General features: G+C 73.6%; 48 protein-coding genes and 1 pseudogene (1 of these 49 running past the window's edge). 34 read left to right on the forward strand and 15 right to left on the reverse strand.

What is annotated here, in order from left to right; all coding sequences use genetic code 11:
- Positions 1–149: 149 nt before the first annotated feature.
- Positions 150–1,298, reverse strand: a complete 1,149-nt coding sequence (locus HDG68_RS14305; protein WP_172153256.1) for a Gfo/Idh/MocA family protein — start codon at positions 1,296–1,298, stop codon at positions 150–152.
- A gap of 53 nt (positions 1,299–1,351) precedes the next feature.
- A complete protein-coding gene (locus HDG68_RS14310; RefSeq protein WP_246254042.1) occupies positions 1,352–3,319 on the reverse strand; it encodes a DUF6807 family protein in 1,968 nt (655 codons plus the stop codon).
- A gap of 256 nt (positions 3,320–3,575) precedes the next feature.
- Between HDG68_RS14310 and HDG68_RS14315 the strand changes: the two genes are divergently transcribed.
- From HDG68_RS14315 to HDG68_RS14330, 4 genes are all read left to right on the forward strand, one after another.
- On the forward strand, positions 3,576–4,499 hold the full coding sequence (locus HDG68_RS14315; RefSeq protein WP_172153260.1) for a carbohydrate ABC transporter permease: 924 nt from the start codon (positions 3,576–3,578) through the stop codon (positions 4,497–4,499).
- Positions 4,492–5,436, forward strand: coding sequence for a carbohydrate ABC transporter permease (locus HDG68_RS14320; RefSeq protein WP_172153262.1), 945 nt, complete (start codon positions 4,492–4,494; stop codon positions 5,434–5,436). The genes HDG68_RS14315 and HDG68_RS14320 overlap by 8 nt, the downstream gene beginning before the upstream one ends.
- An 82-nt stretch (positions 5,437–5,518) precedes the next feature.
- Positions 5,519–6,853, forward strand: coding sequence for an ABC transporter substrate-binding protein (locus HDG68_RS14325; protein ID WP_172153264.1), 1,335 nt, complete (start codon positions 5,519–5,521; stop codon positions 6,851–6,853).
- Between the two features lie 171 nt (positions 6,854–7,024).
- The gene (locus HDG68_RS14330; protein ID WP_172153266.1) at positions 7,025–8,620 is read left to right on the forward strand and encodes a UxaA family hydrolase; all 1,596 of its coding nucleotides are present in this window, start codon (positions 7,025–7,027) and stop codon (positions 8,618–8,620) included.
- A gap of 144 nt (positions 8,621–8,764) precedes the next feature.
- On the opposite strand, the gene HDG68_RS14335 is transcribed toward HDG68_RS14330, so the two are convergent.
- Positions 8,765–9,256 (reverse strand): MarR family winged helix-turn-helix transcriptional regulator, encoded by a 492-nt coding sequence (locus HDG68_RS14335; protein WP_343037597.1) that lies wholly within the window; start codon positions 9,254–9,256, stop codon positions 8,765–8,767.
- 118 nt (positions 9,257–9,374) lie between these two features.
- On the opposite strand from HDG68_RS14335, the gene HDG68_RS14340 reads away from it, so the two are divergent.
- A complete protein-coding gene (locus tag HDG68_RS14340; protein WP_172153270.1) occupies positions 9,375–11,642 on the forward strand; it encodes an LLM class flavin-dependent oxidoreductase in 2,268 nt (755 codons plus the stop codon).
- 23 nt (positions 11,643–11,665) lie between these two features.
- On the opposite strand, the gene HDG68_RS14345 is transcribed toward HDG68_RS14340, so the two are convergent.
- Positions 11,666–11,944 carry a hypothetical protein gene (locus HDG68_RS14345; protein ID WP_172153272.1) on the reverse strand — a complete coding sequence of 93 codons (279 nt, stop codon included), beginning with the start codon at positions 11,942–11,944 and terminating at the stop codon, positions 11,666–11,668.
- A gap of 91 nt (positions 11,945–12,035) precedes the next feature.
- Positions 12,036–12,839: a MerR family transcriptional regulator gene (locus tag HDG68_RS14350; protein ID WP_172153274.1), complete on the reverse strand. Its 804-nt coding sequence runs from the start codon at positions 12,837–12,839 to the stop codon at positions 12,036–12,038.
- A 64-nt stretch (positions 12,840–12,903) separates the two neighbouring features.
- On the opposite strand from HDG68_RS14350, the gene mgrA reads away from it, so the two are divergent.
- From mgrA to HDG68_RS14365, 3 genes are read left to right on the forward strand one after another with little or no spacing between them, the layout of a single operon-like run.
- The gene (gene mgrA / locus HDG68_RS14355; RefSeq protein ID WP_172153276.1) at positions 12,904–13,965 is read left to right on the forward strand and encodes an L-glyceraldehyde 3-phosphate reductase; all 1,062 of its coding nucleotides are present in this window, start codon (positions 12,904–12,906) and stop codon (positions 13,963–13,965) included.
- Between the two features lie 4 nt (positions 13,966–13,969).
- A complete protein-coding gene (locus tag HDG68_RS14360; RefSeq protein ID WP_172153278.1) occupies positions 13,970–14,854 on the forward strand; it encodes a PfkB family carbohydrate kinase in 885 nt (294 codons plus the stop codon).
- Positions 14,851–15,477: a nucleoside/nucleotide kinase family protein gene (locus HDG68_RS14365; protein WP_172153280.1), complete on the forward strand. Its 627-nt coding sequence runs from the start codon at positions 14,851–14,853 to the stop codon at positions 15,475–15,477. Before HDG68_RS14360 ends, HDG68_RS14365 begins: the two co-directional genes overlap by 4 nt.
- 6 nt (positions 15,478–15,483) lie before the next feature.
- On the opposite strand, the gene HDG68_RS14370 is transcribed toward HDG68_RS14365, so the two are convergent.
- A complete protein-coding gene (locus HDG68_RS14370; RefSeq protein ID WP_172153282.1) occupies positions 15,484–15,957 on the reverse strand; it encodes an Lrp/AsnC ligand binding domain-containing protein in 474 nt (157 codons plus the stop codon).
- A 261-nt stretch (positions 15,958–16,218) separates the two neighbouring features.
- Between HDG68_RS14370 and pdhA the strand changes: the two genes are divergently transcribed.
- From pdhA to HDG68_RS14420, 10 genes are all read left to right on the forward strand, one after another.
- Entirely contained in the window at positions 16,219–17,553 is a 1,335-nt protein-coding gene (gene pdhA, locus HDG68_RS14375; RefSeq protein WP_172153284.1) for a pyruvate dehydrogenase (acetyl-transferring) E1 component subunit alpha, read from the forward strand.
- Positions 17,550–18,581, forward strand: a complete 1,032-nt coding sequence (locus tag HDG68_RS14380) for an alpha-ketoacid dehydrogenase subunit beta (RefSeq protein ID WP_172153286.1) — start codon at positions 17,550–17,552, stop codon at positions 18,579–18,581. The genes pdhA and HDG68_RS14380 overlap by 4 nt, the downstream gene beginning before the upstream one ends.
- Before the next feature lie 85 nt (positions 18,582–18,666).
- Positions 18,667–20,103 (forward strand): dihydrolipoamide acetyltransferase family protein, encoded by a 1,437-nt coding sequence (locus HDG68_RS14385; RefSeq protein WP_172153288.1) that lies wholly within the window; start codon positions 18,667–18,669, stop codon positions 20,101–20,103.
- Positions 20,100–21,719, forward strand: a complete 1,620-nt coding sequence (locus HDG68_RS14390; RefSeq protein ID WP_172153290.1) for a carboxyl transferase domain-containing protein — start codon at positions 20,100–20,102, stop codon at positions 21,717–21,719. Before HDG68_RS14385 ends, HDG68_RS14390 begins: the two co-directional genes overlap by 4 nt.
- Positions 21,720–21,736: 17 nt before the next feature.
- On the forward strand, positions 21,737–23,797 hold the full coding sequence (locus HDG68_RS14395; protein WP_172153292.1) for an ATP-binding protein: 2,061 nt from the start codon (positions 21,737–21,739) through the stop codon (positions 23,795–23,797).
- Complete coding sequence (locus tag HDG68_RS14400; RefSeq protein WP_172153294.1) at positions 23,794–24,987, forward strand: acyl-CoA dehydrogenase family protein; 1,194 nt, start codon at positions 23,794–23,796, stop codon at positions 24,985–24,987. The genes HDG68_RS14395 and HDG68_RS14400 overlap by 4 nt, the downstream gene beginning before the upstream one ends.
- An 85-nt stretch (positions 24,988–25,072) precedes the next feature.
- Positions 25,073–25,600 (forward strand): MaoC family dehydratase, encoded by a 528-nt coding sequence (locus tag HDG68_RS14405; protein WP_172153296.1) that lies wholly within the window; start codon positions 25,073–25,075, stop codon positions 25,598–25,600.
- Entirely contained in the window at positions 25,597–26,508 is a 912-nt protein-coding gene (locus tag HDG68_RS14410) for an aldolase/citrate lyase family protein (RefSeq protein ID WP_172153298.1), read from the forward strand. The genes HDG68_RS14405 and HDG68_RS14410 overlap by 4 nt, the downstream gene beginning before the upstream one ends.
- A gap of 51 nt (positions 26,509–26,559) precedes the next feature.
- Positions 26,560–27,174: a thymidine kinase gene (locus tag HDG68_RS14415; protein ID WP_343037598.1), complete on the forward strand. Its 615-nt coding sequence runs from the start codon at positions 26,560–26,562 to the stop codon at positions 27,172–27,174.
- A complete protein-coding gene (locus HDG68_RS14420) occupies positions 27,171–27,887 on the forward strand; it encodes a ThuA domain-containing protein (RefSeq protein WP_172153300.1) in 717 nt (238 codons plus the stop codon). The genes HDG68_RS14415 and HDG68_RS14420 overlap by 4 nt, the downstream gene beginning before the upstream one ends.
- An 87-nt stretch (positions 27,888–27,974) precedes the next feature.
- Here the strand turns inward: HDG68_RS14420 and HDG68_RS14425 are convergent, their stop codons facing one another.
- Positions 27,975–28,424, reverse strand: a complete 450-nt coding sequence (locus HDG68_RS14425; RefSeq protein ID WP_172153461.1) for a tRNA (cytidine(34)-2'-O)-methyltransferase — start codon at positions 28,422–28,424, stop codon at positions 27,975–27,977.
- A gap of 181 nt (positions 28,425–28,605) precedes the next feature.
- On the opposite strand from HDG68_RS14425, the gene HDG68_RS14430 reads away from it, so the two are divergent.
- From HDG68_RS14430 to HDG68_RS14440, 3 genes are all read left to right on the forward strand, one after another.
- Positions 28,606–29,871, forward strand: coding sequence for an ATP-binding protein (locus HDG68_RS14430; protein ID WP_172153302.1), 1,266 nt, complete (start codon positions 28,606–28,608; stop codon positions 29,869–29,871).
- 66 nt (positions 29,872–29,937) lie between these two features.
- Positions 29,938–31,047, forward strand: coding sequence for an alcohol dehydrogenase family protein (locus HDG68_RS14435; protein WP_172153304.1), 1,110 nt, complete (start codon positions 29,938–29,940; stop codon positions 31,045–31,047).
- On the forward strand, positions 31,037–32,092 hold the full coding sequence (locus HDG68_RS14440; protein WP_172153306.1) for a proline racemase family protein: 1,056 nt from the start codon (positions 31,037–31,039) through the stop codon (positions 32,090–32,092). Before HDG68_RS14435 ends, HDG68_RS14440 begins: the two co-directional genes overlap by 11 nt.
- 13 nt (positions 32,093–32,105) lie before the next feature.
- Here the strand turns inward: HDG68_RS14440 and HDG68_RS14445 are convergent, their stop codons facing one another.
- On the reverse strand, positions 32,106–33,362 hold the full coding sequence (locus HDG68_RS14445) for a cation:proton antiporter domain-containing protein (RefSeq protein WP_172153308.1): 1,257 nt from the start codon (positions 33,360–33,362) through the stop codon (positions 32,106–32,108).
- Positions 33,363–33,668: 306 nt separating this feature from the next.
- Between HDG68_RS14445 and trpS the strand changes: the two genes are divergently transcribed.
- Positions 33,669–34,694: a tryptophan--tRNA ligase gene (trpS, locus tag HDG68_RS14450; RefSeq protein ID WP_343037608.1), complete on the forward strand. Its 1,026-nt coding sequence runs from the start codon at positions 33,669–33,671 to the stop codon at positions 34,692–34,694.
- 86 nt (positions 34,695–34,780) lie between these two features.
- On the opposite strand, the gene HDG68_RS14455 is transcribed toward trpS, so the two are convergent.
- Entirely contained in the window at positions 34,781–36,697 is a 1,917-nt protein-coding gene (locus tag HDG68_RS14455) for a phosphoenolpyruvate carboxykinase (GTP) (protein WP_172153310.1), read from the reverse strand.
- Between the two features lie 128 nt (positions 36,698–36,825).
- Here HDG68_RS14455 and HDG68_RS14460 point away from each other — a divergent pair, with 128 nt between their 5' ends.
- Positions 36,826–38,307: an XRE family transcriptional regulator gene (locus tag HDG68_RS14460; RefSeq protein ID WP_172153312.1), complete on the forward strand. Its 1,482-nt coding sequence runs from the start codon at positions 36,826–36,828 to the stop codon at positions 38,305–38,307.
- A 176-nt stretch (positions 38,308–38,483) separates the two neighbouring features.
- Here the strand turns inward: HDG68_RS14460 and HDG68_RS14465 are convergent, their stop codons facing one another.
- The 3 genes from HDG68_RS14465 to HDG68_RS14475 all read right to left on the reverse strand — a co-directional run bounded on the left by HDG68_RS14465 (position 38,484) and on the right by HDG68_RS14475 (position 44,575).
- On the reverse strand, positions 38,484–39,776 hold the full coding sequence (locus HDG68_RS14465; RefSeq protein ID WP_172153314.1) for a CNNM domain-containing protein: 1,293 nt from the start codon (positions 39,774–39,776) through the stop codon (positions 38,484–38,486).
- 105 nt (positions 39,777–39,881) lie between these two features.
- Positions 39,882–40,901 (reverse strand): LacI family DNA-binding transcriptional regulator, encoded by a 1,020-nt coding sequence (locus HDG68_RS14470; protein WP_172153316.1) that lies wholly within the window; start codon positions 40,899–40,901, stop codon positions 39,882–39,884.
- A complete protein-coding gene (locus tag HDG68_RS14475) occupies positions 40,898–44,575 on the reverse strand; it encodes a glycosyl hydrolase 115 family protein (protein ID WP_172153318.1) in 3,678 nt (1,225 codons plus the stop codon). Before HDG68_RS14475 ends, HDG68_RS14470 begins: the two co-directional genes overlap by 4 nt.
- A 98-nt stretch (positions 44,576–44,673) precedes the next feature.
- Between HDG68_RS14475 and uxuA the strand changes: the two genes are divergently transcribed.
- The 9 genes and pseudogenes from uxuA to HDG68_RS14520 all read left to right on the forward strand — a co-directional run bounded on the left by uxuA (position 44,674) and on the right by HDG68_RS14520 (position 53,433).
- Complete coding sequence (gene uxuA, locus HDG68_RS14480) at positions 44,674–45,861, forward strand: mannonate dehydratase (protein ID WP_172153320.1); 1,188 nt, start codon at positions 44,674–44,676, stop codon at positions 45,859–45,861.
- A gap of 12 nt (positions 45,862–45,873) precedes the next feature.
- Positions 45,874–46,005: pseudogene (locus HDG68_RS17675) on the forward strand (DUF4260 family protein); the annotation flags it as partial.
- Between the two features lie 73 nt (positions 46,006–46,078).
- Entirely contained in the window at positions 46,079–46,807 is a 729-nt protein-coding gene (locus HDG68_RS14490) for an FCD domain-containing protein (protein WP_216648493.1), read from the forward strand.
- Between the two features lie 136 nt (positions 46,808–46,943).
- A complete protein-coding gene (locus tag HDG68_RS14495; RefSeq protein WP_172153322.1) occupies positions 46,944–48,002 on the forward strand; it encodes a BMP family lipoprotein in 1,059 nt (352 codons plus the stop codon).
- A gap of 50 nt (positions 48,003–48,052) precedes the next feature.
- Positions 48,053–49,756: an ABC transporter ATP-binding protein gene (locus tag HDG68_RS14500; RefSeq protein WP_172153324.1), complete on the forward strand. Its 1,704-nt coding sequence runs from the start codon at positions 48,053–48,055 to the stop codon at positions 49,754–49,756.
- Positions 49,753–50,976 carry an ABC transporter permease gene (locus HDG68_RS14505; protein WP_172153326.1) on the forward strand — a complete coding sequence of 408 codons (1,224 nt, stop codon included), beginning with the start codon at positions 49,753–49,755 and terminating at the stop codon, positions 50,974–50,976. Before HDG68_RS14500 ends, HDG68_RS14505 begins: the two co-directional genes overlap by 4 nt.
- Positions 50,973–51,899, forward strand: a complete 927-nt coding sequence (locus tag HDG68_RS14510; RefSeq protein ID WP_172153328.1) for an ABC transporter permease subunit — start codon at positions 50,973–50,975, stop codon at positions 51,897–51,899. Before HDG68_RS14505 ends, HDG68_RS14510 begins: the two co-directional genes overlap by 4 nt.
- Positions 51,896–52,948 carry an ornithine cyclodeaminase family protein gene (locus HDG68_RS14515; RefSeq protein ID WP_343037599.1) on the forward strand — a complete coding sequence of 351 codons (1,053 nt, stop codon included), beginning with the start codon at positions 51,896–51,898 and terminating at the stop codon, positions 52,946–52,948. Before HDG68_RS14510 ends, HDG68_RS14515 begins: the two co-directional genes overlap by 4 nt.
- Complete coding sequence (locus HDG68_RS14520) at positions 52,945–53,433, forward strand: nucleoside deaminase (RefSeq protein WP_172153330.1); 489 nt, start codon at positions 52,945–52,947, stop codon at positions 53,431–53,433. The genes HDG68_RS14515 and HDG68_RS14520 overlap by 4 nt, the downstream gene beginning before the upstream one ends.
- A gap of 136 nt (positions 53,434–53,569) precedes the next feature.
- Here HDG68_RS14520 and HDG68_RS14525 read toward each other — a convergent pair whose 3' ends face one another.
- On the reverse strand, positions 53,570–54,889 hold the full coding sequence (locus HDG68_RS14525; RefSeq protein ID WP_172153332.1) for an alpha/beta fold hydrolase: 1,320 nt from the start codon (positions 54,887–54,889) through the stop codon (positions 53,570–53,572).
- Positions 54,890–54,971: 82 nt separating this feature from the next.
- Between HDG68_RS14525 and HDG68_RS14530 the strand changes: the two genes are divergently transcribed.
- Both HDG68_RS14530 and HDG68_RS14535 read left to right on the forward strand, forming a co-directional pair.
- Positions 54,972–55,451 carry a Fur family transcriptional regulator gene (locus HDG68_RS14530; protein ID WP_172153334.1) on the forward strand — a complete coding sequence of 160 codons (480 nt, stop codon included), beginning with the start codon at positions 54,972–54,974 and terminating at the stop codon, positions 55,449–55,451.
- 25 nt (positions 55,452–55,476) lie between these two features.
- Complete coding sequence (locus HDG68_RS14535) at positions 55,477–55,839, forward strand: hypothetical protein (protein ID WP_172153336.1); 363 nt, start codon at positions 55,477–55,479, stop codon at positions 55,837–55,839.
- An 87-nt stretch (positions 55,840–55,926) separates the two neighbouring features.
- Here HDG68_RS14535 and glpK read toward each other — a convergent pair whose 3' ends face one another.
- Entirely contained in the window at positions 55,927–57,441 is a 1,515-nt protein-coding gene (gene glpK, locus HDG68_RS14540) for a glycerol kinase GlpK (protein WP_172153338.1), read from the reverse strand.
- Between the two features lie 54 nt (positions 57,442–57,495).
- On the reverse strand, positions 57,496–57,671 hold the 3' portion of the coding sequence (locus tag HDG68_RS14545) for an MIP/aquaporin family protein (RefSeq protein ID WP_172153465.1). It continues 559 nt past the right edge of the window; 176 of the gene's 735 nt are visible here — the last part of the coding sequence; the start codon falls outside the window, past its right edge; it ends in the stop codon at positions 57,496–57,498.

Here is a 57,671-nt window from a genome sequence, read left to right on the forward strand (position 1 = left end):
GAACACCCGCCGCCACTGCCGCGGCACCGGCACACCACCACGAACCATCCAACACCTCCACCATCAAGGTGTTGCGATGACCGGTTGAAACCGCCGGTCTACCTCGCGGTGCGGTGCGGATCGAGGCGGGGTGGGGTAGGGCGCCCGGCTCAGCGGGTCCAGGGCGCCCCGAGCTCTCCGAAGGTCTGCTGGGTCCGGGCCACGCGCTCGCACCACTGCTCCACGTCGCGCACCTCGGGCCGGCGCTCGTCGCCCTCGCCGTGCCACGTGACGTGCTCGGCCGGGATCGGCGCCGGGTCCGGCCCGGTCCGCACGGCCTCCATGACCCGCATGAACGCGCCGGTGTCCCGCACGTCGCACAGGAGGCGGCGGTCGGGGTCGGACGAGGCGCGGACCTCGAGGAGGTCGTCGATCAGCGACGTGCGGCCGTACGTCTTGTCCATGATGATGCGGTTGCTGCGCAGCACCAGGCGGTCGTGCTCGTAGGCCAGCTCGATCTCGCCGCGGGTGCCGCTGACGATGATCCTGGCGTCGGAGCGCTCGGGTGCGCAGAGGGTGAGCCCGAACCCGTAGCGGGTGCCGTCGGTGGCGGTGACCCGGACCGATGACGTGTCGTCGGACTCGATGGGGTTGGCCCGGTACAGGTCGGTCTCCACCCAGGCGATGTCGTCGGCCCGGGTCACGCCACCGATCCGCATCGCCGTCGCGACGGCGTGGGCGAGCGGGTTGGTCACCACGCCGTCGACGACGTCCCGGCCGTCGAGCCGCCGTCGTCCGGCCCAGGGGGCACGGTTCCAGTACGCGGTGTCGCGCACCCAGGTGCCGACGGCGCCGTAGCCGAGGACCTCACCGATCTCGCCGCGCGCGACGAGCTCGGCGGCCGCGGGGACCGCGTGCGACCCGAACGTCTGGAACCCGACCTGGCACAGCCTCCCGGTCCGCTCGGTGACGGCCACCAGCTCCGTCAGCTCCGCGAGCGAGGCGGTGGTCGGCTTCTCGAGCAGGACGTCCATCCCGGCCTCCATCGCGGCGCGGGCGAGGGGCAGGTGGGTCGGGATGGGCGTGCACAGCACGACGACGTCGGGCCGGACGTCCGGGTCCGGGGAGGACAGCAGGTCGCCCAGCGTGGGGAACCAGGCGGTGCCGGTGCCGTGGGCGCTGTGGCCCTCGAGCGGTTCGCGCGGGTCGACGACGGCAGCCAGCCGGGCGCGACCGGCGTCCTGCAGGGCGCGGCTGTGCTGGACGTGCTTCTCGCCGTGCCCGTGGATGCCGACGACGGCGATGCGTGGGGTGGTCATGTGCTCTCCGGGTGGTGGTCGGCTCGGGACGGCGAGCCCGGCTCGCCGGACGGTCAGCGCAGGCCGGTCGCCAGCTCGGCGGCCTGGTCGGCGTCGAGCTCGCGGTCGATCAGCGCGGCGACGACGCCGGTCTCGACCGTGCCGCCGGCGGGGATGTGCAGGGGGGTGTCCCAGGCGAGGGCGGGGCAGGCGCCCGGGTACTCCTCGGAGCGCAGGAACCAGTGGCGCGCCGGGGACGTCTGGGTCAGCAGCGTCGTCGTGGCGCGCTCGTCGCCGCGGGCGTCGCGGTGCCGCTGGACGAACGCCACCCACGGCGAGGTGGAGCCGTGGGCCGCGTCCTGGCCCTCGCCGGCCACCGAGAGCACCCGGGTCGAGGCGGCGATCGGCAGCCGCCAGAAGACGCCGCCGTACCCGGCGCCCGGACGACCGTTGGTCGCGGGGGAGCGGATCTCGAGGGGGCCGTGCGCGGCGTGCAGCGTGGAGCGCCAGTCGAGCACCCAGCCGTCGGCGAGGAGTCGCGCGCCGATGCGGCGCCGCTCGTCGAGCAGGGGGTCGCCGTTCTCGTCCGTCCACGCGACGGTGTCGAGCAGCACGTTGGGCGTCAGGGGGTCGATGGTGGTGCCGACCGAGGTCTGGCGGCCGTGGTTGGGCAGGAGCGTGGGGCCGACGTCGGTGACGAACGTGCGCCCGCCCCAGTAGCTCGTGCCGTTGACGTCCGGCACCGCGATGCTGACGCCGTAGTGGTGCCGGTGGTCCACGGGTCCGGACTCGGTGAGCGGGACCCCGGCCAGCGAGTGCACCGGGTGCAGGTACGGGCGGGGGGAGTGGATCGTGGGCAGTGCTGTCCCGGAGTCGTACCGGGACAGCGGCACGTGGTCGGCGCTGCGGCGGAGCACGGGCACGCCGTGCTCGACCGACCACGCGGGGGCCTGCTCGGGCTCCTGCTCGGCGGTCGCCTCCATGACGGGGGCGGTGGCCTCCGTCGACGAGACGTCGGCGTGCACGGCGTCGCGGGGGACGGGGCCGGTGCTGGCCCGCTTCTCGAGGCGGACGCCGAACCGTGTGGTCTCGGCGGCGCCCGCGGCGTTGTCGATCACGGCGTGGAGCTCCCTCCAGGCGTGGCGCCCCAGCTCTTCCTGGGGGACGGCCACGGTGGTCAGGCCCGGTGTGGCGTACCGGGCGAGTTCGATGTCGTCGAAGCCGCACACGGAGATGTCCGAGGGGACGGCGACGCCGGCCTCGTTGAGGGCGGCGAGCAGGCCGAAGGACACCAGGTCGTTGAAGGCGACGGCGGCGGTGACGCGGCTGGCGAGGACCGCCGGTGCGGCGGAGTGCCCGGCGGCGATGTCGGACCCGGTGGGCACCTCGACGATCTCGAGGTCCGGGTACCGTGCCGTGGTCGCGGCGAGGCCGCGACGGCGGGCGAGGTCGGAGACGGAGGCCGGCGGTCCGGCCAGGTAGGCGATGCGGCGGTGGCCGAGGGTCACGAGGTGCTCGACGACCTGGACCATCGCGTCGGTGTAGTCCACGACGAGGCTGGGCGCGCCGCCGGCGACCTCGCGGTTGACGACGACGGCGGGGGTGACGTCGGGCAGCAGGGCGTCGAGCGCGGAGTCGGGCATCCGCGGGGAGACGAGGATGAGCGCGTCGCACCGGGTCCGGGCCTCGAGGGCGATGGCCGCCTCGGTGGCGGGGTCCTCGGCGGAGTCGGCGACGAGGACGCGGTACCCGTCCTCGCCGGCCGCGGAGGAGACGCCGCGCAGCACCTGCTGGAAGGCGGGGTTGCCGAGGTCGGGCACGACGAGGGCGACCGTCGTCGTGCGGCCGAGCGACAGGCTGCGCGCGACGTTGCTGGGACGGTAGTTGAGCTCGATCGCCGCCTCCTGCACGCGTGCGGAGATCGCGGGGTCGACCGTGCTGCGGCCGTTCATCACCCGGGAGACCGTCGCACGGGAGACGCCGGCCGCGGATGCGACGTCGGCGATCGTCACCGTGGGACGGCGTGTGGTGGCGCCGGGCATCATTGCCTCCGTCCTCGGTCACGCGCAGATTGCGCGTGGATCACGTCTTGATCACAACCGGCGCCGAGATGGCTCTCCGGTCCCAGATGCTGACGGTACACCATAGGAAACCGGTTCCTCGTGTGATACGTTCCACGACAGCAACCGGTTTCCCGGTCCGGAGCACGGAGCTTCGCGGCCGGCGGTCAATGCGATCGACGACGATCAGGAGGACGACGATGGTGTCCATCACGGCGCCGCACGGGGAGGTGCGGCCATGTCTGTGATCCAAGAGGTCGCCAAGACCCGTGGCGCGAGCCGCGAGACGCGCAAGGGCGACGGCAAGGCTGCAGCGATCTTCCTCGCGCCCTGGTTCATCGGGCTCGGCCTGATCACGGCCTTCCCGCTGCTCGCCTCGCTGTACCTGTCGTTCACCGACTACTCGCTGCTCGAGGCCCCGAACTGGATCGGCCTGGAGAACTACACCGAGATGTTCGCCGACCCGCGGTGGACCAAGTCCCTCGCGGTGACGTTCCAGTACGTGTTCATCTCCGTGCCGCTGCAGCTCGCCGCCGCCCTGGGTCTGGCGATGGTCCTCGACCGGGGCCTGCGCGGGCTGGCGTTCTACCGCTCGGTCTACTACCTGCCCTCCCTGCTGGGCAGCTCGGTGGCCATCGCCCTGCTGTGGCGCCAGGTGTTCGGCGCGGACGGGCTGGTCAACCAGGTCCTGGCCTACTTCGGCATCGAGGGCGTCGGCTGGGTGTCCCACCCGGACTACGCGCTCGGCACGCTGATGATCCTCAACGTGTGGACCTTCGGTGCACCGATGATCATCTTCCTCGCCGGCCTGCGGCAGATCCCGACGATGTACTACGAGGCCGCCTCGATCGACGGGGCGAGCAAGCTCCGGCAGTTCTTCAACATCACGATCCCGCTGCTGAGCCCGATCATCTTCTTCAACCTCGTGCTGCAGCTCATCGGGGCCTTCCAGACGTTCACCCAGGCCTACATCGTGTCCAACGGGACCGGCGGGCCGATCGACTCCACGTTGTTCTACACGCTGTACCTCTACAACGAGGGCTTCGGGTCGTACAACATGGGCTACGCGTCGGCGATGGCCTGGTTCCTGCTCCTCATCGTCGCGGGACTGACCGCGGTGAACTTCTTCGCCTCCAAGTTCTGGGTCTTCTACGATGACTGACACCCCCGTGCGCCCCGACGCGCCCACCGACCGGCAGCGGGTCCGCGAGCAGCGACCGCTGAGCGAGCTCGCCGCCGAGATCCCCGACACCCCGCGCAAGCGGAAGGTCGGCCCCCGCGCCCGCCGCATCCTCAAGCACGTCCTGCTCATCGGCTTCGGCCTGGTGATGCTCTACCCGCTGCTGTGGATGCTGTCGAGCTCGTTCAAGCCGAACGAGATCATCTTCCGCGAGCCGGGCCTCATCCCGACCGAGCTCGACCTGACCAACTACAGCCAGGGCTGGTTCGCCCTCCTGCACCCGTTCCACCACTACCTGCTCAACTCGGCGATCGTGGTGCTCGGGTCGGTGCTGGGCAACCTGATCTCGTGCTCGATGGCGGCCTACGCGTTCGCGCGGCTGAAGTTCCGCGGCCGGCCGCTCTGGTTCGCCATCATGCTCATGACGATCATGCTGCCGATCCACGTGATCATCGTGCCGCAGTACATCCTGTTCTCGTCGCTGGAGTGGATCAACACGTTCCTGCCGTTGATCGTGCCGAAGCTCCTCGCCACCGACGCGTTCTTCATCTTCCTGATGGTGCAGTTCTTCCGCGGGCTGCCCAAGGAGCTCGACGAGGCCGCCAGGCTCGACGGGTGCGGCCACGGGCGCATCTTCCTGCGGATCATGCTCCCGCTGTCGCTGCCGGCCCTGGCGACCACCGCCATCTTCACGTTCATCTGGACCTGGAACGACTTCTTCAGCCAGCTGATCTTCCTGACGGATCCGGAGATGTACACGGTTCCGATCGCGCTGCGGACGTTCATCGACTCCACGAGCGCCAGCTCCTGGGGACCGCTGTTCGCGATGTCGATCGTGTCCCTCGTCCCGATCTTCTTCATCTTCCTCTTCGGCCAGAAGTACCTGGTCAAGGGGATCGCCACGACCGGCATCAAGTGACCGCTCGACCCAGGGTCCCGATGGTGGGGCCCGCTGCAAGATGACAACGACGACGTTCTCGTCACGCACAACAAGGAGAATCATGCGAGCAACGACCACACGCGGCCGCAAGCGCGCTGCGTTCATCGCCCTCACCGCCGCCGGTGCCCTCGCGCTCGGCGCCTGCTCCGGCGACTCGGGCGGCCCCGGGGGCGGCGGGGACGACGACGGCGGCAGCAGCGAGTCCGGTGACGTCGAGATCCGCTTCTCCTGGTGGGGGTCGGACGACCGTCACCAGACCACGCAGGAGATCATCGCGCTCTTCGAGGAGAAGAACCCCGGCATCACCGTGGTGCCGGACTACACCGACTGGGGCGGCTACTGGGACAAGCTGGCCACGACCGTGGCCGGCGGCGACACCCCGGACGTCATCACCCACGAGGAGCGGTTCATCGCCGACTACGCCAACCGTGGCGTGATCGCCGACCTCGAGTCGCTCGACATCGACACCGCCGAGATCCCCGAGAGCATCGTGGACTCGGGTCGCGTCGACGGCACGCTGTACGGCCTGGCCACGGGCGTCAACGCCTACGCGATGGTCGCCGACCCGCAGATCTTCGAGGAGGCCGGCGTCGAGATGCCGGACGACACCTCGTGGACGTGGGACGACTTCGTCCAGGTCTCCGCGGACCTGTCCGAGGCCGCCGGCGACGGCGTCTGGGGCACGCAGGACATCGGCTTTAACGAGGCCGGCCTGAACATCCTCGCCCGCCAGAAGGGCCAGACCCTCTACAACGAGGACGGTTCGCTGGGCGTCGACCAGGAGACCGTCGCCGAGTTCTTCCAGATCGGCGTCGACCTGCAGGAGGCCGGCGGCACGCCGGACGCCTCGCGCACCATCGAGTTCCAGAACGCCGGCCCCGAGGGCTCGCTGCTGGGCACCAACGCCGGTGGCATGGGCATCTGGTGGTCGAACCAGCTCGGCGCCCTGAGCGACGCCTCGGGTCACGAGCTGGAGCTGCTGCGGGTGCCGGGCGAGTCCGAGTACGAGCGCACGGGCATGTACTTCAAGCCCGCCATGTTCTACGCGGTCTCGGCCACCACCGAGCACCCGGAGGAGTCGGCGGCGTTCGTCGACTTCCTGCTCAACGACCCGGAGGTGGCGCAGATGCAGCTCACCGACCGTGGTCTGCCGTCGAACCTGACGGTGCGTGAGTCGATCACGGACCAGCTGGCCGACGCCGACGCCCGCGTGGCGGACTTCATGGCCGACCTCGAGGACGAGATCGTGGACGGCCCCCCGGTCCCGCCGAACGGTGCCGGTGACGTCCAGGACATCATGATCAACCTCAACTCCGAGGTGCTCTTCGGCTCGATGACGCCGGACGAGGCGGCGGAGGCGTTCCTGACCCAGGTCGCCGACGCCACCGAGGGCTGAGCCACCTCGGCCCCGAGCTGATGCCTCAGCTCACCTGACCCGAAGGGTGCGGGGTCGCCGACCGGGAACCTCCGGCGGCCCCGCACCTGACGGTCCCACCCCCGGGAACGGGGGTGGACCACCGCCCCGCCGCCGGCGGGGCGCAGCCATGTGCAAGGACGGTATGACCCGATGAGCGACCTGCTGGTGCTGCGCGACGGCGACGACGTCGCCGTGGCGACCCGTGACCTGACCCCCGGCGACCGGGCCGTGACGCCCGACGGGAGCACCGTCGTCGTGCACGGCGACGTCCCGCGGGGGCACAAGCTCGCGCTGCGCGCCGTGGCCACCGGGGACCCGGTGCGCAAGTACGGCCAGACCATCGGCGTCGCCACCGCCGACATCGCCGTCGGCGACCACGTCCACGCCCACAACCTCGGCTTCGACCCCGGCGAGCGGGAGGCGCCGCTCGGCGGCACCCGCACCGAGCTCGTCGTGCCCGACGGCCCGCGCCCCACGTTCCGTGGCTACCGGCGCGCCGACGGCCGGGTCGGCACCCGCAACTACGTGGCGATCCTGACCAGCGTCAACTGCTCGGCGTCGACGGCGAAGATGATCGCCGACAGGTTCCCCCAGGACGAGCTGGACGCGTTCGAGAACGTCGACGGCGTCATCGCGCTGACGCACACCTCCGGCTGCGGCCTGGTCCCGGACTCCGAGGGCGGCCAGGTGCTGCTGCGGACCCTGCGCGGGTACGCCGCGCACCCCAACGTCGCGGCGGTGCTCGTGCTGGGTCTGGGCTGCGAGATGGTGCCCGGGTCCGCGCTGGCCGCCCGCTCGGGGACGGTCGCCGACCTGGGGATGCCGGGGATCGGCGCCCCCGACCCGGCCGAGAGCTCGGGACTGCTCGCCGGCATACCCGAGGACACCGTGGTCCGCTCGATGACCATCCAGGAGACCGGCGGCATCCGCGCCACCGTGCGCGCGGGCGTCGAGGAGATCCGCGCGATGCTGCCCACCGTGAACGCCCGGCAGCGCACCGAGTGTGACGTCTCCGAGCTGGTGCTGGGCCTGAACTGCGGCGGGTCCGACGGCTACTCCGGCATCACCGCGAACCCGGCGCTCGGTTGGGCGTCGGACCGGATCGTGGCCTACGGCGGCACCTCCGTGCTCGCCGAGACCCCCGAGGTGTACGGCGCCGAGCACCTGCTCACCGCGCGTGCGACGCGGCCCGAGGTCGCGAAGAAGCTCCTCGACCAGCTCGAGTGGTGGCGCTCCTACATGGCCGCCGGGCAGGGCACCCTCGACAACAACCCCTCGCCGGGCAACAAGGCCGGGGGACTGACGACCATCCTGGAGAAGTCGCTCGGCGCGGTCGCCAAGGGCGGTCAGGCCGACCTGGCCGCGGTGTACGACTACGCCGAGGCGATCACGGACCGCGGCTTCACGTTCATGGACACCCCCGGGTACGACCCGGTCTCCGTGACGGGCATCGTGGCCGGCGGCGCGAACGTCGTCGTGTTCACCACGGGCCGCGGGTCGGTGTTCGGCTGCCGTCCGACGCCGTCGATCAAGGTCGCCACCAACACCCCGATGTACGAGCGGATGAGCGAGGACATGGACCTCAACGCCGGTCGCATCGTGGACGGCACGGCGTCCCTCGAGGAGGTCGGCGCGGAGCTGCTCGCCATGATCCTCGCCGTCGCCTCGGGCGAGCAGACCGTCTCCGAGGAGCTCGGCATCGGTGCGGAGGAGTTCATCCCCTGGCACCTCGGCGCGGTCACCTGACCACCCGGCCGTTGTGGGCATGAAAAATGCAGCCGTGCACCGTTGTACGGCTGCATTTTTCATGCCCACAACGGCGTGCGGTGGTTCGGAGGGTCGGGCCTTCGTGGCGGCGTGCGGCGTCGGCCCGGACCTCGGCGGCGGTGCTCAGGCGTCGATGACGCGCGCGACGACGGCGCACCGGTCGTCGCCGGGAGCGGCCCCCGTCGCGGCCCGGGTCAGCAGGGCGCGGAGGTGCTCGCGCTCGGCGTTGTCGAGGTCGGCGAGCAGGGCGTCCTCGGCCGCGTGGACACGGCCGTCGAGATCGGCCAGCACCGTGCGACCGTGGTCGGTGGCGACGATGCGGCGGGCCCGCCGGTCCGCGGGGTCCTGCCGGCGCTCGACGAGGCCGCATCCGACGAGCTCGTCGAGCAGGTAGGTCATGACGGTGCGGTCGATGCCGAGCCGGGCGGCCAGCGAGGCCTGGGTCGGCGGGGCGTCGTGGACGACGGCGGCGAGCACCTCGTACCCGCGGGCTCCGTGGGGGACGTCGGCGCAGGCGGTGGCGACGCCGTCGCTCCATCCGCGCAGCAGGGCCGCCAGCGGCCAGCCGAGCGGCGTGTGCGCGGTGGTCCCGTCCGCCGTCGTCTCCGTGCTCACGAGGCCATCGTAGCCCGCAATCGATGGCATCTCAGATGAGTTGTCGGTGATATCGTCTGCACAGAAGACGATTCTGTCGGCGTCGGCGGATCGGCCCACTCTCGCCCGGAGGTTCCCCATGACGGACTACGGCCACGACCTGCACTTCGGTGCGTTCGTCACGCCGTCGAACCGCGACCCGCAGCAGCCGGTCCGCCTCGCGCAGGCGGCCGAGGCGTCGGGGCTCGACCTGGTGACGTTCCAGGACCACCCGTACCAGCCGGGGTTCCTCGACACCTGGACGCTGATCTCCTACGCGGCCGCCGTCACCGAGACCATCCACCTGGCCGGCAACGTGCTCAACCTGCCCCTGCGCCAGCCGGCGGTGCTCGCCCGGTCTGTCGCCAGCCTCGACCTGCTCAGCGGTGGACGCATCGACCTGGGTCTCGGCGCCGGCGGGTTCTGGGACGCCATCGAGTCGATGGGCGGCACCCGCCTCACCCCCGGGCAGTCCGTCGACGCGCTCTCCGAGGCGATCGAGATCATCCGCGGCATCTGGGACGCCGGCGAGCGACGTCCCCTGCGCGCCGAGGGTGAGCACCACCGCGTCGCCGGCGCCAAGCGGGGGCCGGCGCCCGCGCACGACGTGCCGATCTGGCTGGGCGCGTACAAGCCGCGCATGCTGCGGCTCGTCGCCCGCCAGGCCGACGGCTGGCTCCCGTCGCTGGGGTACATGAAGGACGGCGACCTCGCCCGCGGCAACGCCCTGCTCGACGAGACCGCCGAGGAGGCCGGGCGCCACCCTGCCGAGATCCGGCGCCTGCTGAACGTCCAGGGCACGGTGACCGCCGACCGGCAGGGGTTCCTGCAGGGGCCGGTGGACCAGTGGGTGGACGAGCTCGCCGGGCTCGCCCTCGAGGACGGCGTGGGGACCTTCATCGCCGCGACCGACGACCCGCAGCTGCTCGCCGTCCTCGGCGGGGAGATCGCGCCCGCCGTGCGCGAGCTCGTCGCCCGTGAGCGCGCCACGGCCGGGACAGCACCCGCGGCGACCCGCCGGGGACGGGCGGCCGTCGAGCTGCGTCGTGACGGCATCGACTACGACGCGGTGCCCGCCACGTTGGCGAGCTCCGCCGTCGAACCCGGCGACCGCGCCTACGACACCGTGCGTCACAACTACCTGCGGTCGGGTGCTCCCGGTCTGGTGCTGCGGCCGCGCAGCACCGCCGAGGTGGCCGACGCCGTGAGCTTCGCGCGCTCGCAGGACGTCCCGCTGGGCATCCGCTCAGGTGGGCACGGCATCAGCGGCCGGTCCACCAACGACGGCGGGATCGTCGTCGACCTCGGCGCGCTGGACCAGATCGAGGTCGTCGACGAGGCGACGCGGCGGGTGCGGCTCGGGGTCGGCGCCACGTGGGGGCAGGTCGCCGAGGCGCTCGCCCCGCGCGGCTGGGCGATCAGCTCGGGCGACTACGGCGGCGTCGGGGTGGGCGGGCTCGCCACCGCGGGCGGGGTCGGGTTCCTCGGGCGCACCTACGGCCTGACGATCGACCACGTCGTCGCCGCGGAGGTCGTCACGGCCGACGGCCGGGTCGCCCACGCCTCCGCCGACGAGAACCCGGACCTGTTCTGGGGACTGCGCGGCGCCGGCGGCAACCTCGGCGTCGTGACCTGGGTGGAGATCGAGGCGATGGCGCTGGAGAACGTCGTGTTCTCCCAGATGGCGCTGGACGCCACCGACACCGCGGGTCTGCTGGAGCGGTGGGGCGCCGCGGTGGAGTCCGCGCCGCGCGAGCTGACGAGCTTCCTCATTCTGTCGCCGGCGCGCCGCGGGCAGGGTCCGGTGGCCCAGCTCATGACCGTCTACGCCGGCCACGACACCGACGCCGCCGTCGAGCAGCTCGAACGGCTGGCCGACGCCGGGCCGCTGCTCGGGCACCAGGCGTACCTGCTGCCGTACTCCGGCGTCGTGCAGGCGGGGGACAAGCACCACTCCGGCGGGGGAGACCCGGCGGTCCGGTCGGGTCTGGTGACCCACCTGGACACGGCGACGAGCAGGGCGTTCGAGCGGCTCGCGCACTCGGGCGACGCGTACTTCCTGCAGATCCGGGCCACCGGCGGGGCCGCGCACGACGTGCCCGACGACGCGACGGCGTACGCGCACCGGCGGCAGAACTTCCTGCTGTCGGCGATGTCGTCGAGCCAGGAGCGGATCGACGCCGCCTGGGACGCGACCATGGCCGAGCACACCGAGGGGCTGTACCTGTCCTTCGACACGGACACCCGGCCCGAGCGGCTCACCGAGGCGTTCCCCGAGCCGACCCTGTCGCGGCTGCGCGAGGTCAAGGCCGAGTGGGACCCCGACAACATCTTCCGGGCGAACTTCCCGATCCCGCCGGCCCTCTGAACCGTCCGGGGCGGGAGGGGCGGTCAGGGGCCGAGAGCGCCGATCGCCACGGAGAACAGCACCGACGCGAGCGCGGCCAATCCGAGCAGCGCGCCGATCAGGCCGCGCCACATCCCCGGCCGGCCGTCCCGGTCGGCGACGTGGCTGCCGAACGAGCCGAGACCGAGCGCGGCGACACCGAGCGGCGCCGAGACCCAGTCCCCGATCACCGGCACGAGCGCGCAGACCAGCGCCGCGATCCCCAGGGCGAGCGCCCACTCGCAGGACCGAGGTGCACCGTGCCGCGTGCCGTCGTCGTGCATGCCCGTCCTTCTCGCTGTGGGCGCAAGACCTGGCCCGTCGTGCCCGAGATGTCGAGATCTCACGCACAGAAATCGTACCCACAGCGAGGGGTCAGGCGGGGGTGACGGGCTGCTGCAGCTCGGTGACCCAGTCGGACTGGTCGTCGCCCTCGGCGCGCACGTAGCGCTCACGGCACGGGGCATCCGGGACGAGCCCGCGCGCCGTCGCCTCGGTGTGCAGGGCCTGCCAGCTCGCCGGGATGCGCTCCACGGGCCCGAGGTGGACAGCGCACACCGCCTGCTCGACCGCGGGCAGAGTGACGATCTCGACCCCGTCGCGCGGTGCGCCGTCGTAGGCGTACCCGACGACGACGTCGATCCCGTCGGCGCCGATCGAGTACTGCGCGACCGGCGTCTCGAGCAGGCCCCGGTTCGGCTGCAGCGCCTCGGCGACCGCGTCGAACAGCGGCCCGACGACGGCACCCACCTCGGGCTGCTCGCTCACGTGGGCTCGTCGCGCGGCCAGGCGCAGCGCGGGCAGGGGCTTGACGACGATCTCGATGGTGGACATGGTCTTCTCCTCACTGATGAGCCGGAGCCGCCGTGCCACGTCGGAGAGCCGGGCCGAGGCCAGCGCGTGCTCACGCTCGACCGCCTCCCGCCGGGTCTCGAGCAGCTCGGTGAGGCGCTCGTCCGCGACACCGTCGGCCAGGACCGCCGCGACGTCGTCGATCCCGAAACCGAGCTCGCGCAGCGCCACGATCCGGTGCAGCCGCGCGAGCTGGGACGGGTCGTAGGACCGGTACCCGGTGTACTCGTCCACGTGGGCGGGCACGAGCAGCCCGGTGGCGTCCCAGTGCCGCAGCATGCGGTGGGTCACCTGGCCGATCTGCGCGAACGCTCCGATGGACAACATGACACCGTTCTCCCGTCTGCCACCGTGTGAGGGTCAAGGCCATCCTGCGTGCCAGGATGGCGGCATGCCCCTCGCACCGCGCTATCTCGCCGCCGAGACCCGCTACGACACGATGACCTACCGTCGCACCGGACGGTCCGGTCTGGACCTGCCCGCCCTGTCGCTGGGCCTGTGGCACAACTTCGGCGACGTCAACCCGTTCGAGACGCAGCGGACGATCCTGCGCCGCGCGTTCGACCTCGGGGTCACGCACTTCGACCTGGCGAACAACTACGGACCGCCCTACGGCTCGGCGGAGGAGAACTTCGGCCGGCACCTCGCCGCCGACCTCGCGCCCTACCGCGACGAGCTGGTGATCTCCACCAAGGCCGGCTACGACATGTGGCCCGGCCCGTACGGCGACCATGGGTCGCGCAAGTACCTGCTCGCCTCGCTCGACCAGTCGCTGGGACGCCTCGGGCTCGACTACGTCGATGTCTTCTACCACCACCGTCCCGACCCCTCCACGCCGCTCGAGGAGACCATGGGCGCGCTCGCCTCGGCGGTGCAGCAGGGCAAGGCGCTGTACGTCGGCGTCTCCAACTACTCCCCGGCACGCACCCGCGAGGCCGCGCGCATCCTGGCGGACCTGGGCACGCCGCTGCTGATCCACCAGCCGAGCTACTCGATGTTCAACCGCCACATCGAGAACACCGTGGATCCCGACCGATATGACGGCCGGCAGAGCGAGTCCCTGCTCGACGCCGTCGAGGACCTGGGCGTGGGCACCATCGTGTTCTCCCCGCTGCAGCAAGGGCTGCTCACCGGTCGCTACCTGTCGGGCGAGGCGCCGGCCGGGTCGCGGGCGGCGCGTTCCGACTCGCCGTTCCTGTCGGGGGACGCCCTCAGCGAGACGTACCTGAGCCGGGCGCGGGCCCTGCACGAGATCGCCGCCGGGCGTGGGCAGAGCCTCGCCCAGCTCGCGCTGTCCTGGGTGCTGCGCGACCCGCGCATCACCTCCGCGCTGATCGGCGCCTCGTCGGTGGAACAGCTCGAGGACAACCTCGGGGCGCTCGCCGCCGGGCCGCTGACCGAGGACGAGATCGCCGCGATCGAGCCCTACGCCGTCGACGGCACGGGGCGGTGAGCCGGTGCGGACCTGCTGGTTCGTCGGCCTGACCACGCTCGACGTCGTGCACCGCGCGGCCGGCCGCCCGGGACGCGACGAGAAGGTCACCGCCACGCGCCAGGACGTCGCCGCCGGCGGGCCGGCCGCCAACGCCGCCGTCACCGCCGCCGCCCTGGGGGCCCGGGCCGTGCTCGTCACGGCGCTCGGCAGCAGCCCCGTCGCGCAGGCCGCCCGCGCAGACCTGGAGTCCTGCGGCGTCGAGGTGCACGACGTCGTCGCCGGCGAGGACTTCCCGTTCGCGGTCTCGGCGGTGCTGGTCGACGACGCGACCGGTGAGCGGTCCGTCGTCTCGGCCGACGCCGCACTCGCCGAGGCGCCGGCACCGGCCTTCCTCGCGGACCTGCCCGCGCCCGACGTCGTCCTGTTCGACGGGCACCACCCCGTGATCGCGCGAGCCGCCGTCGGGCACCTCGAGACGCGCACGCCGCGGCCGCAGGTGCTGCTCGACGCCGGACGCTGGCGGCCGCTGTTCGCCGAGCTGCTGCCCGTCGCGGACGTCGCGGCGGTCTCCGCCCGCTTCACGGTGCCGGGGTACGACGACGTCACCACCGGAGCGCACGCCCTCGGTGCGGGCGGCGTGGTGGTCACCCACGGCGGCGGGCCGGTCGAGTGGTCCGGACCCGACGGCGTCGGCACCGTTGACGTACCCGCGGTCGAGGCGCGCGACACCCTCGGTGCCGGCGACGCCTTCCACGGGGCGCTCGCCGTCACGCTGGCCGACGGTGCCGCGCTGCCCGCCGCGTGCGCGGCCGCGAACGAGGTCGCCGCGACGCGTGTGGCGCACGTCGGCCCGCGCGAGTGGCTCGCCGAGGTGCGTGCCGCGATGCCCTCCGCGGAGCGCCCGTGACCCCGACGGCGGGGCTCGTCGAGCGTGCGCGGGCGCTCGCGACAGCGGGACAGCGGGCGATCCTCGGGATCGTCGGGGCGCCGGGGTCCGGCAAGTCCACGCTGGCCGCGACCCTCGCCGAGGCGCTCGGACCGGACCTCGCCGTCGTCGTCGGCATGGACGGCTTCCACCTGTCGGACGCCGTGCTGGCCGCGCACGGGTCACGAGACCGCAAGGGCGCGATCGACACGTTCGACGACGGCGGGTACGCCGCGCTGATCGGTCGGATCGCGGACGCCCGGCCCAGCGACCCGCCGGTCTACGCCCCGGTGTTCGACCGCGCGATCGAGGAGCCGGTCGCCGCCGGCGTCGAGGTGCCCTCCGCGGTGCCGCTGGTGATCACTGAGGGGAACTACCTGCTCGCCGCCTGCGGGTCATGGCCGGCCGCGCGGGCCCGGATGGCCGAGGTCTGGTACGTCGAGGTGCCCGACGGCGTCCGGCTGGCCCGGCTGGAGGCGCGGCACCGGGCGTTCGGCAAGAGCCCGGCCGAGGCGGCCCGCTGGGCACGGGGCTCGGACCAGGTCAACGCGGAGCTGATCGAGAGCACCCGGGTCGCGGCGGGCCTCGTCGTCGAGCTCGGCTGACCGCCACTACGTGCCGCGACGCAGCTTCTCCACCAGGGGCTGCACGCGGTAGGGGATCAGCTCACCCATCGCCAGGGACGTCTCGGTGCGCTCCACCCCGTCGATGCGCAGGATGGCCGCGTCGATGCGGAAGAGGTGGTCGGTGTCCCGGCACACGACGTGCACGCGCAGGTCCGCGGTACCGGAGTGCCCATAGGCCTGGACCACCTCGGGGATGCGGGCCAGGTGCTCGACGATCCGGGCCAGGTCGCGCTGGTGGACGGTGATCTCGATGAACGCCAGCAGCGGGTGGCCCAGCACGGCCGGGTCGATGCGGCGGTCGAAGGAGAGGAACGCCCCGGCGTCCTCGAGCCGCGCCAGCCGGGCGGCGACGGTGTTGCGGGAGATGCCCAGCCGTTGGGCGAGGGCGACCGTCGTCGCCCCGGGGTCCTCGGCGAGCGCCCGGAGCAGGTCCAGGTCCACGGCGTCGATGCTGTGCACCTGATCAGCCTAGTCGTGACCGGCCGGCGGGCCCGTCGGTTCGGCAGCTCGTCCCCGGATCGGCATGCTGGCGTGCCGATCCGGGGACGAAATGCCGAACGGACCACCGCCCGTTGAGCACTCTGCGCAGCGCGGCCCGACCGTACTCAGCACCCTGCACAGCCGGTATGGGCGTGGTGGTGCGATGTGACGTACCGGCGTTACCTTCGCCACATCGGCGCTCGACGAGGAGCGTCGCCCCGATGCGAGGTGAGGCCACCCATGCCCAGCACCACGGATCCGAGGACTCGGCAGGACCTGTCACGAGCGGGTGAGTCGGCGTCCTCGGCGGACAGCGCCCACGGCGGCGCACGCGACCGTGCCGTTCCCGACCGTGCCGTTCCCGACCGTGCCGTTCCCGACCGTGCCGTTCCCGACCGTGCCGTCCCCGACCGTCCGGCGTCGAACGGCCGCCCGGCCCGCGCCAGCGCGCCGCGCGGCGAGGGCCACGACGACGTCACCGTGCGTCTGCTCGACGCCGAGGGCGTCCGGCACCCCGACGCCGCCTACGACCGGTGGGTCGGGGACGTTGACGACGCCGCGCTGCTCCGGCTGTACGAGGACCTGGTCGTGGTCCGGCGGATCGACACCGAGGCCACCGCCCTGCAGCGTCAGGGCCAGCTCGCGCTGTGGCCGCCGCTGCTGGGCCAGGAGGCCGCGCAGATCGGGTCGGCGCGGGCGCTGCGCGACGACGACTTCGTGTTCTCCAGCTACCGAGAGCACGCCGTGGCGCACGCGCGCGGCGTGGCGCCGGTGGACCTGCTGCGCGTGTGGCGCGGCGCCGTCGGCTCCGGGTGGAACCCGCACGAGGCCCGGATGGCGCCGATGCAGGTCATCATCGGGGCGCAGTCGCTGCAGGCCGTCGGGTACGGGGTGGGCATCCTCGCCGACGCCGAGCGCGAGGGCCGCACGGGTGACACCGAGGTGGCCGTGACCTACTTCGGTGACGGTGCGACCAGCCAGGGCGACGTGTCCGAGGCGTTCACGTTCGCGTCGACCTGGTCCGCGCCGGTGGTGTTCTTCTGCCAGAACAACCAGTGGGCGATCTCCGAGCCCGTCTCGCTGCAGTCCAAGGTGCCGCTCGTGGAGCGGGCCCGCGGGTTCGGCATGCCGGGCGTGCGGGTGGACGGCAACGACGTCCTCGCCGTGCTCGCCGTCACCCGGGAGGCCCTGCACCGGGCGCGTACCGGCGGCGGCCCCACGCTCATCGAGGCCGTGACGTACCGCCGCGGCCCGCACACCACGGCCGACGACCCGACCCGGTACCGCACCTCGGCGGAGATCGAGCACTGGGAGGCGCGCGACCCGGTCGCCCGCGTCGCGGCGCACCTCCGCGGCCGGGGCGTGCTGGACGACGACGTCGAGGCCCGCGTCCAGGAGTCCGCGGACGCCGTGGCCGCCGAGCTGCGCGCCGGGATCTCCCAGGTCGAGGACCCGTCGTGGGAGGCGATCTTCGCGGACGTCTACGCCGAGCCGCACCACGAGCTGGCTGCCGAGCGGGACGCGTACGCCCGCTACCTGGACGGCTTCGAGGCGACGGGGGAGGACGCGCGATGACGGCCGAGCAGATGACGCTCGCCCGCGGGCTCAACGCGGGGCTGCGCCAGGCCCTCACCGACGACGAGAAGGTCGTGCTGCTGGGTGAGGACATCGGTGCCCTCGGTGGTGTGTTCCGGGTGACGGACGGGCTGCAGCGTGAGTTCGGGCCGCGCCGTGTCGTGGACACCCCGCTCGCGGAGTCCGGCATCCTCGGGACCGCCGTCGGGCTGGCCTACCGCGGGTACCGACCGGTGGTGGAGATCCAGTTCGACGGGTTCGTGTACGTCGCGTTCGACCAGATCGTCAGCCAGGTCGCCAAGATGCGGGCCCGCACCGGCGGGGCGGTCTCGATGCCGCTGACGATACGCATCCCGGTGGCAGGAGGGATCGGCGCGGCCGAGCACCACTCCGAGTCCCCGGAGGCGTACTTCGTGCACACCGCCGGGCTGCGCGTGGTGTCGGTGTCGAACCCGCAGGACGCCGCCACGGTCCTGCGTCAGGCGATCGCCAGCGACGACCCGGTGGTCTTCTTCGAGCCGAAGCGGCTCTACCACGTCAAGGGTCCCGTGGAGCTCGAGGATCTGGGTGCCGCCCGCCCCATGGGTGCGGCGCACGTCGTCCGCCCGGGTCGTGACGTGACCGTGGCGACCTGGGGGTCGCACGTGTCCACGGCGATCGACGCCGCGGAGGCCATGGCCGACGACGGCGCCTCCGTCGAGGTGATCGACCTGCGGTCCCTGTCGCCCTGGGACGCGGACACCGTGGTGGCGTCGGTGCGGCGCACCGGGCGGCTCGTCGTCGTCCAGGAGGGGCCACGCCAGGCCGGCGTCGGCGCGGAGATCTGCGCCACCGTCACCGAGCGGTGCTTCGAGCACCTGCAGGCGCCGCCCGTTCGCGTCACCGGCCACGACATCCCCTACCCGCCCGCGAAGCTGGAGGGCCACCACGTGCCCGACCTCGACCGTGTCTGCTTCGGCATCGACCAGGCGCTCGGCCGCGTCCCGCTGGACGTCCCGACCGCCCGGCCCGAGGAGGTCGCCGCATGAGCGCGAGGAGCCCCCGCGCAGGGAGCGTGAGGGACGAGGGCTGCCGGAGCGAGGCACCGCAGGGATCGTGCGAGAGGAGCACCGCATGAGCGCGCAGCAGTTCCTGCTCCCCGACCTCGGGGAGGGGCTGACCGAGTCCGAGATCGTCGAGTGGCGCGTCGCACCCGGCGACGTGGTGACGCTCAACCAGGTCATCGCCGAGGTGGAGACGGCCAAGGCGCTCGTCGAGGTCCCCTCGCCGTACGCCGGCACCGTGACGACTCTGCACGCCGAGGAGGGGCAGATCGTCGAGGTCGGCGAACCGCTCGTCACGTTCGACGTCGCCGGTGCCGAGCCCGCGGACGCGCCCGCCGGCTCGGACGGCTCCGCGAGCGCCGGTTCCGGCGACGCCGTGAGTACCGGGTCCGCCGAGTCGCCTGCAGCCCGCAGCGAACAGTCGGAGGACGACGGCGCGGGCCCCAACCTGGTGGGCTACGGCGCCCGATCGGCCCGCAAGGGTCGCCCGACGCGCCGCCCGCGCAAGCCGGTGGAACTGCCGGTGGTGCCGTCGTCGGACGGCGTGGCGCCGCGCGCGACGGCCGAGCGGCACGCCACCCCGGGGGTGCGGGCGATGGCGAAGCGGCTGGGCGTGGACCTGACGTCGGTGCGCGGCACGGGTCCGGAGGCCCGGATCACCCGCGAGGACGTCGACGCGGCCGCTCGGGGAGCCCGCCCGGTCGGTCGCCCCGACCCCGTCGAGACCAGCGAGCCCGTGCGCGGCGTGCGCAGGCACACGGCGGCCGCGATGACGGCCAGTGCCGCGATCCCGCAGGCGACGGTGCACCTGACCTGCGACGTCACGGAGACGCTCGCCCTGGTGGCGCGGTTGCGCACCCACCCGCGCACGCGCGAGGTCAAGGTCGGGCTGCTCGCCGTCATCGGCCGGGCGGTGTGCAGCCTCGTCGAGGACCACCCGGCGCTCGTCACGCGCTGGGAGGAGGCCGGTGAGGGCTCCGACCGCGGGGCGCGCCTGGTGCACTCCGCTCACGTGCACCTGGGTATCGCCGTCGCGACCGCACGCGGACTCGTGGTGCCGCACGTGCCCCGCGCCGACGAGCTGTCCCTCGTCGGGCTCGCCCGTGCGCTGGCCGACCTGACCGAGACCGCCCGCTCGGGACGCACCCGCCCCGAGCGGCTCACCGGTGGCACGCTCACCCTGACGAACGTGGGCGTGTTCGGCGTCGACGCCGGCACGCCCCTGCTCAACCCGGGCGAGTCCGCGATCCTCGGCATCGGGCAGGTGGCCCGGCGGCCCTGGGAGCACGACGGCGAGATCGCGCTGCGCGACGTCGTCACCCTGTCGCTGACCTTCGACCACCGCGTGGTGGACGGCGAGCAGGGCGCGCGGTTCCTCGCCGACCTCGGCGCGCAGCTCACCGACCCGGCGCTCGCGGTGCTGCTCGGGGGCCACGACGAGGCTGCCGAGGCCGCGGCGTCGGGGAGCACCGGGCTGACCGCCGTCGACGGGGCCGGTGCCGCATGAGCGTGCTGACCTCCGCCGTCGACCCGGCTGCCGGGGCCGCGCGGGCCAACGCCGACGCGCAGCGGGCCCTCGCCGCCCGGCTGCGCGAACGGACCGCGACCGCCGCGGCCGGTGGCCCCCCGCGCGCCCGGGACAAGCACGTCGCGCGCGGCAAGCTGCTGCCGCGCGAGAGGGTGGCGTTGCTGCTCGACGAGGGCAGCCCGTTCCTGGAGATCTCGCCGCTGGCGGCCTACGGCGTCGACGGCGACGGCGGACCCGGGGAGTGGCCCGGTGCGGGCGTCGTGGCCGGGATCGGGCAGGTCGCCGGGCGGCAGGTCATGGTGGTGGCCAACGACCCGACCGTGAAGGGCGGCACCTATCACCCGCTGACCGTGAAGAAGCATCTGCGGGCCCAGGAGATCGCGCTCGAGAACCGGCTGCCGTGCGTGTACCTGGTGGACTCCGGCGGGGCGTTCCTGCCACGCCAGGACGACGTGTTCCCCGACCGGGACCACTTCGGGCGGATCTTCTACCAGCAGGCACGGCTGTCGGCGGCGGGGATCCCGCAGCTCTCGGCGGTGCTCGGCTCGTGCACCGCGGGCGGCGCCTACGTGCCCGCCATGAGCGACGAGACCGTGATCGTGCGCGACCAGGGCACCATCTTCCTCGGCGGACCGCCCCTGGTGAAGGCCGCCATCGGCGAGGACGTCACCGCCGAGGAGCTCGGCGGCGGCGCCCTGCACGCGCGGCGCTCCGGCGTCGTCGACCACCTCGCCGAGGACGACGCCGACGCCCTGGACCGTGTGCGCCGCATCGTCGCGACCCTGCCGCCCGACCCGGCGCCCGCCTGGGACGTGCAGCCCACCCAGGAACCGCTGCTCGACGCGGCCGGGCTGTACGACGTCGTCCCCGTCGACGTGCAGCAGCCGTACGATCCGCGCGAGGTGATCGCCCGGCTCGTCGACGGCAGCCGCCTGGAGGAGTTCAAGGCCGAGTACGGCATCACGCTCGTGTGCGGGTTCGCCCGGATCCACGGTCACCCCGTCGGCGTCCTCGCCAACCAGGGCGTGCTGCTGCGCGAGTCCGCGCTCAAGGGCGCCCACTTCGTCGAGCTGTGCGACCAGCGCGGCATCCCGCTGCTGTTCCTGCAGAACATCTCCGGGTTCATGGTCGGCACCGACGCCGAGGCCGGCGGCATCGCCAAGGACGGCGCCAAGATGGTCACCGCTGTCTCGACGGCCCGGGTGCCGAAGCTGACCGTCATCGTCGGCGGCTCCTTCGGCGCCGGGAACTACGCCATGTGCGGGCGGGCCTACGGACCCCGGTTCCTGTGGTCCTGGCCCGGGTCCCGCATCTCCGTGATGGGCGGGGAGCAGGCCTCCTCGGTGCTCGCCACCGTCAAGCGCGACCAGCTCGCCGGCCGCGGCGAGGAGTGGGACGCCGACGACGAGGCCGCGTTCCGCACCACGATCCGCGACGCCTACGAGGCCGCCGGCGACCCGTACCACGCGACGGCGCGGATGTGGGACGACGGCATCGTCGACCCCGTCGACACCCGCCGGGTGCTCGGCCTGGCGCTCGCCGTCTGCGCGCGCACCCCGCTGACCGACCGCGCCGCGGCGCTGTACCGGATGTGAGAGGGGTGCATCACGACATGTTCACTGCCGTTCTGGTCGCCAATCGCGGCGAGATCGCCTGCCGCGTCATCGCCACGCTGCGCCGCCTCGGCATCCGGTCCGTGGCCGTGCACACCGACCCCGACGCCGGGGCGCGCCACGTGCGCGAGGCCGACGTCGCCGTGCCGCTCGGCCCTGCCCGGGCCTACCTGGACGTGGACGCGGTCGTGGCCGCCGCCGTCGCGACGGGGGCCGAGGCGATCCACCCCGGCTACGGGTTCCTGTCCGAGAACCCGCGGCTCGCCCGGGCGTGCGCCGAGGAGGGGATCACCTTCGTCGGCCCGAGCGCCGCGGCCATCGAGACGATGGGGGACAAGGTCGCGGCCAAGCGGCTCGTCGTCCAGCACGAGGTGCCGGTGCTGCCCGGCACCCTCGAGGCGCTCGAGGACGACGCGCTGGTCGCCGCGGCGGCCGACGTCGGCTTCCCGCTGCTGGTCAAGCCCGTCGCGGGCGGTGGCGGCAAGGGCATGGAGGTGGTGCGGTCCGCCGCAGAGCTCCCGGCCGCGCTGGCCTCGGCGCGCCGGGTCGCGGCGTCGGCGTTCGGCGACGACGGCCTGCTGCTCGAACGGCTCGTGGACACCCCGCGGCACGTCGAGGTGCAGGTGCTCGCGGACATGGCCGGCACGGTGGTACATCTCGGCGAGCGGGAATGTACGTTGCAGCGTCGCCACCAGAAGATCATCGAGGAGGCTCCTTCGCCCGCGGTCGACGACGCCGCTCGCGACCGCATGGGACGCGCGGCCTGCGAGGTGGCGCGCGCCGTCGGGTACGTCGGCGTCGGCACCGTCGAGTTCCTCGTGCCGGCGGGCGCGCCCGAGGAGTTCTCGTTCATCGAGATGAACACGCGCCTCCAGGTGGAGCACCCCGTGACCGAGATGGTCACCGGCCACGACCTGGTCGAGGCCCAGCTGCGCGTCGCCGCGGGGGAGAAGCTGTGGTTCGGCCAGGACGACGTGCGCCTGACCGGCCACGCGATCGAGGCGCGCGTCTACGCCGAGTCGCCCGAGCGCGGGTTCCTGCCCTCGGTGGGCCGGCTGCTCGTGGTCGACGACGCCGGGACGCCCGCGGGGCCGGACGCCGCACCGCTGCGCCTCGACTCCGGCGTCGCGAGCGGTGACACGGTCTCCGGCGACTACGACCCGATGCTCGCCAAGGCCGTCGCGCACGGGGCCGACCGCGCGGAGGCGCTGGCCCGCCTGGACGGGCTGCTCGGGCGGCTGGCCGTGCTCGGCGTCGAGACCAACACCGGGTTCCTGCGCGACCTGCTGGCCGATCCCGACGTGCGTGCGGGTCGTCTCGACACCGGGCTGGTCGACCGGTTGGCCGACAGCTCCGAGTCCGGCAGCGCGGAGGCGGGTCTGACGACGGCGGCGCTGCACGCCGGCCTGCCCGAGGAACCCGAGCGGTCCGACGGCGGCACCCCGGACCCGTGGGCCGCCGACGGCTGGCGGCTCAACGCCCCGCCCGCACCGCGGACCGTCAGCCTGCGCGGCCCCGGCGGCACCGTGCACGACGTCACCGTCACGGGCCGTCGCGCCGCCGCCACGCTCGTGCGGGACGGTGGGCCCGACGGCGGCACCCCGGTGGACGCGTCGCTGCGGCCGGCGGGCGGTCCGGTGCACCGGCACCTGCTCACCTCGGACGGGCGGACCCTCCCGGTCACCGTCGCGGAGGATCCGGCCGCGCCCCGCACCGTGTGGGTCGCGGTCGAGGGCCGCACCACCGCCTGGACGGTGCTCGACCGGGCCGAGCGGGCGGCGACGCTCCGGGCCGAACGCGCTGCCGCCGCCGATCCGGCCGCCGCCACCTCCGCCGTCGGACCGCTGGAGCTGCGTGCCCAGATGCCCGGCACCGTCACCGCCACCCATCCGGCGGGCCCCGTCGAGGCCGGCGCCGCCGCCGTGGTCGTCGAGGCCATGAAGATGGAGCACCCCCTGTCCGCACCGGCCGCAGGGACCCTGCGCGTCCTGGTGCACCCGGGCGACCAGGTCCGCCTCGACCAGGTGGTCGCCGTCGTCGAACGCGAAGGAGCGTCATGATCGCCGATACCTCGTCCACCGCGCTGACCGACCGGCAGCGCAAGCTCAGCCAGACGGTCCGCGAGTTCGCCGACGACGTCGTCGCGCCGGCCGCGTACCGGTACGACACGGAGCGGCGCCTGCCCGTGGAGATCATCGCCCAGATGGGCGAGCTCGGGCTCTTCGGACTCCCGTTCCCCGTCGACGTGGGCGGCCAGGGGGAGGACTACGTCTCGCTGTGCCTCGCCGTCGAGGCGCTCGCCCGCGTCGACCAGTCCATCGCCGTCACCCTCGAGGCCGGCGTCGGGCTCGGCATCATGCCCATCTACCGGCACGGCACCGCCGCCCAGCGCGAGCGGTGGCTGCCCGACCTCGTCTCCGGCCGCGCACTGGGCGCGTTCGGGCTCACCGAGGCCGGGGCCGGGTCCGACGCCGGAGCCACCCGCACGACGGCGCGGCTGGAACACGGTACCGGCGGCAGCGCTGACGACGGTGAGTGGGTGATCGACGGGTCCAAGCAGTTCATCACCAACTCCGGGACCCCGATCACCAGCGTCATCACCATCACGGCCGTCACTGACCGCCGGGAGGACGGGACGCCCGAGCTCTCCACGATCCTCGTGCCGTCGGGGACGCCCGGGCTGACGGTGGGGGAGAGCTACGACAAGGTCGGCTGGCACACCTCCGACACCCACCCCCTCACCCTCGAGGGTGTCCGGGTGCCGAAGGACAACCTGCTCGGCGAGCGCGGGCGCGGGTACGCGAACTTCCTGCGGGCGCTCGACGAGGGCCGCATCGCCTTCGCGGCGCTCGCCACCGGTGCCGCCCAGGGCTGTCTCGAGGAGGCCGTGCGGTATGCGCGGGAGCGCGAGGTGTTCGGCCACGCCATCGGGGCCAACCAGCACGTCGCGTTCACCCTCGCCCGGATGCAGGCCCGGGTGCACGCCGCACGGCTGTGCTGGCTCGACGCCGCCCAGAAGCTCGTCCACGGCAAGCCGTTCAAGGCCGAGGCGTCGGTGGCCAAGCTGACCTCGGGCGAGGCCGCGATGGCCAACGCCCGCGACGCCTCGCAGATCTTCGGCGGGTACGGGTTCCTCAACGAGAACCCCGTGGCCCGCCACTACCGGGACGCCAAGGTGCTCGAGGTCGGCGAGGGCACCACCGAGGTCCAGCTCATGATCATCGCCCGCGACCTCGGGTTCGCCGCATGAGCGCGAGGAGCCCCCGCGGAGGGACGCCGAGGGACGAGGTGTGCCGGAGCGAGGCACCGCAGCGGTCATGCAGAGGAGGAGCCGCATGAGGGACGAGATCCAGCACGGCTTCTACTTCGACGACCTCGTCGAGGACGTGCGCTACGTGCACCGGCCCGGCCGCACCCTGACCGAGGCGGACAACACCCTGTTCAGCGCGGCCACGATGAACCCGCAGGCGCTGCACCTCGACGCCGCGTGGGCGGCCGGCCAACCCTTCGGCAAGCCGCTGATGAACTCGATGCTCACCCTCGCCACGCTCGTCGGACTGTCCGTGGGCCACCTGACGCGCGACACCATCGTGGCCAACCTCGGGTTCGAGTCGATCCGGTTCCCGGCACCGATGTTCGCCGGGGACACGCTCTACGGGGCGACGACGGTCGTGACCCGCCGGCCGTCGTCGTCCCGGCCCGGCACGGGCATCGTGACGCTCGAGCACGTCGGCACCAACCAGGACGACGCGGTGGTGGCCGTCGCGCGCCGCACCGTCATGGTGTGGACCCGCGACGGCCACGAACGCTACGTGGCGGAGCAGGCGGGCGGCCCGACGGCGGACGCGGCGGAGGAACCGTGACCCCGGCCCCGTTCACCCTCGGCCCGGCGCTGCTGTTCTGCCCGGCCGACCGTCCCGACCGGTACGCCAAGGCCGCCGAGCGCGCCGACGCCGTCCTGATCGACCTGGAGGACGGCGTCGACCCGGCGGCCCGCCCCGCCGCGCGCGACGCCCTGCGCCGTCACCCGCTGGACCCGGCCAGGACCCTGGTGCGCATCAACCCCGTGGGCACCGACGACCACCGGCGCGACCTCGACGCCCTCGCCGACACGGACTACACCACCGTGATGCTGCCCAAGGCGGACGGCCGGTTCGTTGGCCCGCTGCTGGGTCCGGGCGGCAGCCCGTACGCCGTCGTGGCGCTGTGCGAGTCGGCCGCCGGGGTGCTGGCCGCGCCGGCGCTCGCCGCCCGGGCCGACGTCGTCGCGCTCGCGTGGGGCGCCGAGGACCTCGTGGCGTCCCTGGGCGGGACGTCCAGCCGGCACGACGACGGCACCTACCGGGACGTGGCCCGGCACGCCCGGTCCGCCGTGCTGCTCGCCGCCGGAGCCGCCGGGAAGGCCGCTGTCGACGCCGTGCACCTGGCCCTCGACGACCTGGACGGTGTCCGCGCCGAGGCGCTCGACGCCGTCGCCGTCGGGTTCACGGCGACGATGTGCGTGCACCCGACGCACGCCGCCGTCGTGCGCGAGGCGTACGCGCCGTCGTCGGCCGACGTCGAGCGCGCGCGGGCGGTGCTGGCGGCTTCCGGGGCGGACCTCGACGGTGCTCCCGGGGCGAACCCTGGTGGCGCTGCGCAGGCGGGCCCGGGCCCTGGTGGCGGGGCGCGCCGCGTGGCCGGCGCGATGGTGGACGCGCCGGTCCTGGCGCACGCCCGTGCGGTCCTGGCCCGGGCCGCGGCGGCACGTCCCACCGGCACCGAGAGCTAGGGTGCTGTGCGGCGGGGGCCGGCCCGTCGACGTCGGACGGGAGGTGGCACGGTGGAGCTGTCGCTGGTGCTCGGACCCATGAAGTCCGGCAAGTCGCTCGACCTCATCGCGCAGATGGCGCCCCTGGCGTACTCGCGGCTGAGCTGCGCGGTCGTGCAGTCCGCCCGGCACGTCCGTGACGACCACATCACCTCGCGCACCGGGGCCTCGGTGCCGACCATCAAGCTCGAGACGCTCGAACCGCTGCTGCACACCACCGAGGACGTCGTCGCCGTCGATGAGGTCCACATGTTCACCCCGGCGGACGTGCGCGTCGTCGAGGAGCTGGTGCTGCGCGGCACCCGCGTGCTCGCCTGCGGCATCGACCTCGATCATCGCGGCGAGCTGTTCGCCACGATCCGGGCGCTGCTCGAGCTCGGCCCCACCGACGTGCGCTACCGGCGGGCCGTGTGCGACCGCTGCCAGGACCTGCACGCCGCGTTCACCCAGGTGCTGCGCGACGGCATCCCGTTCCTGGAGCCGCTGGGCGCCTCGGAGCCGCTGCCCGACGACGGCACCTTCACCTACGAGGCGCTGTGCCGGCGGTGCTTCGTGCTGCCCGAGACCGCGATCGTGACCGGGTCGCCCGGTGTCCCGCGGGCCGGCGTGACAGGATCGGGCACGTGACGACGCAGGACTCCGAGAAGACGCACCGCATCCTGATCCTGACCGGCCGTGGCCGCTACGAGGACCCGTGGCACGACCACGCGGCCACCAGCCATCGCCTCGCGCTCATGCTCTCCGAGGTGGAGGTGCACGACCGTGCGTCCGAGGTGGTGCTGCGGTCCACGTTCCCGGACGCCCTGGACGACCTCGAGGAGTTCGACCTGCTGGTCGTCAACGCCGGGACGTCCTGGCCGGGGTTCCTCGAGGCGGGGATCGGGCCCGACGACGACGCCTGGTCCGCCTTCCACGACCGGCTGGCCGGCTGGGCGCGCGACGGCGGCAGCATCCTCGCGGTGCACCAGGCGGCCAACACGTTCGCCGACGCGGCCGACTGGCCCCAGATCCTGGGCGGCCGGTGGATCGCGGGAGAGTCCTATCACCCGCCGTTCGGGCCGACTGAGCTGAAGCTCGCCACGGGCGGGCACCCGCTGGTGGTGGGTGCGGGGCCGGTGGAGCTCGAGGACGAGCGGTACTGCCGGCTGTCCGTGGCCGAGTCGTCCCAGGTGCTCGGCTGGGTCCTCGACGACGACGGTGAGCAGCACCCGGTGCTGTGGACCACCGAGGAGCACGGCGGGCGCACGCTCTACTCGGGGCTCGGGCACGACGTGCGCGCCTACGACTCGCCGACGTACGCCCGCCTGCTGCTGCGGGCGGTCACCTGGCTGCTGACCTGAGAGCGGCAGGACCCCTTCTCGCTTCGCAGGAAACGCCCAGCGAGAGGTGAGGCGACCGCCGGCGCGTGGGGGACGCTCCGCCGGCGGTCAGGCGCCGGCGAACCCCGTCTGCCGCCAGGCCTCGTAGACGGCGATCGAGGCGGCGTTGGTGAGGTTGAGGGACCGGCGGCCGGCGAGCATGGGGATCTTGAGCTGGTTGGTCAGGCGCGGGTGGGCGAGCACGTCGTCGGGCAGCCCGGTGGGTTCGGGGCCGAACAGCAGCACGTCGCCGGGGGCGTAGGTGACGTCCGTGTACGACGTCGTCGCGCGCGTGGTGAAGGCGAAGACGCGGGCGTCGGGCAGGGTGTCGAGGACGTCGTCGAGGCTGGGGTGCACGTCCATGACGGCCAGGTCGTGGTAGTCCAGGCCGGCCCGCTTGAGCTTGGCCTCGGACAGGTCGAAGCCGAGGGGCTCGACGAGGTGCAGCCGTGCCCCGGTGACGGCGGCGAGTCGGATCGCCGAGCCGGTGTTGCCGGGGATGCGCGGCTCGAAGTACACGACGTGAAGATGCGGGGACGGCGGCGGTGCACCGGCGGGCGTCCCGGCGTCGGACGGTTCTGGCTCTGGCACGACGACGATTCTCCCACCGGAGCATCGGTCTCTCACGGCGTGGAAAGAACGCCTCCTTTCAGGTGGAAAAACCGACCATTGGAGAATGGAGCAATGGTAGCGTAGCGTCATGGTCGCCTACGTGCCGCGAGTGATCGACGGGCTGCTCGACGAGCTGGCCGATCTTCGCGCGATCTCGATCCACGGTCCCCGCGGTGTCGGCAAGACGTCGACCGCGCGTCAGCGCGCACGCACCGTCCTCCGCCTCGACACCGAGCGCGACCTGGAACGGCTGATCGCCGATCCCGGCCTGATCAACATGCTCGAGCGGCCGTTGCTCGTCGACGAGTGGCAGGCCTGGCCCGAGAGCTGGAACCTGGTGCGGCACGCCGTCGACGACGGAGCGCCATCGGCGTCGTTCCTCCTGACGGGCAGCTCACCGCCCCAGGGTGCCCGGATCCACTCCGGAGCAGGGCGAATCGTCGGACTGCGGATGCGCCCGATGAGTCTTGCTGAGCGTGGTGTCTCGGCGTCGACGGTCAGCCTCGCCCGCCTGCTCGACGGGTCGGCGGAGATCGGCGGCCGCACGGACGTGGTGCTCGAGGACTACGTCGAAGAGATCGTGGCATCAGGGTTTCCCGCGATTCGGGGTCTCCCTGCACGCTTGCGTCGCGCCGAGCTCGACTCCTACCTCGACAACGTCGTGCAGCGGGAGATGATCGACCAGGGCTACCCGGTGCGCCGGCCGGACACGCTGCGCCGGTGGCTCGCGGCATACGCGGCGGCGTCGTCGGCCACCGTGAGCTACGAGAAGATCCTTCGGGCCGCCGTCGGCGGCGAGGGTCCACAGCCGGCGAAGACGACAACGGTGCGGTATCGGGACGCCCTGACCGACTTGTGGTTGCTCGACCCGGTCGAGGCGTGGATGCCGTCGAGGAACCACCTCGAGAGGCTCGGACGTGCCGTGAAGCACCAGCTGGCTGATCCGGCGCTCGCTGCGCGCCTGCTCGGCGTCGGCGCTGATGCTCTGCTCGGACGCCGAGACGCGCCCCGTCCTCTGCGTGACGGCACGCTGCTGGGGGCGCTCTTCGAGTCGCTCGTCAGCCTCGACGTCAAGGTGTATGCGGACAACGCCGAGGGCAGGGTTCGGCACCTACGGGACGCCAAGGGGCGTCACGAGGTCGACCTCGTCGTCGAGCGCGACGACGGGCGCGTCCTCGCCGTCGAGGTCAAGCTCGCCGCGACCGTCCGCGACGAGCACGTGAAGCACCTGCACTGGCTCCGGGATCGGATCGGCGACGATCTCGTCGACGCGGTCGTGATCACGACCGGGAACGAGGCGTATCGGCGGGCCGACGGCATCGCCGTCGTCCCCGCGGCTCTGCTCGGGCCGTGAGCTGTCGTCTCGAACGCCGGAACGGTTCGTGCAGCGGCGCCGCGCAGGCGCCCCTAGGCTCGATGGATGGAGTCGATCCCAGCCCAGATGAAGGCGGTCCAGCTCGTCGGCCACGGCGGGCTCGACCAGCTCGAGTACCGCGAGGACGTACCCACCCCGAGCCCCGGCCCCGGCGAGGTCCTGCTGGAGGTCCACGCCTGCGGCATGAACAACACCGACGTGTGGGTCCGCGAGGGGGCCTACGGCACCGAGACCGACGCCGCCGAGGTGTCCACCTGGCGGCGCGGCCGTTCCACGCTGGAGTTCCCCCGGATCCAGGGCACCGACTCGGTCGGGGTGATCGTCGCCGCCGGCGAGGGCGTGCCCGCCGGACGCGTCGGTGAACGCGTCATGGTGGACTTCTCGATCTACAACCGCCCCGAGGGCGACGACTCGTTGGCCGACATCGACTACATCGGCCACGGGCGCGACGGCGGGTACGCCGAGTACCAGGTGGTGCCGGCCGAGAACGCCTACGAGATCACCAGCGACATCTCCGACGCCGAGCTCGCCACGTTCTGCTGCGCCTATCTCACCGCGGAGCAGATGCTCGACCGGGCCCGGCTCGCCGCCGGCGAGCGGGTGCTCGTCACCGGGGCCTCCGGCGGCGTCGGGTCCGCGATCGTCCAGCTCGCCCGGGTCCGCGGTGCCATCCCGTACGCCGTCACGAGCGCCGGCAAGGAGGACGCCCTGCGCGAGATCGGCGCCGAGGACGTCATCCTGCGCGACACCGACGACCTGGTCGCCGAGACCGAGCGGGTCGTGGGTGCACCCGTCGACGTCGTCGCCGACCTCGTGGCCGGGCCGATGTTCAACGACCTGCTGCGCATCCTGCGTCCCGAGGGCCGGTACACCACGGCCGGCGCGATCGGCGGCCCCGTCGTGGACCTCGACCTGCGCACCATGTACCTCAAGCAGCTCGAGCTGCACGGGTCCTCGCAGGGCACCCGCACGGCGTTCCGCCGCCTGGTCCGCTACATCGAGAACGGCGACATCAAGCCGCTCCTGGACCGGACGTTCCCGCTGTCCGCCTTCCACGACGCGCAGCGCACCTTCATGGCCAAGACCTACATCGGCAAGCTGGTCGTCGTCCCCGACCGGCACTGGGACACCGTGGGAGCGCCCCATGCACCGTGAGCGCACGCTGCACCTCATCGACACCCAGTCCGGCGGCGACGTCTCGCGGATCGTGACCGCCGGCGTCGAGCCGCTACCCGGGGCGTCGGTGCTGGAGAAGGCCCGCTACCTGCAGCACGAGGGCGACGGGCTGCGGCGGCTGCTGCTGTCCGAGCCGTACGGCGACCCGGCGATGTCGGTGGACCTCATCGTGGAGCCCAGCCACCCCGAGGCGCAGGCCGGCTACATCATCATGGAGGCGATGGGGTACCCCCTGTACTCCGGGTCCAACACGATCTGCACGGCGACGGCGCTGCTGTCCAGCGGCATGATCCCCATGGTCGAGGGACTGCAGCAGGTCGTCCTGGAGTCCCCGGCCGGCCTGGCCCGCGTCTCGGCACGCAACGAGGGAGGTCGGGTCCGCTCCATCACCACCCAGGGCGAACCCGCCTACGTGGCCGACGAGGGGCTGTCCGTCGACGTGCCGCACTACGGCCGCGTCCAGTTCGACCTGGTGTGGTCCGGGGCGTACTACGCCGTGGTCGACGCGAGCCGGTACGGGTTCACCATCGACGCCGAGAGCCAGATCGCGCTGACCGCGTTCGGCGACGCGTTCGTGCGGGCCGCGCGGCCCGGGCTGCGCGAGGAGCACCCGGACCTGGGACACGTGGGTCCGCTGCCGTTCGCCCACTTCACGGGCCCGGTCCGGGAGATCGGTGCGGGACGCTACGAGTCGCCGTCGGCCACCTACGTCCATCCGGGCGTGCTGTGCCGCAGCCCCACGGGGACGGGGACCTCGGCCCGCCTGGCGCTGATGTCCCGGCGCGGGCAGATCGCCGAGGGTGAGTCGCTCGAGACGATCTCCCCGCGCGGCAACCGGTTCGTCGGGACGGTGCTGGAGGACACCCAGGTGGGGGAGTTCGGGGCGCTGCACTCGACCATCACCGGCGGCGCACGGCTGCTCGCGCAATCCCAGATCACCGTCGACCTGGACGACCCGCTCGTGGACGCCTCCGACCTGGAGCACGTGCTCTCCGTGCAGGCCGACACCGCGCCCGAGGCGTGAGGGGCGAGGTGTCCTAGCGTCGCTGCCGACCGAGTCGGCTGGCCCGGCCGCGCACCGGGGTGTCGTCCCGTACCCCGTACCGCGCGGCCGCCGGCCCCGCGGTGACCCCGTGCAGCAGCACCGAGAGCATGACGGTCGTGGCGATCGTCGCCACCGCGGACGTGACCGGCTCGGACTCGCCGAGCGTGTCGATCGCCAGGAGCGCGAAGACCACCGAGGCCAGACCGCGCGGTCCGAACCAGCCGAGGAACAGCACGTCCCGGCGCGGCAACCCCGTTCCCACCAGAGCCAGCGTCACGGGCAGCATCCGCAGCACCGTCAGGCTCAGGACGGCGTAGCCCACGGTCGCCAGGCTCAGGTGCTCCAGGGCCAGCGGCACCAGGGCGGCCCCGAACAGGAACCACACCACGAAGGTCATGAGCTCGCCCCCCAGCTCGGTGAGCTCGGTGAGTTCCTGCTCGTCGGAGCGCTGCCGGTCGACGACCAGACCGAACGCCAGCCCGCCGACGAACGCCGCCACGAACCCGTTGCCCTCCACGGCGACCGCGAGCGCGAACGCGCCGACCCCGGTCGCGAGCGTCCCGAGCGGCGGAGCCCCGGCCTCGGCCCAGCCGCGCCGGGCGGACGCCGTGACGCCCCAGGCTCCGAGCAGCCCGAGCCCGCCGCCGATCAGCACGCCGAGACCGAGCTCGAGCACGGCGCCGCCCGGTCCGGAACGCTCGGGCGACCCGACCCCGAGCGACGTGGCCGCCAGGGCGACGGCGAGCGTGACGACCGGGGTGGCGATGCCGTCGTTGAGTCCGGACTCGACGTTCAGCGCGACGCGCAGCCGCCCGGGCACCCGGCGGTCGCCGACCACCTGGGCGCTGAGCGCCGCGTCCGTCGGGGCCAGCGCCGCGGCGACGAGCAGGGCGAGCTCCCAGGGCAGGTCGGTCAGCACCAGCAGCGCGGTCCCCAGGCCGAGCGCCAGGGTCAGCGGCAGGCCGATCGTCAGCAGACGGGTCGGGATGCCGGCGTGGCGGCGCAGGTTGCGCAGGTCGATGCGCACCGCGTCGCCGAACAGCACCAGGGCGAGCGCGATCTCGGCGAGCGTGTGCACCGACGCCGTCTCGACGTCCACCGGGAACGGCCCCCAGGCGTCGTTCGACAGCAGCGCGCCGGCGGCGACGAACACCAGGGGCCCCGTCACCTCCCGGCGCTGCAACGCACCCGAGACGAGCGCCCACGCGAGCACCAGGACGGCGAACAGGGCGAGCACCTCGATACTCATGGTCCCGATCCTGGCAGCCCGCCCCCAGGACCGCCGTCCGGCGCGCTACGCTGGCGACCATGACGAGGCGCAACGACTGGTGGCGGCTGCGACAGCAGCCGTGACCTGACGCGCCCCGAGCCACCCGAGTCCCGAGCTGCCCGCCGCAGCCCGGGACTCGTCGCGCAACGGCCGACGTCGGGCACCGGTGGGCCGCTCCCCACCGAAGGAGAACCCGCCATCACCGTCGTCCCCGCCACCGCACCGACGCCCGCTGCCGGCGCCGGGACCGCCTCGGTCCGTGCCGCGCGCGAACGCAGCGCCGAGATCGAGGCGCAGATCGACCGCGACCCGTCCCGGTTCCGCGTCCTGACCGGCGACCGCCCCACCGGCGCCCTGCACCTCGGCCACCACCTGGCCACGCTCGCCAACCGGGTCCGGCTGCAGCAGGCCGGTCTCGACGTCGTCCTCGTGATCGCCGACTACCAGGTCATCACCGACCGCGACGAGACCGGCGACCTGCCCGCCGTCGTGCGCGAGGTGGTGCTCGACTACCTCGCGGCCGGCATCGACCCCGACCGCACCACGATCTTCACCCACTCCGCCGTCCCCGCCCTGCACCAGCTGATGCTGCCGTTCCTGTCCCTGGTGACCGTCGCCGAGCTGGAACGCAACCCGACCGTCAAGGCCGAGGCCGCCGACGCCGTCGGACGGCAGGGACGCGGCATGTCCGGGCTGCTGCTGACCTACCCCGTCCACCAGGCCGCCGACATCCTCGCGATGCACGGCAACCTCGTGCCCGTCGGCGCCGACCAGCTCCCGCACCTGGAGACCACCCGCGCCGTGGCGCGCCGCTTCAACCAGCGGTTCACCGCCGCCCAGCCGTACTTCGCCGAACCGGACGCGCTGCTCACGGACTCGCTGACCGTGCTGGGCCACGACGGCGCCAAGATGGCCAAGTCCCGTGGCAACGCGCTCGAGCTGCGGGCGTCGGAGGACGACACGGCGGCGTTCTTCCGGCGGGCGCGCACCGACTCCGCACGGCACATCACCTACGAGCCGGAGCAGCGGCCCGAGGTGGCCAACCTGCTGCGGATCGGTGCGCACTTCGCGGGGACGACGCCGGAAGCCCTGGCCGACGCGATCGGTGCGGCGGGTGCGGGACGGCTCAAGGACGTCGTCACCGAGGCGGTCGTGGAAGGGTTGCGGTCGCTGCGGGCCCGACGGCGGGCGCTCGCGGCCGACGGTGCCGCCGTCGTCGGCGAGGTGCTGGCGCGGGGCAACGCGCGGGCGAACGTGCTGGCGGCCGGGACCCTGACCGACGTCCGCGAGCTCATGGGGATGACCTACTGACCCCCGGGTGCGCGTCGAGCGTGCTGGCTTCTCCATCAACCAGGCCGTGAAGGGAAGAAGCCAGCACGCTCGATGCCGACCAGGGGTCAGGCGAGGCGGCCGCGCAGGCGCTCGAGCTGGGCGGTCATCGCCGCGGGCAGCCGGTCGCCGAACCGGGCGAAGAACTCCGCGGTCAGGTCGGTCTCGGCGAGCCAGGCCTCGCGCGGGACGTCGAACAGGGCGGCCATGTCGGCCTCGGAGACGTCCAGGCCGTCCAGGTCGAGGGCACCCGGGGCGGGGAGCAGCCCGACGGGGGAGGTGACGGCACCGCTGTCGGTCCGCACCCCGCGCGAACGGTCGATCTGCTCCGCGATCCACTTCACGACACGGGAGTTCTCGCCGAACCCGGGCCAGATGAACCGGCCGTCGGCATCCTTGCGGAACCAGTTCACCCCGAAGATCTTGGGCCGGCGCTCCGAGGAGAGCCCGGCGCCCACCTCGAGCCAGTGACTCCAGTGGTCGGCCATGTTGTAGCCGCAGAACGGCAGCATCGCGAACGGGTCACGACGTAGCTCGCCGACGGCGCCCTCCGCCGCGGCGGTGCGCTCGGAGCTGATCGTGGCCCCGAGGAAGACGCCGTGGTCCCAGCTCGTCGCCTGCGCGACCAGCGGCACGTTCGAGGCGCGCCGCCCGCCGAACACGATCGCATCCACCGGCACCCCGGCCGGGTCCTCCCAGACGTCGGCGATGGTGGGGCACTGCTCCGCCGCGACGGTGAACCGTGAGTTGGGGTGCGCGGCCGGACGGCCGGCGTCGGGCGTCCAGTCCTGACCCTGCCAGTCGATCAGGTGCGCCGGGGGCTCGGGGGTCAGGCCCTCCCACCAGACGTCGCCGTCGTCGGTCAGGGCGACGTTGGTGAAGATGACGTCGTGGGTCAGGGTCTCGATGGCCGTCGGGTTGGTCTCGACGCCCGTCCCCGGCGCGACGCCGAAGAACCCCGCCTCGGGGTTGATCGCGCGCAGCGACCCGTCCGGCCCGGGGCGCATCCACACGATGTCGTCGCCGATCGTCTCGACCTTCCAGCCGGGCACGGTGGGCTGGAGCATCGCGAGGTTGGTCTTGCCGCACGCGCTGGGGAAGGCGGCGGCGAGGTGGTACTGCCGCTGCTCGGGGGACGTGACCCGGATGAGCAGCATGTGCTCGGCCAGCCAGCCCTCGTCGCGGCCCATGGCCGAGGCGATGCGCAGCGCGAAGCACTTCTTGCCGAGCAGCGCGTTGCCGCCGTAGCCGGAGCCGTAGGACCAGATCTCGCGGGTCTCGGGGTAGTGGACGATGTACTTGTCCTCGTTGCAGGGCCAGGCGACGTCGTCGTGGCGGGTGCCGTCGCCGTCGACGAGCGGCGCGCCCACGGAGTGCACCGCGGGCACCCACTGCTGCCCGGCGTCGATCAGGTCCATGACGCGGGAGTCGACGCGAGTCATCACGTGCATGGACACCACGACGTACGGCGAGTCGGTGATCTCGATGCCGACCTGGGAGATGGGGCCGCCCACCGGGCCCATGGAGAACGGCACCACGTACAGGGTGCGGCCCCGCATCGACCCGCTGAAGACCTCGTCGAGCTCGACCCGCATCGCGGCGGGGTCGCGCCAGTTGTTGGTGGGGCCGGCGTCGTCCTCGCGCTCGGAGCAGATGAACGTGCGCGACTCGACGCGGGCGACGTCCGACGGGTCCGAGCGGGCCAGGTAGGAGTTCGGTCGCTTCTCGTCGGCGAGCCTGAGCAGGGTGCCGGCGGCGACCATCTCGTCGATGAGGCGCTGCTTCTCCGCGGCGGAGCCGTCGCACCACACGATCTCGTCGGGCTGGGTGAGCTCGGCGATCTCGGCCACCCAGGCGCGGGCGTCGCGGGACGACGGCGGACGGTGCGCGGCCGGGCCGGCGGCGGTCGGGGCGGGGGTGAAGACGTCCGGCGCCAGCTCGGCCAGCGCCAGCCGGGTGCGTCGGGGGTTCGCGGTGAACGTCATGGCTCCTCCGTGGTGGGATGCTCCCCGCCGTCGCGACGGGCTCTGCTTCACACTCTGGCGCCATTGCGACCCGGATTCCGGGTGATCCGGCCGTGAAGTTTCGCCGATCTTCACGTAGCGTGAAAAGCATGTCGGTCGAACCGTCGTCGGACACCCCGGACCTGATCACCCTGGGCCGCCGCATCCGGCACGCCCGGACCGCCCGCGGTCTCACGCTCGGCGCCCTCGGGGAGCGGGTCGAGGCCGCGCCGAGCCTGCTGTCGCTCATCGAGAACGGGCGCCGGGAGCCCCGGCTGTCGCTGCTGCGCGCCCTCGCCGCAGCCCTCGACGTCCCGCTGGCCGACCTCCTCGCCGCGGAACCGCCGTCGCGCCGCGCCGAGCTGGAGATCGCCCTCGAACGCGCCCAGCGCGGCCCGCTCTTCGGTGCGCTGGGGCTGCCGGCGATCAAGCCGAGCCAGAAGCTCCCCGTGCCGGTCCTCGAACAGCTCGTCGGGTTGCACGGCGAGCTCGCGCGGCGCGAGGAGGAGGCCATCGCCACGCCCGAGGAGGCGCGCCGCGCCAACACCGTGCTGCGTCGCGAACGCCAGGAACGCGACAACCACATGCCTGACATCGAGGTGCTCGGCGAGGAGATGGCGCGGCGGGCCGGCTACACCGGCGGCGCACTGACCCACCGCGCGGTGGCGCGGATGGCCCGCGACCTCGGGCTCACGATCCTGCACGTCGGCGACCTGCCGCGGTCGGCGCGCTCGGTCACCGACTGGGAGAACGGCCGCATCTACCTGCCGCCCGCCTCGATCCCCGGCGGGCACGGGCTGCGGTCCCTGGCCCTGCAGGCCATCGCCCACCGCGTGCTCGGACACGAACGGCCCCGCAGCTACGCGGAGTTCCTGCGCCAGCGCGTCGAGATCACCTACTTCGCGGCCGCCTGCCTCATGCCGCAGACCGCCGCCGTGGAGTTCCTCACCGAGCGCAAGCAGGTCAAGGACCTCGCCGTGGAGGACTTCCGCGACTCGTTCGGCGTCACGCACGAGGCCGCCGCGATGCGCCTGACCAACCTGGCCACCGTGCACCTGGGGATCCCGCTGCACTTCCTGCGGGTCGGCGACGACGGCGCCCTCTTCCGCGGGTACGCCAACGACGGTCTGCCGTTGCCGCAGGACGTCACGGGCGCCATCGAGGGGCAGCCCGTGTGCCGGTGGTGGGCCGCGCGGGAGGCGTTCACCCGTCGGGACCGGGCGACCGAGTCGTACCAGTACACCGACACCCCGGCCGGGACGTTCTGGGACTCGATGCAGACGGGCACGGCGTCCGACGGGCGGGAGTTCTCGATCACCGTGGGCGTGCCGTACGCGCACGCCAAGTGGTTCCGGGGGCGTGACACCCAGGTGCGGCACACCTCGAGCTGCCCGGACCCGGCGTGCTGCCAGCGGCCGCCGGCCGACCTCACCGCCCGGTGGGAGGGGCGCTCCTGGCCGAGCGCCCGGATGCACCAGCAGGTGCTCGCGGCCCTGCCACGCGGCGTGTTCCCCGGGGTGGACGACACCGACGTCTACGAGTTCCTCGAGCGCCACGCCCCGGCGCCCGACGCTCCACCACCCGCGAGGTAGGCAACTTCTCCGCGAGGTAGGCAATTTCCTCGTGAGCTAGGCAGACCCGCCGCGAGACAGGGCGCGCCAACGTGCCCTACCTCGCGCGAAGGTCGCCTACCCGACCGGAAGGTCGCCTACCCCGCAGGAGAATTGCCTACCTCGCGAGAAAGTTGCCTACCTCGCGAATGAGTTGCCTACGTCGCGGGGGTGTCGCCTCCCTCGGCGGTGCGGTCGACGCGCACGGCCCGGATCCGCTGCTTCTCCACGGCAGTCACGGTCAGGGTGGCGTCGCCGGCGGCCACGGTGTCCCCGACCTCCGCCAGCCGCCCGAGCTCGGCGAGCACGTACCCCGCGGCGGTCTCGTACGGGCCCTCGGCGAGCTCCACGCCGGTGACCCGCGCGAAGTCCTCGAGCGTGAGGCCGGCGTCGACGGCGTCGTCGGGCATCTCGCGGCGGCGGGGGTCGTGCTCGTCGCGGATGTCGCCCACGAGCTCCTCGACGAGGTCCTCCAGGGTCGCGATGCCGTCGGTGCCGCCGTACTCGTCGCGGACGACGGCCAGGTGGGTGCCGTCGCGCCGCATCGCGGACATCGAGGGCAGCACCCGGTTGGTGCCGGGCAGCTCGAGGACGGGCCGGGCGATCTCCCGCACGGTCCGCCGTCGTGCGCCGTGCCCCTGGGCACGCACCAGGTCGCGCAGGTGCACGAACCCGAGGACGTCGTCGAAGTCCTGACCCAGCACCGGGTAGCGCGACCAGGGCAGGCGGCGGACCTCGTCGACGGCCTCGTCGACCGTGAGCGCCGCGGACAGGAACGTCACGTCGCCGCGCGGGCGCATGACCTCGGCGAGCGTGCGGTCCCCGGCGGCGAGGACGTCGGCGAGGATGGTGCGCTCCTCGGGCGGCAGGCTCGGGTGCCGGCTGACGAGGTCGCGCAGCTCGGAGTCGGACATCTCCTCGCCGCGGGCCTGCGGGTCGCCGCCGACGAGCCGGACGACGGCGTCGGTCGACTTCGACAGCAGCCAGATCACCGGTCGCATGAGCCAGGAGAACCGGTCGAGCGGCGGGCCGACGACGAGCGCGACCTGCGCCGAACGCTGCAGGGCGATGCGCTTGGGCACCAGCTCGCCGAGCACGAGCGAGGCGTACGCGATGATCAGCGTGAGGGCGACGAGCGCGACGGTCTGCGCGGTCGTCTCGGCGAGCCCGAGACCCTCGAGCAGCGGTGCGACGTCGGGCGCGAGCGTCGAGGCCCCGTATGCCGCCGAGAAGAAGCCCGCCACGGTGACGCCGATCTGCACCGCGGCGAGGAACCGGTTGGGGTCGCGGGCCACCCGGGCGACGCGGCGTCCGCGGGACCCGCGCCGCTCGATCTCGTCGATCTGCCCCTCACGGAGCGAGACCAGGGCGAACTCGGTCCCGGCGAACACACCCCCGAGCAGCACGAACCCCAGCACCAGGGCGATGTTCCGCCATGTCTCCGCGTCCACGGTCTCCCTCCGGTCCGCGGCCGCCCGGTCGGGCGCCGCTGTCCTGGTGAACGCTACGGCCTGCGGGCCGGTTCCCGCGGCTCCCGGGCGGGCGGTCCGACGGCGTCACACCGGCGCCGTCGACCCGCGTACGGTGAGGTGGGTGGCGAGCCGGTCGGGGCCGGTCGACGCCGGACCGGTCGCCGCCGGGGGAGCGGACGGCGCCGCGGTGGCCAGCCCGACCGCGCCCAGGAGCCGGGCGGCGGCCCGGGCGCCGAGCTCCTCGGCGGGCACGGTGACGGTCGTCAGGGCGGGGCTGGTCAGGTCGGCCCCGAAGATGTCGTCGTGGCCGATGACGCTGACGTCCTCGGGGACCTGTACGCCGCGGGACGCGAGCCGGTCGAGCACGCCGAAGGCCTGCAGGTCGTTGAAGGTCAGCACGGCGGTGGCGCCGGAGCGCAGCACCGCGTCGGCGGCCGCCGCTCCGGCGTCACGGCGGGGCGGGTGGTGCCCCAGGTCGGTCAGTCGCACCCCGAGCCGGGCGCAGGTCTCGACGACGGCGGTGCGCCGGCGGGCGTCGGCCCACGACGTCGCCGGTCCGGAGGCGTAGGCGAGGTGCCGGTGCCCGAGCCCGGCGAGGTGCTCGACGGCTTCCTCGACGCCCTGCGTGCCGATGGTGACGGTCGGGACCTCCGGGTCGCCGGCGTCGTGGTTGACGGCGACGAGCGGCACCCGCCGCGACCAGGTGGACAGGGTCGCGGCGTCCAGGCGGGAGGCGGCGAGCAGCATGCCGTCGACCCGCCCGGCGAGCGCCGCGAGGGTCTGCTCCTCGGACTCGGGTTCCTCCTCGACGTCGGCGACCACCTGCACGACGTCGTGGGCGCGGAGCAGACGGGTGGACCCGCGGACCAGGGCCATGAAGAACGGGTTGGTCAGGTCGGGTACGACGAGCGCCACGGCTCCGGCGCTGGACCGGTGCAGCTGGCGGGCGGCCGCGCTGGGCACGTAGCCGAGCTCGTCGGCGGCGGCTCGCACGCGCGCCGCGGTCTCGGCACGGATCCGGCCCGGCCGGTGCAGCGCGCGCGACGCGGTGGAGATCGCGACGCCGGCGCGGGCGGCGACGTCGGCGAGCGTGGGGCGACTCATGGCGTGCGGCCCTCGCACGGCGAGGGGACCCAGTCGGCGTCGACGGGCGGACGCGCCTCGTCGCGGGTGAGGTACAGCCGCGCGACGCGGAAGCCGGCCTTGCGGGCGAGGACGGAGAGCACGTGCTCACCGGCGCCGAGGTGGAGGTCGCTGACCTCGTGCCACACCCACTCCTGGGCGGTGCCGAAGGAGAACATGCTGCCGCCGCAGAACTGTTCCGACGGCGGCTGGACGGTGCCGTCGACGGCGAGCGCCAGGCCGTCGTCGTCGTCCGAGGTGAAGCAGACCAGCGCCCAGGCGCGGTAGGTGCCGCCGTCGGCCCGCACCCGCAGGTGCAGGCCGGGCGCGGTGGTCAGGTCGTCCCAGCGGCGGCGTGCGTGGACGTGCAGGGCCAGGCCGGTGCGGCCCCAGGTCTCGGCCTGGGTGTGCGTCCAGCCGGTGCGCGGCGCGTCGAGGCTCGTCGTGGTCCAGGCGTCGCGGGAGTCGAGCAGGGCCCGTTCGACGTCGAGGGCGAGGGCGCCGCCGGTCTCGCGGGGGACGCCGGTGGGCAGCGCGGCGAGGACGTCCTTGGTGCCGTCGGGTCCGGTGAGGTCGCGGGGCGGCGCGAGGCGGGTCTCGACGGTCTGGTTGCGGGTGAAGGTGGTGGGTGTGTCCCAGTAGGTACGCGGCACGTGCACGGTGGGCAGCAGGGGCACGTCGGCGGGGTCGACGCCGTAGACGCGGCGGGCGGTCGCTGCCAGCGCGGTCAGGTCGACGTCGGGGTCGGGGTCGGCGGGCCGGGTGCGGGGCGCCTCGGTGCGGGTGCTGGCGGGCGGCGGGAGCGCCGTGCTGCGCCGCGACCCGGTCCACAGCACGAGGGCGGACAGGGCGAACCACTCGTCGACGACGTGCAGCCGCAACGTGTGGACGCCCGCCTCGAGGTACGGCAGCCGCACGGTGAGCCGGTCGACGCCCTCGACGACGACGTCGGTCCAGTCGCCGCGGTACTCGTCGGTCGTGGTGGTCTCGACGACGACGGGCGGGGCGTCGTCGACGGCGACCCCGACCCGGATCCGGCCGGCGGAGTCCAGCGAGGGGCTGCGGTGCAGCTCGAGGACGTGCGCGCCCGGCGTGTCGAGGTGGACGCGGTAGTCGACGCAGCCCTGCGTGGCGACCGTGGCCGGGTCGCCGGCGGGCGCCTGGCCGCGGGCCTCCAGCAGTCCGCCGCCGCCGCGGCCGAGGTGCTCGACGACGGCCCACCGGGTGCCGGGCGTGTCGCGGCGGGCGTGCGGGGTGTCGGCGGCGAGCGAGACGTACCCGTCGGCCTCCAGCGCGCACGGCTCGTCGGGCGCGGGTGGGGCGTCGGCGACCCGGACGGTGACGGTGGCGCGCACGACGCCGTCGGTCCCGCGGAGCACGACGGTCCCGGTGCGCCCGGCCGCGGCCGCGACGTCGGGCACCCGCACGGCGACCCGCTGCTCGGTCGCGGTGGTCACGCGGGTGGTGCCGAGCTCGAGCCACGGGTCGGCCTCGAGGGTGACGTCGACGGGTGCCGCACCGGTGGGGAACACCTCGATCCAGCGCGTCGGGGTGCCGTGCGGGTCGAACCGCAGGACCGGAACCGCTGCCGGGGAGCCGCCGTCGGCCGGGGTGCCGCCGTCGTCCACGCCGTCGATACCGGGCCCGCCCCAGACGGTGACGCCGATGCCGTCACCGGCGACGCGCAGCGCGGGCCGAGCCGCCGGGTGCAGGGGCATCCCCGGGGGCGGGAACTCCTCGGGCGTCATGAGCCCGTCCCACTTCCCGCCGGCGATCACGGTGTTGTACGAGCGGATGAGCGCCTTCTTGGCGCGGTCGAAGGCTCGGGAGACGGCCAGGTGGTGGTCGGCGGCCGCGGCCTTGCCCTGGGCGGCGGCCAGCGCGGAGCGGTCGCCGTGGGCGAACTGCGCCGACATCAGCCATGCCGCGTGCACCTTGAGCAGCACCATCTGCACGAACGCGTCGCGCTCGTCCTCCGGCAGCCCGGCCCACAGGTCGGTAGCCTCCTCGGCCAGCGCGCGCAGGCGGTCGAGCCGGCGGGCGGCCTCGTCGCCGAACGCCGTCAGGTCGAACGCCCGGGGGGTCAGGTGCTCGACCTTGCGCACGTTCGTGACCTGCGCCCACTCGGTGAGCATCGCGGCGGCACGGGAGCCGATACCGCCGGAGAAGTCGCGGTCGACCCACTGCGCGGTCCAGGCCTCGACGTCGGCGGTGGTGGTCTCCTTGCCGACCTCCCAGGCGTGCCGCAGGAAGAACTCGGTGTCCTGCTCGAGCGGCTTGAGCGAGCCGACGTTGTTCACCCACAGGGTGCGGATGCCGCGGTCCCAGGACTTGCACAGCTCGTTCTTCATGTGCGCCAGCGGCATGGAGGACAGGAACAGGTAGCTGCGCGGCGCGGGGGACCAGTAGGAGGAGTGGTAGTACAGGCCGTGCCCGCCGGGGCGCTCGCGCTCGGCGGGGGTGGGGAAGCGGCGCACGGTGCCGAAGCTGTCGTCCGCCCAGATCAGGGTGACGTCCTCGGGGATGTCGAGACCGTCGTCGTACAGGGGCAGGACCTCCTTGTACGGCACGAAGCACTGCAGCGCGTCGCGGGCGCGCTCGTCGCCGATGCCGTCGGCGAGCAGTCCGCGCTGGTCGGCGATGATCCGGGAGAGCAGCCGGACGCGGGCGCGGTGCTTCTCGGCGTCGGACAGGTGCTCGTCGGTGTCGATCGCGCGGGTGTGGAAGCCGCTGTCGTGGATGCCGCGCATGCCGAACGTCCAGCCGACCTCGTAGTCGCGGTTCTGCCGGATGCTGGACCGCCAGTACTCGCCGAGCAGCTCGCGGTTGCGCCCGGGGATCGAGTAGTCGTACTCGACGTGCTCGTCCTGGGCGGCGAGCCACGGCTTCCACTCGTGCTCGTTGGAGCGCAGCAGCATGTCGCAGTGGCTGGTGCCGATGACGACGCCGCGCTCGTGGGCCAGGCGGCCGTTGGTGGGGTCGGCGTTGAACGCGTTGACGTGCATGGCGGGCCACAGGTAGTTGCCCTTGAGGCGCAGGATCAGCTCGAAGACGCGGGCGTACAGGGCCGGGCCGATGGTGCCGTCGGGGGTGTGGCGGGCGGCCCAGGCGTCGAGCTCCTCCTCGTCGTTGAGGAAGATGCCACGGTACTGCACGGACGGGTGGTCGGTGTGCCGGGTGTCGCGGGCGACGGTGAGGTGGGGGCGGGCGGTGACGGGCACGTCGGCGAACCAGTGCCAGGGGGAGACGCCGGCCCGCTCGCTCAGGTCGTACACGCCGTACACGGCGCCGCGGCGGTCGCCGCCGACGACGTAGAGGCTGTCGCCGGCGGCGGCGACGAGGAACGCCTCCCACACGGGGGCGCCGTCGTCGTCGCGCAGGCAGGCGACGTCCAGGGTGCCGTCGGCGACGGCCGCGGCCACCAGGGGGGAGTCCAGGGTGCCGACGACGACGGTCGCGGCGCGGGCGGCGTCGGCTCCGGCGTCCGGGGTGGCGCGTTCGACGACGGCGCCGGGGCACACGCGGGCGAGGTCGGTCACGAGGTCGTCCACGGCGAGCAGCACGGCGCTGTCCTCGCCCGGGTCGACGGCGACGGTGGTCGTGACGTCCGGCGCCGCGATGCGCAGTCCGTCGGGGTCCGCGATGACGTAGCTCATCCGGGTACCCTACTGGCAAACGTTTGTCACCGCGTCCGTCACGAATCACGGTGCGCGCCGGCATCGTTTGCCAGACCCACGACGAAGGAGACGCAGCGATGGAGCACACCTGGCGCTGGTTCGGCCCGAAGGACCCGATCACGCTGGCCGACGTCCGCCAGACCGGGGCGACCGGCGTCGTCACCGCCCTGCACCACGTGCCCAACGGCGAGGTGTGGAGCGTCGAGGAGATCCGCGCCCGCCAGGCCGAGATCGAGGCCGCCGGGCTGACCTGGTCGGTCGTGGAGTCCATCCCGGTGCACGACGACGTCAAGCGCCGCGCACCCGGGTTCGAGCGCTGGCTGGAGACCTACGCGGCCAGCGTCCGCAACCTCGCGGCCTGCGGCATCGACGTCGTCTGCTACAACTTCATGCCCGTGCTCGACTGGGTGCGCACCGACCTCGGGTACCGCCTGCCGGACGGCTCCCTCGCGCTGCGGTTCGACCAGGACGCCTTCGCCGCGTTCGACCTGTTCCTGCTGCGCCGCCCAGGCGCCGAGGCCGACTACGACGACGCCGAGACCGAGCGCGCCCGCCGGTACCTGGACGCCCTCACCCCCGACCGGGTCGACCGGCTGGTCGCCACGGTCGCCGCCGGGCTGCCGGGGGCGGAGGAGGCGTGGACGCTCGACGGGCTGCGCGCCGAGCTCGAGTCCTACGCCGACGTCGACGAGGCCTCGCTGCGGCGCAGCCTGGGCGACTTCCTCGACGCCGTCGTCCCGGTGGCCGAGGAGGTCGGCGTGCGCCTCGCGATCCACCCCGACGACCCGCCGCGCCCCGTGCTGGGCCTGCCACGCATCATGTCCACCGCCGACGACGCCCGCTGGATCCTGGACCGGGTCGACAGCCCCGCCAACGGACTGACGTTCTGCACCGGGTCCTACGGCGTGCTGGCCGAGAACGACGTCGTGGCGATGGCCCGCGAGCTCGCCCCGCGGATCCACTTCGCGCACCTGCGCTCCACCCGCCGCGAGGCCGGCGACCCGCGCACGTTCCACGAGGCCGCCCACCTGGACGGCGACGTCGACATGGTCGGCGTCGTCGAGGCCCTGGTCGCCGAGGAGCTCCGCCGTGAGGCCGAGGGCGGTGCCCGCCTGCCGATGCGGCCGGACCACGGCCATCTGCTGCGTTTCGAGGAGGAGCTCGGGCGTGGGTCGGTGGTGCCCGGCTACTCGCTGATAGGCCGGCTCAAGGGTCTGGCCGAGCTGCGCGGCGTGGAGCGGGCGGTGCGGGCGCGCGCGGCCTGAGCCGGGCGTCGGGTGCTGCTCGCCGCCTTCCTGCTGTTCGACCTCTCCGCGCTCGGCCACCTGCGCGGACCCCGGGTCGGAGCCGTCGTCGACAACGCCGGGCACTCGTCCGTCGGGCCGATCGTCCTCGGTGTCGTCGCCGTCGTCCTCGCGCGGTCCGGGGCGGGCCGTGGCGTGCCGGGAGCGGCGCGCGGTCGGGCTTCTCTAGGATCGTGGCGTGACCACGAGCCCTGCCCCCGACGGCGGCGCCCCGCGCTCCCTGCGCGAGACCGCGTACGAGACCCTCAAGGCGCGCATCATCGGGCTGGACCTCGCCCCGGGGCAGCGGCTGGTCGAACGGGACATCGCCACCGAGCTCGGGGTCTCCCGCGTCCCGCTGCGCGAGGCCCTGCACCAGCTCGAGAGCGAAGGGCTGGTCGTGCTGGTCCCGCGCCAGGGCGCCCTGGTGGCGCCGTTCACGCGCGACGACGTGGAGCACCTGTTCGAGGTCCGCGAGAGCGTGGAGGTGCTCGCCTTCCGGCTGGCCGCCCTGCGCCGGTCGACGGCGGACCTCGCCGCGATGTCGGCCGCGGTCGAGGCAGCCCGGGACGCCCTGGCCCGGCGGGACGACGCCGCCACCGCCGCCGCGAACGCCGGGTTCCACGCCGTCGTCGTCCAGGCGTGCGGCAACCCGCTGCTGCAGTCGATGCTCGCGCCGCTGGACGCCCGGGTGCGGTGGTTGTTCCACCTGACGAAGCGGCGGGACACGCACGAGCAGTGCGAGGAGCACGCGGCGATGCTCACCGCGATCGAGGCGCGGGACGCCGACGCGGTGGCCGGGCTGGCGCACGCGCACGTCACCTCCGGGCGGGAGCCCAGCCTGGCGCTGGCGGAGACGTGGGCCTCCGCGCCGATCGACCCGGTCGCGCTGACGCGGACCCGCAACCGGGCGCGACAGGGTTCCTGAGCCGGGGCGCCGGGTCCTCGACCCGATGCGGGCCCGGCAGCGGTCACGCACCCTTTACGGCTGATTGATCCATCGGAAACACGCGGGCAGCAGACTCCTCGTTTAGTGGTATACCGCTAACCGACCAGGAGGACTCATGCGCACCATCCGCCCCACCGCCCTCGCCCGCCCGCACCGCACCGCACGCCGCACCGCCGCCGTCGGCGCGCTGCTCGTCGGAGGTCTCGCCCTCACGGCGTGCGGCACCGCCGACGCCGAGACCGACGCCGGCAGCGACGCCACCACCGAGGCGAGCGAGGCGGAGGCCCTCGCCGTCGGCGTGTTCCTGCCCGGCTCGACCTCCGACACCGGGTTCATGGAGTCCGCCTACCTCGGTTACCAGCGCGTCGAGGCCGAGCTCGGCGACCAGGTCGACATGTCGTTCGTCGAGGAGGTCGCCTCCGCCGACTACGAGCAGACCCTCGTGCGGTTCGCCAGCACCTCCGACCTCGTGATCTCCGTGGGCGGGCAGACCGACGCCGACCTGCGCAAGGTCGCCCCGCAGTTCCCCGACGTCACGTTCGTCGAGATCGGTGGGCCCGCCGACGCCGAGCCCCTGGACAACCTCGCCTACTACGACCCGCAGCAGGCCGAGGCCGAGTACCTCTCCGGCGCCGTCGCCGCGCTGTCCTCCGAGTCCGGCAAGGTCGGCTTCATCGGCGGCGTCGAGCTGCCCGCCATCGTCAACGCCTCGGTCGCGTTCGCCAACGGCGCCGAGGCCGCCGTGCCCGGCACCGAGGTCGTCACCCCGCAGTACCTCGGCGACTTCAACGACCCGGCCAAGGCCAAGCAGGCCGCCGCCGCGAACTACGGCGTGGGCGTCGACGTCATCGGGCAGATCGTCAACCTCGGCAAGCAGGGCATCGAGCAGGCCGCCCAGGACGCCGACGCAGCCATGATCGGCGGCCCCATCCCCGGCGAGTGCGCCGCGGACAGCCCGTACGTCGGCTACGTCCGCACCGACATCGGCACCGAGGTCGAGTACGCCGTGCAGTCCGTGCTCGACGGCACCTGGGAGGCCGCGCAGGTGCCCTTCGGCCTGACGACCGACCGTGACGGCACCGAGTTCGTGCTGTGCACCGACGACGCCGACACCGTCGCCGCCCTCGAGGAGATCACCGCGTCCGTCGCCGACGGCGAGGTCGCCCCGTACTGATCCGGCCCCGGACGATCGCGACCCACCCGGACGACCGAGAGGAGCCGACCATGACGACGACCCTGCCGCCGGCCCCGGCACGCGAGAACGACGACGGCACGGCAGCGCCACCCGCGCTCGCCCTGCGGGGCGTGACCCGCGTCTTCGGCGCCCACACGGCGCTCGACACCGTCGACCTCGAGATCGCGGCCGGGGAGGTGCACTGCGTGCTCGGCGAGAACGGCGCCGGCAAGTCCACGCTGTGCAACATCGTGTTCGGCTCGCTGCCGCCCACCACCGGCGAGGTGCTCCTCGACGGGGAGCGGTTCGCCCCCTCCTCCCCGGCCGACGCGCTCGCCCGCGGTGTCGCGATGGTCCACCAGCACTTCTCCCTCGTCCCCACCCTCACGGTCCAGGAGAACCTGCTGCTCGGTCGGGGCGTGCGCCGCCTGCGCCCCGACCGGGCGGGGCTCGCCGCCCGCCTGGCCGCCATCGCCGAGACGCTGGGCCTGCAGGTCGAGCTCGACGCCCGGGCCGGCGACCTGAGCGTCGGCGCCCGCCAGCGCGTCGAGATCGTCAAGGCCCTCCTCGACGACCCGGCGATCCTGCTCCTCGACGAACCCACCGCCGTCCTCGGCCCCGACGAGGTCGACAGCCTGCTCGCCACGGTTCGTCGCGTCGCCGCCGCGGGGACCGCCGTCGTGCTCGTGACCCACAAGCTCGGCGAGGTCATGCGCGTCGGCGACCGCGCCACGGTGCTGCGCGGCGGTCGCGTCGCCGGCAGCGGCCCGCTCGCCCGCGAAGGAGGTGCCGGGACGCCCGGCGCACCGGCGCTCACGGCGGCCGACCTCGTCGGCCTCATGGTCGGGCGGGAGGCCTCCAGCCTCGACCCGGTGCTCGCCGCGAGCGTCGGCGTCGTGCCCACGGCCGGCCCGTCGCACGACGGCGGACCCGAGGCACCCGCACGGTCCGGCACCCCGGTGCCGGCTCAGGGGCCGGCCCAGGTGCCGGCCCCGGCAACCGGCGACCCGGTCCTCACGGTCCGGGGGCTCACCGTGGACGACGCCGACGGAGCCCGCCGCGTCGACGCCGTCGACCTGGAGATCCGGCCCGGCCAGATCGTGGGCATCGCGGGCGTCGAGGGCAACGGGCAGAGCGAGCTCGTCGCCGCGCTGTCCGGCGCGCTGCCCGCCTCGGCGGGGACGGTGCTGCTCGACGGGGTGGACGTCACCCACGCCGGGCCGCGCCGCCGTACGGCGCTCGGGCTCGGCGTCGTCCCGGAGGACCGCCACCACGAGGCCGTCGTGACCGGGCTCAGCGTCACCACCAACCTGCTGCTCGGCCGGCTGCACCGCTTCCGCCGGCTCGGCCTGCTCGACCGCCGCGCCATGCGTGCCGCCGCGGCCGACCTGACGGACCGCTTCGACGTGCGCACCGCGAGCCTCGACGCCCCCATGTCCTCGCTGTCCGGGGGCAACCAGCAGAAGGCCGTCCTCGCGCGCGAGCTCAGCCTCGACCCGCTGCGCTGCGTCGTCGCCGCCCAACCCACCCGGGGCCTCGACCTCGGCGCGGTGGACGACGTCGTCGCGCACCTGCGCACCGCGGCAGCACGCGGCGTCGGCGTCCTCGTCGTCTCCAGCGAGCTGTCCGAGCTGCTGGTCCTGTGCGACCGCGTGCACGTCGCCTACCGGGGCGCGCTGCGCGGACCCGTACCCACCGACGCCCCCGACGCCCGGGACCGCGTCGCCCACCTCATGACGGGAGCCCCGGCATGACCGCCCCCACCTCCACGACCACCGCCGTCGTCCCCACACCCGGCGACGACGACGGCCCCGCGGCGCCCGCACCGGCCGCGCCCGCAGGCCCCGCTTGGCGCGACCGCCTCCTCGACGCCCGACCCGTCCTCGTCCCCCTCGCCGCGGTGCTCGGGGCGCTCGCCGTCAGCACCGGGCTGGCCGCCCTCGCCGGGGCGACGCCCGCCGAGGCCGCCACCGCCCTGTGGGAGGGCATGGTCGGCACGCCGTACGCCATCGGGTCCTCGCTCAACGTCGCCGCCGTGCTGCTGCTCGTCGCCACCGGGTTCCTGGTCGCCCACCGCGCCGGCCTCGTCAACGTCGGCGGCGAGGGACAGATCGCCGTGGGAGCCGTGGCCGCCACAGCCGTCGGCACCTCGCTGCCCTCGACCGTCGCCGCCGCCGTCGCCCTGCCGCTGCTCCTCCTCGCCGCCGCGGCCGGCGGCGCCGCCTGGGCGTCCATCGCCGCCTGGCTCGCTGTGCGCCGAGGCGTCAGCGAAGTCATCACCACGCTGCTGCTCAACTTCGTCGGCGTCGCCGTGCTCGTGCTGTCCATCCACGAGGAAGCCCTCCTGCGCCAACCCGTCACCAGCTCCGAGACCCTGCCGCAGTCCTCCCCGCTCGTCGACGCCGCCCACCTCCCGCTGCTCGGCCTCCCGGACTCCCCGGCCACCGCCGCCGTCGTGCTGGCGCTCGTGGGCGCCGTCGTCGGCTCTGTGGTGCTGCGCCGCACGGCCACCGGCGTCCGGCTCGAGGCCGTCGGCCGCTCCCAACCGGCCGCCCGTCGGCTCGGCGTGCCCGTGGACCGCCTGCGGTTCTCCGCGCTGACCACGGCAGGCGCCACCTCCGGCGTCGCCGGGGGAGTCCTCGTGGCCTCCGTGCCCTACGTGCTCGACGAGGGGCTCGCCTCCGGGTACGGGTTCTCCGGGCTCGTCGTCGGGCTGCTCGCCCGCGGCTCCTTCACCGCCGCCGTCGGGATCGCCGCCGCCCTCGGGTTCCTCGTCTCCGGCGGGATCAACCTGCAGCTCGCCGCCGGCGTGCCCGCCTCCATCACCCAGATCGCCGAGAGCCTCATCATCCTCGGCGTCGCCGGCACCGCTATCTGGACCGTGCGCCGCACGACCCGGACCCGTCGTCCGTGGTGGCGCTCCCGCACCACCGGCCGTACCGCCGCCCGCCCCGCACCGGAGGTCGCCCCGTGATCCCCACCCTGACCGACCTGCTGGTCGCGAGCATCGCGCTGGCCGTCCCCGTCCTCGTCGCCGCCAGCGGCGAGCTCGTCGGCGAACGCGCCGGCGTCCTGACGATGAGCGTCGAGGGCATGATGCTCACCGGCGCGTTCGCCTCCGTCGTCGGGGCCACATCCAGCGGCTCGGCGCTCTACGGCGTCGCCTGCGGCGCCGTCGCCGGACTGCTCGTCGGAGTGCTGCAGGCCGTGCTCAGCGTCGTCCTGCGGGCCGACCAGATCGTCACCGGGCTGGCCGCCAACGCCCTCGCCCTGGCCGGCACCACGTTCGGCGCGCGCCTCCTGCTGGAGCGCGGCGCGCCGGTGCCCGGCTTCTCCCGGGTGGAGATCCCGCTCCTGGCCGACATCCCCGTCCTCGGGCCCGCGCTGTTCCGCCAGACCGGCCTCGCCTACGTGCTCATCGCCGTCGTCGTCCTGCTCGCGATCCTCACCTCGCGGCGCACGGGCTGGGGCCTCGCCGTGGACGCCGTGGGGGAGGACGCCGCCAGCGCCGACCGCTCCGGCATCCCCGTGCTGCAGGTGCGGTTCGCCGCGGTGCTCGTGGTCGGGCTGCTCTCAGGCCTCGCGGGGACGCAGCTCGCGCTGTCCGAGGTGCACACCTTCACCGACAACATGACCGCCGGGACCGGCTACCTCGCGGTCGTCGCCGTCATCGCCGGCAGCTGGCGCCCCGTGGGCGTCGCCGTCGCCGCCGTCGTGTTCGGGCTCGCCCAGGCGCTGCAGTTCACGCTGCCGGCCCTCGGCGTCGACGTGCCGTTCGCTCTGCTCGTGATGCTGCCCTACGTGCTGGCGCTGCTCGCCGTGGCCGGGTTCGTCAGCCACAGCCGGCCACCCGCCGGGCTCAACACCGCGTTCGTGCGGCAGGGGAGGGCCGCGTGACCGCCGCTCCCGGCCCGTCCCTGCCGTCCTTCACCTCCCGTCCGATCCCTGGAGCTCCCGTGCCGCTCGTCCTGACCCGTTCCGACCTCGCCGGGCTGGTGACGCCCGCGGCCGTCGTCGACGCCGTCGAGCGGGCGTTCGCCGACCTCGCCGAGGGGTCCGCGTCCCAGGCCCCGCTCGCCGTGGCCGCCGTGGACGACGCCGCGCACTTCCTGCCCATGACGGCGGTGTCCCGCCGCGCCGGGCTCGCCGGGTCGAAGCTGCTCGCCGACGTCCCCGGCAACCGGGACCGCGGGCTGCCCGCGCAGCGCTCGGTGCTCGTGCTGGCGGACGCCGACGACGGCGCACCGGTCGCCGTGCTCGACGGCGGCCTGCCCACCCGGTTGCGCACCGCCGCGGCCAGCGCCGTCGCCACGCGCTGGCTCGCCCCGCCGTCGGCTCGTGTCCTGGGACTGGTGGGTGCCGGAGGACTGGCGCTCGAGCACGTCAGCGCCGTCGCGGGGGTGCGGCCGCTGGAGCAGGTGCTGTTCTGGACGCGCTCGGACGCCACGGCCGCGACGTTCGTCGACGGGGTCGGCGCGCGCCACCCGGAGATCAAGGTGACCCGCGTGGACTCGCCGGCCGGCGCCGTCGAGCCGGCCGACGTCGTGTGCACGCTGACGCCGTCGCGCGAACCCGTGGTGCGGGGGGAGTGGTTCCACCCCGGGCTGCACGTCAACGTCGTCGGCGCCCCGCCGCGGCCGGACCACCGGGAGGTCGACGGCGAGGCGATGGCGCGCTCGCGGGTCGTCGTGGACTCGGTGTCCACCGCGCTGGGCGAGTCCGGCGACGCGCTGCTGGCGATCGCCGAGGGGGCGATCGACGAGTCGGCCTGCCGCCTCGAGCTCGGTGCCGTGGTCGCCGGCCTGGCGCCCGGACGGCGTGACGCGGAGGAGATCACCCTGTTCGACTCGGTCGGCCTCGGACTGCTCGACGTGGTGATCGGTCGGCTGCTCGTCGACGCCGCCCGGGCGGCCGGGCGCGGGCTGTCCGTAGAGTTGTCGGCATGAGCACGGTGGAGCTGTCCCCGGGGGACCGGACGCACCTGGCCGAGGCGCTGCGGATCGCCCGCGAGACGCAGGCCGAGGGGAACAAGCCGTTCGGCGCGGTGCTCGTGGCCGCGGACGGACGCGTGCTCGCGACCGGCCGCAACGCCGCCGCGCAGACCGGTGACCCGACGTCGCACGCCGAGCTGGACGCGGTCCGGGCCGTGGCCGCGGCGGATCGCGGCGCCGTCGCAGGCGCGACGATGTTCGCCAGCGGTGAGCCGTGCCCGATGTGCGCGGCGGCGCTCGTGTGGTCCGGCGTCGGTCGGATCGTGTTCGGGACGGCGGCGGCCGACATCCGGGCCGTGGCGCCTGGGCCGCCCGGGTTCCGCCTGCCGTGCGCGGACGTGGTGGCGGCGTCGGACGCGATCCTCGAGGTGGTCGGGCCGGCGCTCGGCGAGGAGGGCCTCGCCCCCTTCCGCGAGGTAGGCAACTCTCCCGCGGGGTAGCGCACCGATCCACGAGGTAGGCGACTTCTCGGCGAGGTAGGCAACCCCACCGCGGCGTCGGTCCGTCGGAGGGTGCCTACCTCGCCGCAAGGTCGCCTACCTCGCGAAGCAGTTGCCTACCCCGCGGCGAAGTTGCCTACCTCGCGGCGGGGAGCGGGCCGCCGCGGGCGTCGAGCCGGTCCACCAGCGTGGTGAACACGTCGCCGGCACGCAGCCCGTCGTGCTCGAACTGGTTCGTCACCCAGGCCCGGGCGTCGCCGACGCGGTTCGCGGTGTCCAGGGAGAGGTCGGCATCGACGAACATGTCGTCGAAGTAGACCGCGGCCTCCAGCGGTATCTCGTTGGCGGCGAGCAGCTCGGTGTCGTACAGCTCCGGCCAGTCGTCCCGGGTCGCCAGGGCGTGCGCCGCGTCCCGGAAGGGGCGAAGGGCGCTGATCTGGTCGAACATCCAGGGGAAGATCATCTCGCCGGTGAACAGCAGCGGGCGGGCGCTGGTGGCGAACGCCGGGTCGGTGTCGCGGACGCGCTGGGCCGCCCACGCCGTCGCCGCCGGGCCCTGGGCGTAGATCGACTCGTGCAGCACGGCGTACAGCGGGTTGGTCGCGAACCCCGTGGCGGCCTCGATCTCGGCGAGGAACGTGTCGGTCAGGTCGTCCGGGGCGCCGTCGTCGAACGCCTCGTCGACGATCCAGTGCACCCGCTCGAACCCGGGTCCCATCCCGAACGCCATGCCGAGGGTCTGGAACCGTTCGACGCTCAGCAGGTCGCCGCCGGGCAGGCGCACGTCGCCCGCGGCGATCTGGTCAGCGATCCGCCCGATCCGCTCGACGTCGGCCGGGTAGCGCTCGCGGTACTGCGCGTTCTTCGCGACGACGCCGGCCTGCGTGCGCTCGTAGACCTCGTCGGCGCTCGCGTCGAGCCCCGCGAGACCGCCGGTGACGTACGACGCCGCGAGCCCCTCGGGTGCGGACGACAGGTAGGTGAGGGTCAGGAACCCGCCGTAGGACTGCCCGAGCGTGGACCAGCGTCGTCCGCCGTACACGGTGTTCCGCACGTGCTCCGCGTCGCGCACGATCGAGTCGGCACGGAAGTGGGACAGGTACTCCGCCTGCACGTCGCCGGACCCGAGCCGCTGCAGCGCCCCGGCCCGGACCGCCGTCGAACGACCCGTGCCGCGTTGGTCGAGCAGCACCACCCGGAACCGCTTCAGCGCCTCGCCGACCCAGCCCTCGGCGCCGGTGGGCCGAGGCCCCTTGCCGCCCGGTCCGCCCTGCAGGAAGACCAGCAGGGGCAGCTCCTCGGACCGTCGGGTCGGCGCCACCAGCTCGCGCGCGAACACGCTCAGCGTGCGGTCGTCGGCGGGTGCGGTCCAGTCGAGGGGGACCGTGAGGGTGCGGTCGGTGACGTGGACGCCGGGGATCGTGTACGAGGTCTCGCTCGTGACGGTGCCGCTCACGTCCCCAGCCTAAGCCCGGGTGTGACCACCGCGACTCACTCATTGTTTTGATGAGATCAAAACAACGGGTAGGGTCGGTGCCATGAACCACGCAGGCTCGACGCGCAACGCCACGGACCGTGCCCGGTCCCTCCGGGAACGAGGCCTGCGCGCGACGGCCGGACGGGTCGCCGCGCTCGCCTACGTCGACGCGCACCCGCACGTCACCGCCGCCGACGTCTTCGAGGCGCTCCGCGAGGAGCTTCCCTCGACCTCGCCGCAGGCGGTGCACAACGTCCTCGCCGACCTGCACCGGCACGGCCTGCTGCGCCGGACGGACCTTCCCGACTCCGCCGGCGCGCAGTACGAGACCCGCACCGGCGACAACCACCACCACGTCCAGTGCGTCGTGTGCGGCCGGGTCGAGGACGTCGACTGCGTCGTCGGGCACGCGCCGTGCCTGACGCCGTCGGACAGCCACGGCATGCGGGTCTTCGTCACCGACGTGACCTTCCGCGGCATCTGCCGCACCTGCGAGGACCAGACGTCCGAGAACCCGACCGGCCCGACCCGGCTCCCCTGAACAGTCCTTCCCGAGAGGAATCACCATGACTACGACCACCACCGCTCCCGCGGCGCCCACCACCGCTCACCCCGCCGTCGTGCAGGACTCGCTGCGTACCGCGACCGTGGCCCTCGCCGACCTGCGCGGCCCCGTCCCCGGACGGCTGCCGCTGGCGCACGACGAGTTCGTCGCCACCCTGGGCACCGCCGGCCCCGGCGCGCCCAGCCACGTGCTCGGCCGCCGCGACGGTGGCCGTCCCTACGACCGCGTCGCCCTGAGCTACCGTTCCGGCGGTGCCGTCCACCAGCGCGTCTGGACGCTCGTGTCCGACCACGGCGCCGACGTGCGCTACGAGCTGGCCGAGGACACGGCCTCGCGGGGATCCTTCGCCGTCCTGTCGCGCTGAGGCCCGCCCCCGTGCGACACGTCGAGGGCCGCCGTCCCGCAGGACGGCGGCCCTCGTGCGCGACCCGGCCTCTCGGCCCGCGCTCGCCTACTTCGTGTCGGCGTCCACCCAGTCGAAGGTCTTCGTGACCGCCTTCTTCCACTCGCGGTAGAGGCGCTCGCGCTCGTCCTCCGGCATCGACGGGGACCAGCGGTGGCCCTCGACCCAGTTGTCGCGCACGTCCTGCTCGCCCTGCCAGAACCCGACGGCGATGCCCGCGGCGTACGCGGCCCCCAGCGCGGTGGTCTCGGCGATCTCCGGGCGCACCACGTCGACCCCGAGCTGGTCCGCCTGGAACTGCATGAGAAGGTCGTTGGCGACCATGCCGCCGTCGACCTTCAGCTCGGTGAGGTCCACGCCCGAGTCCGCGTTCATGGCGTCCATGACCTCACGGGTCTGGAACGCCGTGGCCTCCAGCGCGGCGCGGGCGATGTGGTTGCGGTTCACGAACCGGGTCAGGCCCACCAGCGCACCGCGGGCGTCGGGACGCCAGTACGGCGCGAACAGGCCCGAGAACGCGGGCACGAAGTACGCCCCGCCGTTGTCGTCGACCTTGCTCGCGTAGTACTCGACGTCCGGGGCGTCGTCGAACAGGCCCAGGTTGTCGCGCAGCCACTGCACCAGCGAGCCGGTCACCGCGATGGAGCCCTCGAGCGCGTAGACCGCGTCGGCGTCGCCGATCTTGTAGCAGACGGTCGTCAGCAGCCCGTTCTCGCTGGGCACCTTCTCCGTGCCGGTGTTGAGCAGCATGAAGTTGCCGGTGCCGTAGGTGTTCTTCGCGGTGCCGACCTCGAAGCACGCCTGGCCGAACGTGGCGGCCTGCTGGTCGCCGAGGATGCCGGCGATCGGCACCCCCGGCACCATGCCGCGCGGCCGCCCGCGCCCGTACACCTCGGACGAGGAGCGGATCTCCGGGAGCATCGACAGGGGGATGCCCATGTCCGAGGCGACCTCCTCGCTCCAGGACAGGGTGTCCAGGTCCATCAGCATGGTGCGCGAGGCGTTGGTGACGTCGGTGACGTGCACCCCGCCCTCGGTGCCGCCCGTCATGTTCCACAGCACCCAGGTGTCGGTGTTGCCGAACAGCAGGTCGCCCTTCTCGGCGGCCTCGCGGGCTCCCTCGACGTTGTCGAGGATCCACTTGATCTTGGGCCCCGAGAAGTAGGTCGCGAGCGGCAGGCCGCAGATCGCCTTGTACTTGTCGGGCCCCTCGTCGCCGGCCAGCTCGTCGGCGATCGCCTGGGTACGGGTGTCCTGCCAGACGATCGCGTTGTACACGGGCTTGCCGGTGTTCTTGTCCCAGACGACGGCGGTCTCGCGCTGGTTCGTGATGCCGACGGCGGCGAGGTCCTCGTGCGAGATGTTGCCGCGGGTCAGGGCCAGCCCGACGACCTCGCGGACGTTGTTCCAGATCTGCTCGGCGTTGTGCTCCACCCAGCCCGCTCGCGGGAAGATCTGGTCGTGCTCGAGCTGACCGGTCGAGACGTTGCGTCCCGCGTGGTCGAAGACGATGGCACGCGAGCTCGTCGTGCCCTGGTCGATGGCGAGGACGTAGTCAGCCATGAGGGTCCATCCTTCGTGTCGTTCGTTGCGTCGTTGCGGTTCGAGACGGTGGTGTCACCCGAAGGCGACGGCAGGGGCCAGCAGACCGGCGAGCACGCCGCCGACGATGGGCCCGAGGACGGGGACCCACGAGTACGACCAGTCGCTGGATCCCTTGCCCTTGATCGGCAGCAGGGCGTGGGCGACGCGGGGGCCGAGGTCACGGGCCGGGTTGATGGCGTACCCCGTGG

The sequence above is a fragment of the Isoptericola chiayiensis genome (genome assembly GCF_013149805.1).
Classification (GTDB): Bacteria; Actinomycetota; Actinomycetes; order Actinomycetales; family Cellulomonadaceae; genus Isoptericola; species Isoptericola chiayiensis.

Coding starts and splice junctions, on each gene's coding strand:
- HDG68_RS14385 (WP_172153288.1), top strand. CDS start 18,667: ATGAGCGCGCAGCAGTTCCTGCTCCCCGACCTCGGGGAGGGGCTGACC.
- uxuA (WP_172153320.1), top strand. CDS start 44,674: ATGGAGCACACCTGGCGCTGGTTCGGCCCGAAGGACCCGATCACGCTG.
- HDG68_RS14445 (WP_172153308.1), bottom strand. CDS start 33,362: ATGAGTATCGAGGTGCTCGCCCTGTTCGCCGTCCTGGTGCTCGCGTGG.
- HDG68_RS14535 (WP_172153336.1), top strand. CDS start 55,477: ATGACTACGACCACCACCGCTCCCGCGGCGCCCACCACCGCTCACCCC.
- HDG68_RS14475 (WP_172153318.1), bottom strand. CDS start 44,575: ATGAGCTACGTCATCGCGGACCCCGACGGACTGCGCATCGCGGCGCCG.
- HDG68_RS14320 (WP_172153262.1), top strand. CDS start 4,492: ATGACTGACACCCCCGTGCGCCCCGACGCGCCCACCGACCGGCAGCGG.
- HDG68_RS14470 (WP_172153316.1), bottom strand. CDS start 40,901: ATGAGTCGCCCCACGCTCGCCGACGTCGCCGCCCGCGCCGGCGTCGCG.
- HDG68_RS14305 (WP_172153256.1), bottom strand. CDS start 1,298: ATGACCACCCCACGCATCGCCGTCGTCGGCATCCACGGGCACGGCGAG.
- HDG68_RS14430 (WP_172153302.1), top strand. CDS start 28,606: ATGGTCGCCTACGTGCCGCGAGTGATCGACGGGCTGCTCGACGAGCTG.
- mgrA (WP_172153276.1), top strand. CDS start 12,904: ATGCCCCTCGCACCGCGCTATCTCGCCGCCGAGACCCGCTACGACACG.
- HDG68_RS14405 (WP_172153296.1), top strand. CDS start 25,073: ATGAGGGACGAGATCCAGCACGGCTTCTACTTCGACGACCTCGTCGAG.
- HDG68_RS14390 (WP_172153290.1), top strand. CDS start 20,100: ATGAGCGTGCTGACCTCCGCCGTCGACCCGGCTGCCGGGGCCGCGCGG.
- HDG68_RS14460 (WP_172153312.1), top strand. CDS start 36,826: ATGTCGGTCGAACCGTCGTCGGACACCCCGGACCTGATCACCCTGGGC.
- HDG68_RS14350 (WP_172153274.1), bottom strand. CDS start 12,839: ATGTTGTCCATCGGAGCGTTCGCGCAGATCGGCCAGGTGACCCACCGC.
- HDG68_RS14395 (WP_172153292.1), top strand. CDS start 21,737: ATGTTCACTGCCGTTCTGGTCGCCAATCGCGGCGAGATCGCCTGCCGC.
- HDG68_RS14340 (WP_172153270.1), top strand. CDS start 9,375: ATGACGGACTACGGCCACGACCTGCACTTCGGTGCGTTCGTCACGCCG.
- glpK (WP_172153338.1), bottom strand. CDS start 57,441: ATGGCTGACTACGTCCTCGCCATCGACCAGGGCACGACGAGCTCGCGT.
- HDG68_RS14325 (WP_172153264.1), top strand. CDS start 5,519: ATGCGAGCAACGACCACACGCGGCCGCAAGCGCGCTGCGTTCATCGCC.
- HDG68_RS14455 (WP_172153310.1), bottom strand. CDS start 36,697: ATGACGTTCACCGCGAACCCCCGACGCACCCGGCTGGCGCTGGCCGAG.
- HDG68_RS14495 (WP_172153322.1), top strand. CDS start 46,944: ATGCGCACCATCCGCCCCACCGCCCTCGCCCGCCCGCACCGCACCGCA.
- HDG68_RS14435 (WP_172153304.1), top strand. CDS start 29,938: ATGGAGTCGATCCCAGCCCAGATGAAGGCGGTCCAGCTCGTCGGCCAC.
- HDG68_RS14505 (WP_172153326.1), top strand. CDS start 49,753: ATGACCGCCCCCACCTCCACGACCACCGCCGTCGTCCCCACACCCGGC.
- HDG68_RS14315 (WP_172153260.1), top strand. CDS start 3,576: ATGTCTGTGATCCAAGAGGTCGCCAAGACCCGTGGCGCGAGCCGCGAG.
- HDG68_RS14345 (WP_172153272.1), bottom strand. CDS start 11,944: ATGCACGACGACGGCACGCGGCACGGTGCACCTCGGTCCTGCGAGTGG.
- HDG68_RS14400 (WP_172153294.1), top strand. CDS start 23,794: ATGATCGCCGATACCTCGTCCACCGCGCTGACCGACCGGCAGCGCAAG.
- HDG68_RS14440 (WP_172153306.1), top strand. CDS start 31,037: ATGCACCGTGAGCGCACGCTGCACCTCATCGACACCCAGTCCGGCGGC.
- HDG68_RS14500 (WP_172153324.1), top strand. CDS start 48,053: ATGACGACGACCCTGCCGCCGGCCCCGGCACGCGAGAACGACGACGGC.
- HDG68_RS14380 (WP_172153286.1), top strand. CDS start 17,550: ATGACGGCCGAGCAGATGACGCTCGCCCGCGGGCTCAACGCGGGGCTG.
- HDG68_RS14520 (WP_172153330.1), top strand. CDS start 52,945: ATGAGCACGGTGGAGCTGTCCCCGGGGGACCGGACGCACCTGGCCGAG.
- HDG68_RS14310 (WP_246254042.1), bottom strand. CDS start 3,319: ATGCCCGGCGCCACCACACGCCGTCCCACGGTGACGATCGCCGACGTC.
- pdhA (WP_172153284.1), top strand. CDS start 16,219: ATGCCCAGCACCACGGATCCGAGGACTCGGCAGGACCTGTCACGAGCG.
- HDG68_RS14330 (WP_172153266.1), top strand. CDS start 7,025: ATGAGCGACCTGCTGGTGCTGCGCGACGGCGACGACGTCGCCGTGGCG.
- HDG68_RS14530 (WP_172153334.1), top strand. CDS start 54,972: ATGAACCACGCAGGCTCGACGCGCAACGCCACGGACCGTGCCCGGTCC.